42 protein-coding genes and 1 CRISPR repeat array (1 of these 43 cut by a window edge) are annotated in these 48,159 nt (G+C 48.7%); of the genes, 10 read left to right on the forward strand and 32 right to left on the reverse strand.

Annotated features, from left to right (window positions below):
• From QO008_RS04030 to QO008_RS04050, 5 genes are all read right to left on the reverse strand, one after another.
• On the reverse strand, positions 1–1,063 hold the 5' portion of the coding sequence (locus QO008_RS04030) for a carbon starvation CstA family protein (protein ID WP_126466219.1). It extends 386 nt beyond the left edge of the window; 1,063 of the gene's 1,449 nt are visible here — the first part of the coding sequence; its start codon is at positions 1,061–1,063; its stop codon lies off the left edge, out of view.
• A 201-nt stretch (positions 1,064–1,264) separates the two neighbouring features.
• Entirely contained in the window at positions 1,265–1,783 is a 519-nt protein-coding gene (gene epsC / locus QO008_RS04035) for a serine O-acetyltransferase EpsC (protein WP_126466220.1), read from the reverse strand.
• Positions 1,784–1,785: 2 nt separating this feature from the next.
• Positions 1,786–2,664 (reverse strand): cysteine synthase A, encoded by an 879-nt coding sequence (gene cysK, locus QO008_RS04040; RefSeq protein ID WP_307384612.1) that lies wholly within the window; start codon positions 2,662–2,664, stop codon positions 1,786–1,788.
• 193 nt (positions 2,665–2,857) lie between these two features.
• Complete coding sequence (locus QO008_RS04045; protein ID WP_307384614.1) at positions 2,858–3,853, reverse strand: ornithine cyclodeaminase family protein; 996 nt, start codon at positions 3,851–3,853, stop codon at positions 2,858–2,860.
• 122 nt (positions 3,854–3,975) lie between these two features.
• A complete protein-coding gene (locus QO008_RS04050) occupies positions 3,976–4,416 on the reverse strand; it encodes a universal stress protein (RefSeq protein WP_307384616.1) in 441 nt (146 codons plus the stop codon).
• Positions 4,417–4,566: 150 nt separating this feature from the next.
• Here QO008_RS04050 and QO008_RS04055 point away from each other — a divergent pair, with 150 nt between their 5' ends.
• Complete coding sequence (locus QO008_RS04055) at positions 4,567–5,418, forward strand: pirin family protein (protein ID WP_307384618.1); 852 nt, start codon at positions 4,567–4,569, stop codon at positions 5,416–5,418.
• 404 nt (positions 5,419–5,822) lie between these two features.
• Entirely contained in the window at positions 5,823–5,972 is a 150-nt protein-coding gene (locus QO008_RS04060) for a hypothetical protein (RefSeq protein ID WP_307384620.1), read from the forward strand.
• Positions 5,973–6,057: 85 nt separating this feature from the next.
• On the opposite strand, the gene QO008_RS04065 is transcribed toward QO008_RS04060, so the two are convergent.
• Positions 6,058–6,309 (reverse strand): hypothetical protein, encoded by a 252-nt coding sequence (locus tag QO008_RS04065; protein WP_307384622.1) that lies wholly within the window; start codon positions 6,307–6,309, stop codon positions 6,058–6,060.
• Positions 6,310–6,818: 509 nt separating this feature from the next.
• On the opposite strand from QO008_RS04065, the gene QO008_RS04070 reads away from it, so the two are divergent.
• Entirely contained in the window at positions 6,819–7,010 is a 192-nt protein-coding gene (locus tag QO008_RS04070) for a hypothetical protein (RefSeq protein WP_307384624.1), read from the forward strand.
• 33 nt (positions 7,011–7,043) lie between these two features.
• Positions 7,044–7,196 (forward strand): hypothetical protein, encoded by a 153-nt coding sequence (locus tag QO008_RS04075; protein WP_164715271.1) that lies wholly within the window; start codon positions 7,044–7,046, stop codon positions 7,194–7,196.
• A 97-nt stretch (positions 7,197–7,293) separates the two neighbouring features.
• A CRISPR array of direct repeats spans positions 7,294–10,556; the repeat unit is 29 nt; unit sequence GGGATCACCCCCGCGTGTGCGGGAATAAC.
• Positions 10,557–10,585: 29 nt separating this feature from the next.
• Here QO008_RS04075 and cas2e read toward each other — a convergent pair.
• Genes cas2e through QO008_RS04120 form a run of 9 tightly spaced genes read right to left on the reverse strand, consistent with a single transcriptional unit; the run spans position 10,586 to position 20,526 of the window.
• Positions 10,586–11,482 carry a type I-E CRISPR-associated endoribonuclease Cas2e gene (gene cas2e / locus QO008_RS04080; RefSeq protein ID WP_307384627.1) on the reverse strand — a complete coding sequence of 299 codons (897 nt, stop codon included), beginning with the start codon at positions 11,480–11,482 and terminating at the stop codon, positions 10,586–10,588.
• A 1-nt stretch (position 11,483) separates the two neighbouring features.
• On the reverse strand, positions 11,484–12,428 hold the full coding sequence (gene cas1e / locus QO008_RS04085) for a type I-E CRISPR-associated endonuclease Cas1e (protein ID WP_307384629.1): 945 nt from the start codon (positions 12,426–12,428) through the stop codon (positions 11,484–11,486).
• Positions 12,425–13,069 carry a type I-E CRISPR-associated protein Cas6/Cse3/CasE gene (gene cas6e, locus QO008_RS04090; RefSeq protein WP_307384631.1) on the reverse strand — a complete coding sequence of 215 codons (645 nt, stop codon included), beginning with the start codon at positions 13,067–13,069 and terminating at the stop codon, positions 12,425–12,427. The genes cas1e and cas6e overlap by 4 nt, the downstream gene beginning before the upstream one ends.
• A 1-nt stretch (position 13,070) precedes the next feature.
• Entirely contained in the window at positions 13,071–13,778 is a 708-nt protein-coding gene (gene cas5e / locus QO008_RS04095) for a type I-E CRISPR-associated protein Cas5/CasD (protein WP_307384632.1), read from the reverse strand.
• 2 nt (positions 13,779–13,780) lie between these two features.
• Entirely contained in the window at positions 13,781–14,884 is a 1,104-nt protein-coding gene (gene cas7e, locus QO008_RS04100; protein WP_307384634.1) for a type I-E CRISPR-associated protein Cas7/Cse4/CasC, read from the reverse strand.
• Positions 14,874–15,476 (reverse strand): type I-E CRISPR-associated protein Cse2/CasB, encoded by a 603-nt coding sequence (gene casB / locus QO008_RS04105; RefSeq protein WP_307384636.1) that lies wholly within the window; start codon positions 15,474–15,476, stop codon positions 14,874–14,876. The genes cas7e and casB overlap by 11 nt, the downstream gene beginning before the upstream one ends.
• Complete coding sequence (locus QO008_RS04110; RefSeq protein WP_307384638.1) at positions 15,460–17,238, reverse strand: type I-E CRISPR-associated protein Cse1/CasA; 1,779 nt, start codon at positions 17,236–17,238, stop codon at positions 15,460–15,462. Before QO008_RS04110 ends, casB begins: the two co-directional genes overlap by 17 nt.
• Positions 17,216–20,011, reverse strand: a complete 2,796-nt coding sequence (gene cas3 / locus QO008_RS04115; RefSeq protein ID WP_307384640.1) for a CRISPR-associated helicase Cas3' — start codon at positions 20,009–20,011, stop codon at positions 17,216–17,218. The genes QO008_RS04110 and cas3 overlap by 23 nt, the downstream gene beginning before the upstream one ends.
• Positions 20,008–20,526: a macro domain-containing protein gene (locus QO008_RS04120; protein ID WP_307384641.1), complete on the reverse strand. Its 519-nt coding sequence runs from the start codon at positions 20,524–20,526 to the stop codon at positions 20,008–20,010. The genes cas3 and QO008_RS04120 overlap by 4 nt, the downstream gene beginning before the upstream one ends.
• Positions 20,527–20,741: 215 nt before the next feature.
• Between QO008_RS04120 and QO008_RS04125 the strand changes: the two genes are divergently transcribed.
• The 3 genes from QO008_RS04125 (at position 20,742) to QO008_RS04135 (ending at position 23,777) form a co-directional block, all read left to right on the forward strand.
• Positions 20,742–20,897: a hypothetical protein gene (locus QO008_RS04125; protein ID WP_307384642.1), complete on the forward strand. Its 156-nt coding sequence runs from the start codon at positions 20,742–20,744 to the stop codon at positions 20,895–20,897.
• 219 nt (positions 20,898–21,116) lie between these two features.
• Positions 21,117–22,928: a potassium-transporting ATPase subunit KdpA gene (gene kdpA, locus QO008_RS04130; RefSeq protein ID WP_307384644.1), complete on the forward strand. Its 1,812-nt coding sequence runs from the start codon at positions 21,117–21,119 to the stop codon at positions 22,926–22,928.
• Between the two features lie 12 nt (positions 22,929–22,940).
• A complete protein-coding gene (locus tag QO008_RS04135; RefSeq protein WP_307384646.1) occupies positions 22,941–23,777 on the forward strand; it encodes a P-type ATPase in 837 nt (278 codons plus the stop codon).
• 237 nt (positions 23,778–24,014) lie between these two features.
• On the opposite strand, the gene QO008_RS04140 is transcribed toward QO008_RS04135, so the two are convergent.
• The 8 genes from QO008_RS04140 to QO008_RS04175 all read right to left on the reverse strand — a co-directional run bounded on the left by QO008_RS04140 (position 24,015) and on the right by QO008_RS04175 (position 32,043).
• Positions 24,015–25,148 carry a toxic anion resistance protein gene (locus QO008_RS04140; protein ID WP_307384648.1) on the reverse strand — a complete coding sequence of 378 codons (1,134 nt, stop codon included), beginning with the start codon at positions 25,146–25,148 and terminating at the stop codon, positions 24,015–24,017.
• 10 nt (positions 25,149–25,158) lie between these two features.
• A complete protein-coding gene (locus QO008_RS04145; RefSeq protein ID WP_307384650.1) occupies positions 25,159–26,214 on the reverse strand; it encodes a hypothetical protein in 1,056 nt (351 codons plus the stop codon).
• A complete protein-coding gene (locus QO008_RS04150; RefSeq protein ID WP_126466240.1) occupies positions 26,211–26,819 on the reverse strand; it encodes a 5-bromo-4-chloroindolyl phosphate hydrolysis family protein in 609 nt (202 codons plus the stop codon). Before QO008_RS04150 ends, QO008_RS04145 begins: the two co-directional genes overlap by 4 nt.
• 12 nt (positions 26,820–26,831) lie before the next feature.
• The gene (locus tag QO008_RS04155; RefSeq protein WP_307384652.1) at positions 26,832–28,442 is read right to left on the reverse strand and encodes a substrate-binding and vWA domain-containing protein; all 1,611 of its coding nucleotides are present in this window, start codon (positions 28,440–28,442) and stop codon (positions 26,832–26,834) included.
• 168 nt (positions 28,443–28,610) lie between these two features.
• The gene (locus tag QO008_RS04160) at positions 28,611–28,793 is read right to left on the reverse strand and encodes a hypothetical protein (RefSeq protein ID WP_307384653.1); all 183 of its coding nucleotides are present in this window, start codon (positions 28,791–28,793) and stop codon (positions 28,611–28,613) included.
• Positions 28,790–29,044, reverse strand: coding sequence for a hypothetical protein (locus tag QO008_RS04165; RefSeq protein WP_307384655.1), 255 nt, complete (start codon positions 29,042–29,044; stop codon positions 28,790–28,792). The genes QO008_RS04160 and QO008_RS04165 overlap by 4 nt, the downstream gene beginning before the upstream one ends.
• Positions 29,045–29,546: 502 nt before the next feature.
• Positions 29,547–30,578, reverse strand: coding sequence for an ornithine cyclodeaminase family protein (locus QO008_RS04170; RefSeq protein ID WP_307384657.1), 1,032 nt, complete (start codon positions 30,576–30,578; stop codon positions 29,547–29,549).
• Positions 30,579–30,636: 58 nt separating this feature from the next.
• Positions 30,637–32,043, reverse strand: coding sequence for a sodium:solute symporter family protein (locus QO008_RS04175; protein WP_307384659.1), 1,407 nt, complete (start codon positions 32,041–32,043; stop codon positions 30,637–30,639).
• Positions 32,044–32,344: 301 nt separating this feature from the next.
• Here QO008_RS04175 and QO008_RS04180 point away from each other — a divergent pair, with 301 nt between their 5' ends.
• Positions 32,345–33,070 (forward strand): FadR/GntR family transcriptional regulator, encoded by a 726-nt coding sequence (locus tag QO008_RS04180; protein ID WP_307384661.1) that lies wholly within the window; start codon positions 32,345–32,347, stop codon positions 33,068–33,070.
• A gap of 469 nt (positions 33,071–33,539) precedes the next feature.
• Here QO008_RS04180 and QO008_RS04185 read toward each other — a convergent pair whose 3' ends face one another.
• From QO008_RS04185 to guaA, 6 genes are all read right to left on the reverse strand, one after another.
• Positions 33,540–34,157 (reverse strand): hypothetical protein, encoded by a 618-nt coding sequence (locus QO008_RS04185; RefSeq protein WP_307384663.1) that lies wholly within the window; start codon positions 34,155–34,157, stop codon positions 33,540–33,542.
• Positions 34,158–34,173: 16 nt separating this feature from the next.
• A complete protein-coding gene (locus QO008_RS04190) occupies positions 34,174–35,283 on the reverse strand; it encodes an AAA domain-containing protein (protein ID WP_307384665.1) in 1,110 nt (369 codons plus the stop codon).
• Positions 35,199–35,996: an AAA domain-containing protein gene (locus QO008_RS04195; RefSeq protein WP_307384667.1), complete on the reverse strand. Its 798-nt coding sequence runs from the start codon at positions 35,994–35,996 to the stop codon at positions 35,199–35,201. The genes QO008_RS04190 and QO008_RS04195 overlap by 85 nt, the downstream gene beginning before the upstream one ends.
• The gene (locus QO008_RS04200; RefSeq protein WP_307384669.1) at positions 35,903–38,260 is read right to left on the reverse strand and encodes an AAA domain-containing protein; all 2,358 of its coding nucleotides are present in this window, start codon (positions 38,258–38,260) and stop codon (positions 35,903–35,905) included. The genes QO008_RS04195 and QO008_RS04200 overlap by 94 nt, the downstream gene beginning before the upstream one ends.
• 165 nt (positions 38,261–38,425) lie before the next feature.
• Entirely contained in the window at positions 38,426–38,899 is a 474-nt protein-coding gene (locus QO008_RS04205; RefSeq protein ID WP_307384671.1) for a hypothetical protein, read from the reverse strand.
• A 773-nt stretch (positions 38,900–39,672) separates the two neighbouring features.
• Positions 39,673–41,205: a glutamine-hydrolyzing GMP synthase gene (gene guaA, locus QO008_RS04210; RefSeq protein ID WP_307384672.1), complete on the reverse strand. Its 1,533-nt coding sequence runs from the start codon at positions 41,203–41,205 to the stop codon at positions 39,673–39,675.
• Positions 41,206–41,352: 147 nt separating this feature from the next.
• Here guaA and QO008_RS04215 point away from each other — a divergent pair, with 147 nt between their 5' ends.
• The gene (locus QO008_RS04215) at positions 41,353–41,907 is read left to right on the forward strand and encodes a helix-turn-helix domain-containing protein (RefSeq protein ID WP_307384674.1); all 555 of its coding nucleotides are present in this window, start codon (positions 41,353–41,355) and stop codon (positions 41,905–41,907) included.
• A gap of 30 nt (positions 41,908–41,937) precedes the next feature.
• Here the strand turns inward: QO008_RS04215 and QO008_RS04220 are convergent, their stop codons facing one another.
• The 3 genes from QO008_RS04220 to QO008_RS04230 are packed head-to-tail and all read right to left on the reverse strand — an operon-like array spanning position 41,938 to position 46,123.
• Positions 41,938–42,432, reverse strand: coding sequence for an NUDIX hydrolase (locus QO008_RS04220; protein WP_307384676.1), 495 nt, complete (start codon positions 42,430–42,432; stop codon positions 41,938–41,940).
• Positions 42,429–44,036: a CTP synthase gene (locus tag QO008_RS04225; protein WP_307384678.1), complete on the reverse strand. Its 1,608-nt coding sequence runs from the start codon at positions 44,034–44,036 to the stop codon at positions 42,429–42,431. The genes QO008_RS04220 and QO008_RS04225 overlap by 4 nt, the downstream gene beginning before the upstream one ends.
• An 8-nt stretch (positions 44,037–44,044) precedes the next feature.
• Entirely contained in the window at positions 44,045–46,123 is a 2,079-nt protein-coding gene (locus QO008_RS04230; protein WP_307384680.1) for a glutamine synthetase III, read from the reverse strand.
• 461 nt (positions 46,124–46,584) lie between these two features.
• Here QO008_RS04230 and proS point away from each other — a divergent pair, with 461 nt between their 5' ends.
• On the forward strand, positions 46,585–48,027 hold the full coding sequence (gene proS / locus QO008_RS04235; RefSeq protein WP_307384682.1) for a proline--tRNA ligase: 1,443 nt from the start codon (positions 46,585–46,587) through the stop codon (positions 48,025–48,027).
• Positions 48,028–48,159 lie beyond the last annotated feature (132 nt).

Consider the following 48,159-nt stretch of genomic DNA (forward strand, 5'->3'; position numbering starts at 1 on the left):
GGTCCATATTGATTTGCTCTGCCACCATCAGTCGCAGGGAACGGAATGCCGTATCGCCCGAGGTGATGGGAAGCACGATGACGCCCGCAATAGCAAAGAGACCGCCGACGGTACCCATAAATTCGCGGGAAATGTTCCCGACCATCAGGGTCGCGTTGGTGTCAATGGCGGCACCGCGGTTAAATACGATCATGGCACCGGCCGCCCAGACCATGGCGATAAAGCCTTCGATGATCATGGAGTTGTAGAAGATGCCGCGACCTTCGTGTTCGGATTTAACCGTACGGGAAATCAGGGTTGCCTGGGATCCGTGGAAACCGGACATAATACCGCAGGCGACGGTGATAAAGAACACGGGGATAAACATTTGACCCGTGGGGTGCTTGGAGAGCAATGCCCCTTCGGTGATATTGTGCATATCGGGCGCGCCGTTTAGCAGGATGCCGATAAAGATAAATACCGCCGACAGCACCAATACGGCGCCGAAAATCGGGTAGATTCTTCCGATAATCTTATCGATGGGGAAAAGGGTCGCCACGATGTAGTACAAGAGAATGCCCGCATAGGCGATCCAAATCGCGGTGCCGTTTACGTCCATGCCCAAGAGGTCGTTTACGATCAAGTCCCCGGGGGTGTAGATAAATACGACGCCGGTGAGGAGCATCAGAATACAGATGATGACGATGTAGATTTTGTTGGCCTTAGACCCCATGTATTTGGTGATCAGACGGGGCACTTGCCAGCCGTTGTTGCGCATGGAGATCATGCCGACGAAATAGTCGTGTACCGCGCCGGCCAGTACACAGCCGATGGGAATCGTCAAAAATGCGATGGGCCCGAACAAAATCCCTTGAATGGGTCCCAAAATGGGGCCGGTGCCCGCGATATTTAACAATTCGATAAGCGCGTTTCTGCCTTTGCTCATCTCTACATAGTCGACGCCGTCTGCCAGGCGAACGGCGGGGGTGTCTCGGTCGTCCGGACCGAAGATCTTTTCTACGAATTTGCCGTAGAAGAAGCCGCCGACGATGAGGATGACCAAACCCAAGATAAATAAAGCCATAGTTCCTCCTAAATACTGTAAAATATTGCTTTCATATCTATTCTACTGTTTTTACACTTACCCTTCAACACCGATCTTTCACCAAATTGTTGCAAAGTTTTTGCTTTTTCTGTGAAATGGGTTCGAATTTAGGGATTGTTCTCGTTTGCACGTCGATATCAAAATTTTCGCAAAACGAAAAACATCCGCTCAAAGCGGATGTCATCGCCTGCGTACGACTTCGGCGGGAACGCCGACGACGGTTACATTTTCCTCTACATTGTCTAAGACGACGGCGCCGGCGCCGACCTTTACATCGTCGCCGATTTCAACCGGTCCCAAGATGGTGCTGCGCGCCCCGAGCATCACCCGATCGCCGATGGTGGGGTGGCGCTTGGTCTTGCTTAGCCCCCGCCCGCCCAAGGTGACGCCGTGGTAGATGGTCACGTCGTCGCCGATTTCTGCGGTCTCGCCGATCACCACGCCCATGCCGTGGTCGATAAACAGGCGCTTGCCGATCTTTGCGCCGGGATGGATTTCGATGCCCGTCTTTCTGCGAGCGCGGTGGGATAAGAACCGCGCCAGGGTAAAGTGGCCCCGTATGTAGAGGCGGTGGGCGCGCCTATGGCTCAAGAGCGCCTCCACCACCGGATAGAGAAACATGGCTTCGAACATATTCTTGCACGCCGGGTCCTTCTCGAGGATGACACGGGCGATTTCTCTGCGTTCCTTAAAAAACATAGCTACCCGAAGAGCTCCGTGGACATATAGCGCTCCGCCGCATCGGGAAGGACGGTGACCACATTGCCCTTCACTTCTTCGGCGAGGCGTAGCGCGCCCACGACATTGGCGCCGGCGGAGATCCCCACGCTCAGGCCTTCTTCCGCCGCGAGTTTCTTCGCCATGGCGATGGCCGCATCGCCTTCGACAGTGAGGATGCGATCCACCACCTCGGGGTCGTAGTTGCCCGGTACGAAGTTTGCGCCGATGCCCTGAATCTTGTGTCCGCCCGCCTTTCCGGCAGAGAGCAAGGGACTTTCCGCGGGCTCGAGCCCCACGATCAGCGTGTTTTTTTTGTGCGCCTTCAGCGCGCGGCCGACGCCCGTGACCGTGCCGCCGGTTCCGATGCCTGCGACAAAGGCGTCGATCGCATCGAGTGCTTTGAGGATTTCGGGACCCGTGATCTCCTCGTGGGTGCGGGGGTTGGCGGGATTGTTGAATTGATCGGCCATAAAGTACGCGCCGCTCTCTGCGAGTTCCTTCGCTTTATCGACCGCCGCCTGCATGCCACCCTCTTTGACCAAGAGGAGTTCGGCGCCGAAGGAGCGGATCAGCTTCTTGCGCTCTTCGCTCATCGAAGCGGGCATGACGATGGTCGCCGGATAGCCCAGTTGCTTGCCGATCATCGCCAAAGCGATACCGGTGTTGCCCGATGTGGGCTCGACGATCTTCATGCCGGGCTTCAGGGCGCCGCGTTCTATGGCGTCTTCGATCATGGCGCGGGCGACACGGTCTTTTATGCTCATGGCGGGGTTATTTTTCTCGAGCTTGGCATAAATTCTGCCGCCGCCCATTGAGAGTTGGACCAGAGGGGTGTTCCCTACGGTTTCGATAATTTTCATTTCAAATCCTACCTTTCCGCTTCGAATTACATACGCTCATAGTATACCGAAATATATCATTTGTAAACGGAAAACGAGAATTCCCAAGATCTTTGCACCGATCCCCGTTATAGATCGAAGATCGCCGATGTATTCGCCGGCCGCCGAAAAATTTTTCACCCGAAACGGGAAAAAGCGTCCCCCTCGGACGCTTTTATAGGGCGATCGTACTGCCGATGCCCTTGCTTTTTGCGGTCTGATACAGCGCTTCGGCGGTGACAATGTCGAATACCGCCGAGCCCGTGCTCTTAAATACGGTGATCTCCTCGTCGGATTCGCGGCCCGTCGCCGCTTCGAGCACCAGCTCGCCCAGTTCGTGCTGCAACTTTTCTTTTCCGACGCGGCCGTCTTTTACGGGTTGCATCATGTCCCCCGCCTCGTTCATAACGCCGTCGACGGTGTCCAAAAATACCTTGTCCGCCCGCACCACGATCTCGGGATCCAGTTCGATCATCTCGGGCGTATAGGCGCCCATGCCGTTAATATGGCAGCCCGCCTTTACCTTCGATCCGTCGAATACCGGCTCTTTTGCGGTGGTGACAGCGGTGATGACATCGGCATTCTCGATCACGCCGTCGAGATCCGACACGGCGATCAGCTCTGCACCGTAGGGGGCCATATGCTCTTTTACGCCCTCGACGAAGGCCTCGGCTTTTTCTTGCTTGCGGTTAAACACATAGGCCGTCTGAATATCGCGCACGGCGAGCACCGCCTCGAGCTGGCTTTCGGCCTGACCGCCGGTGCCGATCAGAAGAAAAGTCTTAGCGTCTTTTCGCGCCAAAAGATCCGTCGCCGCCCCGGCGAGGGCGCCGGTACGCATTTTTGTGAGTTCCGTTCCGTCGAGAATCCCCTTTACCGCGCCGGTCTCTTTTTCCATCACCAGCACCGTGGCGGAAAGCGACGGCAGATTGCGCGCTGCATTGTTGGGATAGACCGAGACGATCTTAATCCCCAGCGCGTTTTCCCCTTCGACCACGCCCGGCATAAAAAGCGCCTGCCCTTCGGCATCTTTTACGTCGATATTCGTCCGCAAGGGAATATCGCATTGCTTCTTCGAATACATCGCCGCCGCGGATTTGTCCGCCTCGATCCATTCGCGCATCGACATGGCGCCCCTTACTTCGGAACCGTTTAATACCAAAATTTCCATACGACCTCCTCAATATCCGCATACAATCGTTACTCTTCTTTCATCATACTACGCCCGAGAAAAAAATTCACGGCGGATTTTTGCACGAAAAAAGCGCCCCGAGACGAGGCGCTTTTACGAAATTAGAGCGTACACTGCAGCTTGTTCACCAGAACCGGTACCTTGGCGAGGTTCAGCACCCGATCGGAAACCGAACCCAAGAGGGTCCGCGAGAATCCGCCGAGTCCCCGGCTTCCGATGACGATCAGATCTACCTCGTTTTCGTCGGCATGGGCGATAATCTCTTCCGCCGCCTTGCCGATGCGATAGCAGGTGTCGATCTCACCGTCGTATTCCAGATATTCGAGGGCTTTGTCCAGCACGTGTTCGCCGCGTACGCTCTGGGCTTTTTTGAAGTCCGTCGTCAAAAAATTGCCCGGATACTGTTCGATCACATTGATATCCGTGAGCACGGTTAAAATGTACAGCTTCGAGGAAAATGCCTTGGCGAGCTTTTCCGCTTCCTTCAGGGCACAATACGAGTCCTGAGAACCGTCGACGGGCACTAAGATTTTTTCATACATAGCTATCCCTCCTTGTACTATACCTATACCCGCACGCGCCAAAAGAAAACCCTTCCACGCCCCAGAAACCGCGATCTTTCTGTTTGAAGTGCACATTTTAGAGTATACTCAAAGAGAGAATCTTATGCGAACAAAAGGATGGAGAGAACCATGAAACGAAAAATTTTACGCATCGCTTCCGGCCAAGCCGGCATCGACGGCGCCGGCGTGGCGCTCAAAAACGTCATGGGAAGAAGCACCATGTACGACGCCGACCCGCTACTGCTCTTAGACGCCTTCGATTCTTCCGATCCCGCGGAATACGAAAAGGGATTCCCCATGCACCCGCACCGGGGCATCGAAACCATATCCTATGTGGTAGAGGGCACCATGGTCCACAAAGACTCCCTCGGAAACGAAGACGCCGTATCCGACGGCGGCGTGCAATGGATGACCGCCGGCAGCGGCATCTTTCACGAAGAAATGATGCCCGCCGTCAAGCGCCTCTACGGCGTGCAGCTCTGGCTAAACCTCGCCAAGAAAGACAAATTTGCGCCCCCCGCCTATAAGGCCATCGATTCTGCAGAAATCGAAGATATTCCCTTCGACGGCGGCCATCTGCGCCTATTGGCGGGCGAATACAACGGACATACGGGCTTTCAATCGCCCTATCAGCCCGTCAACTACTACGACGTGCACATCGAGCCGGGCCGCAAATTCACGACCAAAGTCGATTCCGACGCCGCCATCACCGTCTTTGCCCTGCGCGGGGCGGTACAAATCGGCGGGGAAACCCTCCCCCATTTCGAAGCGGCCATCCTCACCGAAGGCGACAAACTCGTCCTCGAAAACCCCGGCGGCGAAGAGATCTCCGTACTCGTCTTCCAGTCACAAAAAATCGGAGAACCCATCGCCTGGCGGCCCGGTCCCATCGTCATGAACACCGAAGAAGAACTCGATACCGCCTATGACGAAGTCCGAAACGGCGGGTTTATTAAAGAAAAAATTCATATGGAAAAATAAAAAAGACGCCTCCGGGCGTCTTTCTTGTGCGCGACATTTCCTCATGCCTGCCGGTGGCCGTCAATTACAGAGAATCGACAAACGCTCTGAACTCTTCCATAGAATGGCACACCGCGACGACATCGTCGCTCGCCTTGACCAAAAACGGAATCCCCCGCTCCGCCACAACCGCATGCACAAAAAATGCGAAAAGCGGTAGATTCGCTCATGTCCATCGATTCGCAAATTTCTGCGAATGCCTCCATGCGATCTTCGTCCAATTCGATCGTAACCGTACGTTTTGCCATACGCCTTCACCTTCGGCACCATCTTATCAGAGCGGAGCGCACTTTTCTTCCCAAATCTTCCATCTGCGCCATTGCTTTTATCCCCAAACATGCGATAACGGGGCCAGAGGTGATGATATGGCAGACAAAAAGAACGACGGAGCGCGTCTCGAAGAAATTCCCAACGAGACCACGATGGCCGCCCTGCGAGAAGCCGAGGACGACGAGAATATGTTCGGCCCCTACGACACCATAGAAGAATTGATGGCGGCACTCCAAGCGGATTGAGGCCACTGCAAAAAGAACGGGCAAAAATCTCCCGTCCTTTTGTGTTTTTGGCCTACTGCCGATAAAAAGATATTGGGTTGTCGTTTCACCGAATCCAGTCTTCTAATCGGTACGCTTCAGGAATTCTGCCTTCTTTTTGATACTCAATAAATTCTTCTTTTGTCAGTGTGTTTATTTTTACAAATTTTGTGATTATATCGTTTTTGTTTAATGGGTTTGGTTTATTTATTAAAAGCTCATCATAGGGTACATAGTCTGGTCGAATTAAATGACTTGCATCGGACGGCACAATGGGCGCATATCCATCGGCTTCGTGTTGAAAATCTTTGTTCTTCACAGTATCACCCCTTACGATCCTTCTACCCTTTTTCTTCTCACAATCGCACCCTTCGTCCGAAGTGGCATTTCTACGGACACAAACTTTTCTACTTAAGGCCTTCCGACCCGGAAATGCGGGAATAACAGACGACGGGATTTGAACCTGCGACCTTACCTTGAATCACCCCCGCGTGTGCGGGAATAACGGCGCTTCTTCCCTACGGTTCAAATATACCCTAGGATCATCCCCGCGTAGGCGGGAATACAAATCGATCCAAGTACAAGAAAGAACACCTCCGTTTGTCTATGCAAAGCCTATATGATCATTATACCGCATATCCCACCGCAAGTGACGAGACTGCCCCCGTCTGCGGCGATAGAGATTTTCGAATCCCACGAGAAAGCAGCACATCGAAGAAACGGCGTTGATACCGCCCCTACTTTCGCCTATACTGGCCATAAGACAAAGATCGTGGAACAAACACCGGAAAACTCCATAAAAAATTTATGATCCGTGAGGAGGGCGACATGGAAAAGAAAATCAAAGACACAATGACACTGGAAGAATACAAGAAAGCCATCGAACAGCGGTTGTTGGAGTTCAACAGGAAGGAAAAGACAGAGGGCTTTATGTTGGGGTACGAGGAAGACTTTCAGGATTACTACAACGACGACTGGCCTGTGAACGCAGTGGCGACGGCAATGGAAATGGGACTATAAAAGTAGATTTGAAAAAATATATGGGGGAATTCTATGAAAAAGGATTATGTGGAATTTCTAGCAGATGATAGAGATCAACTCGAAACCTTGAGGATGATTCGGAATATGTCAGACGAGGAGTTCGAAGCGCATATTGCAGAGCTTAAGAAACAGGAAGAAAAAGAGTTCGCAGAAGACAAGAAATAAAAGCGCCAGTAACAGAAAAATGTTGCGGGTGCTTTTTTGATGCAATATAGCAAAACTTGCAACTTATAGGCATGCACTAAAAAAGTAGAAATTGGAAAGAATCACCCCCGCGTGTGCGGGAATAACTATTCAAATCTTCTAGGTTCGTCGTATTGGTTGGGATCATCCCCGCGTGTGCGGGAATAACGTGTTGTAGTAAATCTCCGCCGACCAGGTGCCGGGATCACCCCCGCGTGTGCGGGAATAACGTTCTGACCTTTGTCCATTTTCTCTTAACCATGGGATCACCCCCGCGTGTGCGGGAATAACAAGCCGATCAACTCGCGCGAGATCAACGAGGCGGGATCACCCCCGCGTGTGCGGGAATAACGATTGCTTCGAAATGAAGTGGTCGCACAAGGCGGGATCACCCCCGCGTGTGCGGGAATAACAGGTTCTGTTATCTTTTCTGTTGTTTAATGGAGGGATCACCCCCGCGTGTGCGGGAATAACTCTTTCTATGCGCTTTCGTGTAGGCGTGCATAAGGATCACCCCCGCGTGTGCGGGAATAACAGGTTCTGTTATCTTTTCTGTTGTTTAATGGAGGGATCACCCCCGCGTGTGCGGGAATAACTCTTTCTATGCGCTTTCGTGTAGGCGTGCATAAGGATCACCCCCGCGTGTGCGGGAATAACTCTGTCTCGCCAATTCACGGGGAAATACATATGGGATCACCCCCGCGTGTGCGGGAATAACCCGCAAAAAGCGCTTGTCCATCATCTCGATCAGGGATCACCCCCGCGTGTGCGGGAATAACCTCTGGAATGATTTCTACACCCACGCAAAGAAGGGATCACCCCCGCGTGTGCGGGAATAACATCATTTTGGCGGACAAGAGCATTTCCAACTCGGGATCACCCCCGCGTGTGCGGGAATAACTCCATAAGGCCTTTTAAGCTGTCGAGATTGTTGGGATCACCCCCGCGTGTGCGGGAATAACTTCATTCTCCTTTTGATCCTTGGGGTCCTGTGGGGATCACCCCCGCGTGTGCGGGAATAACGGATGACTTTTGATGGCGTCTTGCGCAAGTATGGGATCACCCCCGCGTGTGCGGGAATAACCTCGCCACAATCGCATCGGCACGTCCAATAGTGGGATCACCCCCGCGTGTGCGGGAATAACGCAAGACCGATAACTTTACCATCGACTACACAGGGATCACCCCCGCGTGTGCGGGAATAACCCGTCAGCACCATCTACGACGAGGTGATCCCAGGGATCACCCCCGCGTGTGCGGGAATAACTCTGCATAAAGCACCGTTTCGCGGACTTTCCCGGGATCACCCCCGCGTGTGCGGGAATAACGAGAGCGCCTTGCCACCCGCACCGGGTATATGGGGATCACCCCCGCGTGTGCGGGAATAACATCCTTATCCGTGTCGGAGATAATAGGTGGCCTGGGATCACCCCCGCGTGTGCGGGAATAACTCTACTTTTATGTTGAAAACTCAGTCTTTATAGGGATCACCCCCGCGTGTGCGGGAATAACCCGTCAGCACCATCTACGACGAGGTGATCCCAGGGATCACCCCCGCGTGTGCGGGAATAACCTATAAAAAGTAGACCGGACATGTCGTGTCCGGGGATCACCCCCGCGTGTGCGGGAATAACTTACACGATGTCCACAAGCGTTAATTCGGGTAGGGATCACCCCCGCGTGTGCGGGAATAACTTCTGATGACGGCCATGGGTCTTGTTGCAGTAGGGATCACCCCCGCGTGTGCGGGAATAACGTCTCGGCAAGTCCTTTTACGCCTATCGCAATGGGATCACCCCCGCGTGTGCGGGAATAACAACCAGATCACATGATGGCCGCCGCCCTGGAGGGGATCACCCCCGCGTGTGCGGGAATAACTTCCACATCCGAAACGGCCAGCACCATATCCCGGGATCACCCCCGCGTGTGCGGGAATAACATCTTAAGGAGCCGATACTGATCGATCGCGTCGGGATCACCCCCGCGTGTGCGGGAATAACAGATTTGGTAAAGTTTTGTTTTTCTTGGCCGCGGGATCACCCCCGCGTGTGCGGGAATAACAACTTCAATTTTTCTTCGTCGAGAAGCGTCCCGGGATCACCCCCGCGTGTGCGGGAATAACCTATATGTAAGGGAGGGGGCGATCCCTCCCAGGGGATCACCCCCGCGTGTGCGGGAATAACGAGCCACTGTGCGATGTAATAGGCAGAATACAGGGATCACCCCCGCGTGTGCGGGAATAACTGGAGTATGAACGCACAAAAAAGCCGTTTATAGGGATCACCCCCGCGTGTGCGGGAATAACAGTAAGGGCCAAAATTAAAAGGCCCCTACCCCGGGATCACCCCCGCGTGTGCGGGAATAACCAATAAAACGCTCATAATATCTAGCTTCTTCTGGGATCACCCCCGCGTGTGCGGGAATAACTTCAGTCTCCTTTTTGATTCCTGGGGCCTGTGGGGATCACCCCCGCGTGTGCGGGAATAACAGGTCTTTAGAACTTGGCAGGGTCCGTCTACGGGGATCACCCCCGCGTGTGCGGGAATAACCCGTGGCCGCTACGGCAGTGGGCGGAGCGAGCGGGATCACCCCCGCGTGTGCGGGAATAACTTGTCCATGCAACATCGACACCGTGCTCTGTAAGGATCACCCCCGCGTGTGCGGGAATAACTCACCTTAATCCCGATCGACCATTTCGCCGCGGGGATCACCCCCGCGTGTGCGGGAATAACTTATATGGACCGTATGGAGGTGATCCTATGATGGGATCACCCCCGCGTGTGCGGGAATAACGAGACAATCCGACCCCAGACCATCGCCGATTGGGGATCACCCCCGCGTGTGCGGGAATAACTGAGAGATGGCTATCATCGATTGGATTGGCCGGGGATCACCCCCGCGTGTGCGGGAATAACTTATATGGACCGTATGGAGGTGATTTTATGATGGGATCACCCCCGCGTGTGCGGGAATAACGACGTATAGCTCTTTGTCTATCTCATCTTTATGGGATCACCCCCGCGTGTGCGGGAATAACCGTGTCTGTGGCTCTTGCTTTAGATATGTGACGGGATCACCCCCGCGTGTGCGGGAATAACATATTTCTGAATCAACGGAATCCCACGTCTCTGGGATCACCCCCGCGTGTGCGGGAATAACGCCATTAGGCTGTAATGCCTTCATCGCGATATGGGATCACCCCCGCGTGTGCGGGAATAACGAGCCGTATACAGATTTTTCCGAGGTGTCGAAGGGATCACCCCCGCGTGTGCGGGAATAACAAGTCAGCATGCGCCCCGCGGTCGACCTCGCCGGGATCACCCCCGCGTGTGCGGGAATAACAGTAAGGGATCCCCTATATTTAGCCGTTTCTATTTTCGCGTTTCCGTAAATTTCTTTACTTTCAACGCCAGTGCCCCGGTGAGTTTTGCATCCTCGAGTGCTCTGTGCGGTACCTCTTTTTCTATCCCATAGGCCTCTAAGGCAGTTTGTAATTTATAGTTTTTTAAAAACATTTTTTCCCGTTTTACATACTCCTTGAGGTCGAATGTCTTGTTCCGGATTTTGTCTTGTCCTATTTTCTTCAAGTTATAATTGATAAATCGAATATCGAAGTCGATATTATATCCTACGATATCATGGTTGCCGATAAAATTCACGACTTCTTGTAAAATCCTCTGTAGATCGCGTCCCTCCGCTTTCAAATCTTCAGTCTGAATGCCCGTAAGCGACGTAATCTTTGGCGGCAAATTGCCTTTATAAGCGACCAGAGAATGAAAGGTTTCAATATTTTTTCCGTCGACCTTTACGATTCCGATTTCGATGATTTTATTTTTCTTTTCGTCTAACCCGTCGGTCTCAATGTCTAATACTACATAGGACTTCGGCGACGTACTCTCTTCCTTTTTTCGGTAAGCGAATTTCTGAGCACGACGGAATTTTGCCGCATCACTAAATCCTGATTCCCGTTCTATATTCTGTGACCCTTCTCGATTTGGTATGCAAACTAAAGGGATGCCGTCACTGTCGACTACACTTCGATTGCCATTTATCATATCGAAATCGTATCCGAGTTCATTTCGACAGGCATAGGTTAGTGTTACTTCTCCGTTCTTTGCACTTTCCTTTACGCGCTCCCACAATTGCTCTCGTATTCGGGTGTTGATATTTCCCACATACACGCCGGTAGATATTTCCTGTAGCCATTTAGTCAGATCGCCGCGCAATGAAGGCGGTACTTTGGTCAATGTGATTACGGTCAAGGGCATATTATCCGTCCTCGCTGTAGTTTACTCCCTGCGCCAATAATTTTGCTTTATCATCCCATAAGTGAACAATATCGATCTCTAAGCGTTGTTCTTCTTCGACTTCCATCAAATCCTGCAGATCCGCTACGATTTGCCCCATAATTTTCCCATCGACAAAAGCATCCCTTACGCGATGCCGGGCCATGCTACCAATGTCATCATCCTCTTTGGCTTCGGCGGCGATTTCAAAAGCGATGGGTACGGTGGTCTCCACTTTATATAGATCGGCAATGTCGTAAACGAATGAAAGGTCGTGCCCCGTATGCACAAATCCCAAGCCGGGAGACATGCCTAAGGCGGTAACAATGCTGTGTACCAAACCGTATAAGCAAACGTGGCCGGCAGAAAGTGCCTGGTTTACGGCATTTGATGCTTCAAAATCCTCGGGATTATAGTCGCGCCCTTCCCACTGAACGCCATAGACTTTCGCGTATCTCCTATAAGCATAACGCACCCGCGCTCCTTCCCTTCCTCGTAGCTGCTGCATGGTTAGGCCGGTTACGTCTTCCTCGGGGAATCGCTTTTGATACATTTTCTTGGCGACGGCCAAACGGCTCCGGGTATTGCTTACGAGTTTGGCCTGTCGTTCCAAAAGTTTGGTGGAATGGGCAAGTGCCCGGCCGCTTGCGTACTGGCGCACGCCACGCTCTCCCACCCATAGTATGCTAGTGCCCGCTTCTCCGATCAATTCAACGGCTCTGTGACTGATGTCCGTTCCCGGTCCCAGCATCAATACGCCAATCATAGCAGCGGGAATTCGCACGATCCCTCGCCGATCCGATACGGTCACGGCGCTGTCGTGTCGATTGATTTTTGCATGCTCCACATAAATAAAGCTGACTCGATCCTTTATTCGCGGCAGTTCTCTAAGCTTCGTTTTCTCCGCTCCCGCAATGGGCCTCGTCATCGCAACACCGGAATTACGGTCATCATTCCAAAGCCATAGGCTTTTTTCTTTCCAAATCCCTTGATGAGCGTCTTTCGAAGCCGATCCGCATCGACAATTGTCAACTGTCCTTCGTAAGTTACTTTGTTTAATCGCATTTGTCTTTGTCCAGATTTTCTGTATAAGACAAAATCTCTCTCGACGATATAGAATTCCTCTTCATGGAGAGAAAATCCGTTTTTCTCTGCCCTCTCCATTAGGAATTGTCGTTGTGCCGCCTCGGTGATATGGGGTAGTACCCGCCCGCGTTCTCCCGTTTCGACATCTTTACGAGAAGCGATTACCGGGTTCAAGGTGACGCGAAACCTCGCTTGCATTCCATCCATTAAGCTGTTTAAAAATTTATCATATGATTTTGTCTGTGCCGTATTCTCTACGCCGAATTTCTCTAAAGCACGTAGATCTGGCTTTTCGGGGCTTACAATCAATAAATATTTACATCCGTTTAAAGGATCTATGCGCCAGAGTTTTCTGCTTCTCTGTCCACTTTTCATTTCTACGGGAAAACTACTTTCCACCCAATGGTGGAAGGCACCTACATGATTCAAACGCCGCATGGCCTCTCTATTCTCTCTGTCGATTTCCACTTGAGAGATATACATATCAACCCCCTATACTACCAAATATGTCGTGTTGTGTGCCTTCCGGAACATCTGATACTTCTACAAAAAGAACTGCTTCTCCACGATACGTGAAGCGACGATCTTTCTGAGAAAAAGAAACTACTCGGTCTTTCCTCATTTCTGTAATGCCGTCTGGCAACAAATGTGCATCTGCATAGATCGGAAGACGCGCTACTTTTTCTCTTCTCCGATACCATTTTTGTGCCTTCCATGGATACCGCCGCAAACAGGAAATCGGGTTGTCATCTTCGGTGCCTAGGATAAAATTCCAGGGCAAGGGTAGAGATCTTCTTCCCATATAGGGCTGAAAATATGGATGTTCTAATGCTTTTTGTATGTCTTCTATACGACGGCCATCCGAATGACTCAAAGCAATAAGAAACACCGCATCCTCTAAATAATACCGATTGGTGACATAAGGCTTGGACGGTTCTCTGATCAGTTTATGCTTCATCACAGTATGATAATCTCGCAATAAATTTCCGGGCTGATCGACGCGCAATGCAAAGTCTAGTTCATTGAGTGCTTGTATCTTGTCATCTTCCTCTCGTCGATATCCCATTGCCGCTGCTAATAAACCTATCACTGCGCTCTTCGATGGATGGGAATCGGTATGACGAGTCTCAAAATGGGACGATGTCCCGTAGGACTGAAGAGGCCCTGTAAAGTTCAGCAATATAGTCTTCACTACTACGCCTCCTGCATTTCGTCTATTACTTGCCCCAAATAACTCCGCAATCGTCCATACAATTCTTTATCATTTTGAACACTCTCTGCAATCTGACTGTATTCGTTTCGTTCATCTTTTAAAAGGCAGAGCGCCAATGCCGGTGCTTCCGTAAATTTTTGGGCTTTTTCGGCTTCTTCAAATAATCCCTCTATGGAGGCATCTACATATCCTTTCTTAGAACGAATAGGCGTTTCAAAAGCGGTAACAAGATTGACGGGTCTATCTTTTCGAAGAAACAGTACTATACCTTGAGGGAGCGTTTGGTTGGCAAAAGATGTTATTTTCCCTGTCGGCATGGATTGGATAAATGCTTCGACAAAGAGACATAGTGCGTTAACTGTTTTTTCTTTATCGTTGAGCTGTTTCACCAGTTCATGTATGGCGATATTTGCGTAGCGATACAGAGTTGATGAATTATATTCGATTGTATCCATCATAGCTGCCCCGGAAATATCTTCAGGTGTCAAATCGTCAACTGCTGTATAAAAATCAAATTCGGTCTGCACCCCATGTGTAGAAATTGCATGCGCCACTTGGCAAGAAGCATCTTCACATAACTTTGGTTTTCCTGCGACCATGCGTCCGAACAATGCAATATCTAAGGCCGGCTTAGTGGACAAAAAGTCCTCCATAATGTCTTTCTCTTTATTTTTATCCAGTGCCGCATTTGCTAATGTCTTCGCTTCATCTTCACTCAAAAAAATTAAAACATTGGATGTTCCGTCATCTTTTTTTGATTTTTTATCAACGTCAAATCCGATTTTATTTAATATATTTATACTTCTTTTTTTTGCCTCTTCCTCCGATAATGAGGGATTCTTACTCCGTATCTTGTCAGATACATAAGCCACGATATATTTAGTGCGTACCCCCAAATCGAACTGATCTCCAAATTCGTCAAAATACTTGCGCATTGCTCGCTTCCAGGATTGGGAACTGACGCGGGCTCTCCGCACACCCCCATACTGTGCCGTCTTCGGGCTGCCTGTATCGTCTCGATTGATATTGGAAGGGGGAACGGTCTGAATTGCATGTAGGTCCAAAAACAGTCTCTTATTGCTCATTGTCCTCTTCTCCTTTTTTAGTCACTCGGTAGTACTCTCTTGCCCAACGCATCCGCACGTTTTCTTGCGCGCCCCTTAAAAACCAAAACAAATCTTCCGCCAACATAGGATAATCCACTGTTTCATCGGATTTCGCCTTTAATAAAGAAATCATCTGACGTAAATGGTACGCAAGCTCCTCAAAATCCTCCGCAGTCACCATCGCATTAAAACGGCGATCCGCCGCTTTTGTTTTCTCCGTACGCAAAACCCGCATTGAATGCCCCAGATTGTGATACCGCTCTTTTTCGTTTGCCCTCCATACGACCGATTCATCTTTCCCTTGTTGATGCAGAGCATATATTTGTAGCGTGAGCAATATTGCTTTTTCTTCTTGCGTCATATCTCTCTGTGTTGACAAAAAGTCGTCGGGCATATAGCTAAAAATAATGGGAAACACCGACACCGCTCTAGAAAAAGGTTTCCCTAATGAGTTCCTTAAACGCGCTAAGTCCGCATTTCCCTTAGGCTCTGTTCGGTTCCCTTCAATCGCGTGTATTATCTGTTTGGTAACAGTATATACACTTTCATGGGTTTTATCTCGATTTTCCACCGCTTCCCTCCTTTACGTTTAACTTGCGATTCAAAAAATATGAAAAGGTATTATATGCCGTGGCGATATTGCGCACTCGTTCAGCGTTTTCTTCCTTGTTGCCCTCACCACCTTTCTCTATGATCCCAATATAATCTCTCGGTCCGGCCGAACGCACGAATTCATCGACCTGTTTTTTGACGAGTTTCTTTAGTGTTATTCGCCACTCCTTTTCTTTCTTTTCCATACTGTCTCCAGGCTCTATCGAAGAAATCCATAAACGAAAAGGCTTGTCTACCTTATAATATAATTCTTCTACTGCAGAAGAAACAAAGTTTTCATTCGATAAATTCCGGATCACTTTCATTTCAGACATAAAACTACGATACGTCCACCCGATGACCTCATTGGTCATTTCCACGATCTTTGTTATGCGATTTTCCCACCCCGTTTTATCGGCCTCTATGTCCGTCAAAAGCATTGTGCTAACGGAAAGCCCGTCATAAATCTCACTGATAGGTGTCCCTTGTTTGTCTTCCATTCCTACGGCGTTGATCCGGATTCTGTGGTCTTGTATCGTCTTTTTCACTATGGTTCGGCGTAACCAAGATACTATGCCCGGAGGCACTTGATTCTCCTCCGTAGATCCATAATCCGCCAACAAACCAAATGAACGCCACAAAGCCTGCTCTGGAGTATGCTTTCTCGCTGTATAATGATTCTTATCTTTATTCTTCTTGTTATAGATCCACAGCGTCATAGGTTCAAAGAAATAATCACGATATCGAATAGCGGGTAGTTTGACGCTACGAAAAGAGAAGCTTTCCTTCATATCCGTCTCCGGATCAATATATATTGCCCTGCTCCACAATGTATATAATTCCGCAATATTATTGATTGTCCGGAGCGTATTCCTATAAGCTAGAGCATCTAGCACAATTTCTTCTCCTGTCCTCTCCCAGGCGGGTCGTTCTACCTTTCCCACATAGGATTTCTCGCTAGGTACCAACACAAGGTTTAATAGCAGTGTTTCAAAAAGCGTATCTCCTTCCGCATAAATTCCACCCAGCTCGAATAGCCACCCCTTTGTATTCTTCATATATTTTTCTTCACCAAAATAAGCTTTATCCGGCTCTCCGCAATACCCCTGAAACATCACCAACCATCTGGCCAACTGTGAATCCGTCAATTTCTCTTTATTTCCATGGTCCGCCGTCTTTGGAGAAAATAAAGCTACTTTATTTCTACTTTCGGAAATTAGTCGATTCACATTTTTCCCGAAAACCTCACTCCCCATCGCTTTACTGGGATTGCCCTTCTCCAATACATCCTTAGTTACTTGATAAAAAGGCCTATTTTCATCGAATAGAAAAAAACTATCTCTCCACATTTCTAAATACTCGATAACACATTTTGGACATGACCTGCGATTCCATAGTCTTTTCCAAGTCTGGAATAAGGAAGGGCCGTATTTATCAAGCATATTCTTCGGCACATTTTCGTCCTGTATCCATCTTTCTTTGAGAAATATCCCGGGATGCGGATTTCCGTCTACATCAACACGAGAAAATACCGTGTGCATTACTGCCAAAAGGAGCCGTAAAATAGCAAAATCCTGTGCTCTCATATCCCCTGCCAGACCACGGATTAAATGCGCTTCTTCAAAAACCTTTTTTAAAGAAATCTCTCGGACCGTTCCCTTCCGATCCACGACCACAGAAATCCACGGTTCGTCCAGTAGATTAAATCGTCCCAACGCTTCACATCCTTTCTTTGCTCTCATATACGAGTCCAAACGTCGTGTCGTATTGCAATTGCCAGTCTCCCAATGTACAACGATTGTCTTCGTCAAATAACAATACCAGGGCGCCAGAAAGCCAAGCTATATTTCGCCATTCGGGGACCACATCTTTCGTAATCTTCTCCAATTCTAAAATCGTAGCATCCAATCGGCCGCGACCGCACACCGAAACGGGCAGTTGCAATGTACGTGTAGCAATTTCCTTTGCCACTTTCATATTACCATTCTTTAAGTCAATCGAGATATCTCCCCCTTTTTCGAAAAACCCATAGCCACTGCCGTGTCGTTTAAGGGCGATCACCTCTACCGAATCCTCGATATCCCGTACCTGTTGATAATCTCTTGCTTCGGAATAGGAATTTGCGGAATATTTCAGCCAACCCATTAAACTCGCAGGTTCTCCTTCCCAATCTTCGAAAGAAAGATCGGGTTCCCCAACACGAAAGCTATATGCGTTACTTTCTTTAGTAGAAACAAGTTCTTCATGTTTTTTCTTGCTTTTCTTATAAGCTTCTCCTATCGCTCCTTTATAATTGACCTCTATATCTCCATATACCATCTGCACCAATTTGGATATATCACCCGGCACATGCAACACATCCGGCAAGAAGTGTTCCGTTCGCGCCAACAAATATTCGCCGTAGACGGCAACGGATCCCGCATCAAAAACAAAGCCCGGATCCGCTCCCAATACATACAACACCGGTTCTTTGTGTCGATCCGGCCGTTTCGTCTTCCGATGCCGATGAAGACGTCCTACGCGTTGCAATAGAAAGTCCATTGGCGCCAATTCGCTAATCATTACATCGAAGTCGATATCGAGAGATTGTTCGATCACCTGTGTGCCGATTACGATCTTCCTTTTCGGCCGATCTGCCTCTTTTCCGATCATACCCAAGAGTTGTTCTTCCCGTCGAATTCGATCCCGTGCTGTGAACGAAGAGTGCAAAATCTCCACGGAGTCTTCTCCAAATCTCTCTCTGCACAATGCGCCTAGCTGCTGGGCTTTTTTGACGGTATTAACGATGACGCCTATCACTCCGCCGTCGGAATATAAATCCTCCATCAATTCGATCTCCGAACCGAAATATCGCTCTACTTTTACCGTCTTCTCCGGAATCGGTTCGAAGACCGTGTGCTGTTCGATCCGACTGCCGTCGGAATAGGTGATCAGCGGATAGGCATCTTTGGCCATTCCCTCACGCGGAAGCTCGATCTCCGTCTTGTCTAGGCCGCGTCCCTCCAAATAAGCCTGCACCATCTCTTCTCTTTTTTGGGCCGGTAAAGTGGCAGAGAGAAGAATCACAGGGACGCCATAAACTCCCATCCAACGGATGGCCTGCAACAAAAAAGTCGACATATAGCAGTCCGCTGCGTGTATTTCGTCTATAATTACAACCTTTCTACTAAATCCTAGATGTCGCAATGCCAAATGCTTTTGTTTTAGGGCGGTTAGTAAAAATTGATCGATCGTTCCGACGACAAAATCATCCAATGCCGTGGTCTTGCGACCAGAAAACCACCCGTTTACGGCGACCGAACTGAATGCATCCCCATCCTGATCGATCTGCGAAGCATTCGGCAGATCGGCATACGATTTGTTGAGCGCCGCTTTTCCGTGAACAAGGCGTAAAGAGACAGTCTCTTGTTGTTCTTCGGCAATGCGTCGCAGCCAATTTTCGATGCGCGGAAACATTCCATTTGACGTCGCCTGGGTGGGTAACCCAAAAAATAATCCATTTCTCTTGGTCTTATATGCCAACTGTTCAGCCGCAATCAGCGCCGCCTCCGTCTTTCCGAGCCCCATAGGCGCTTCAAAGATAAAAATACCGGGATCGTCGACGTTTTCCACCACATCAAAAAATACTTTTTGCGCATCCTTCGGAACAAACTGCAGCGACTCACTGCCGAAGCGCGATTGATATGCGATCTCCGCAACATCGACGGCTTGTGCTTGTGGCGGCCGCGTCTGCATCCACGCCTTCCATCCCTTTTCAAATCGAGCTTCGGAATCGTTTACCTTATCCGCATCTATCGGAATAAGAGGAAAATAATGTTCGTTGCTCGCAATCCAATCCGCCATAATCAATAACCCTTGATAAATTACCTGGTAGGCCAGCGGAATCGCCGGCAGTTCTTCCGCTCCATCATACTCATTGGCGGAAAGTGCCCATAACAGAATATCGTGCTGTCGCCCTTCCCATAACCGGTACACCACATCATCCACATTTGTTTTTTGGTAGATATTCTCTAAATAGCTGCGCTGTAAGTCCAGATCATCTGTATCATCCGGCGACTTGCCATGGTGTCCGCTTACAATTACTGCAATATCCCTGCGGATTCCATACTTTTCCAAAAGATACTGGCCGACAATACTATGATGGCTATACTGCGTAGTGTCCAAATCCAATGTTGTGATACCGGAAAACCCTGCTCGTTCCAACTTTTCCAGCAATTGTGCATCTAGGTCCTCAGAACAGTGAAACCCCGATTTGGACTGAAAGGCCGGAACGGCCTTGCCAATATCGTGGATGGAGCCGAGAAAGCCGGCCACACGCCTTGCCTCCTCTTCCTCTACACCCATTTCACTTGCTATGCGTTCCTTAATGCCATCTGCAAGCCAATGGTCCCACAGTGCGATAGAAACGCGCATGGTATCTTCCAAATGTTGCGCCAAGGGTAGCCAAGTCATAACTCCGTCTTTATCCGATTTTTTTGCCCAAAAACTCGGATCTACAGTTGCACCTTCGATCACTTCCCCACCTCCGCAAGTGCCTTCTCATATACCGCCTTGGTCTTCTCATCGAACAGCACCCAAATTATTTCCATCTCGTGCCCTTCCGCCAAAAAATCTCGTGCCGTCTCGACGGCGATAGCCGCGGCTTCTTCGACGGGATAACCGAAAATACCGGTGGAGATCGACGGAAAGGCGATGCTTTTCACCCCGTTTTGGGCGGCGAGTTCGAGGCTATTCCGGTAAGACGCGCGCAAAAGCTTCGCTTCATTCGCATCGCCTCCGCGCCAAACGGGACCCGGCGTGTGGATGATATATTTGCCGGGCAGGCGAAAGCCGTCGGTGATAACGGCCTCTCCCGTGTCGCAATGGCCGATGGCATCGCAGGCGGCGGCGAGTTCTTTTGCCCCCGCGGCCGCAAAGATGGCGCCGCAGACGCCGCCCCCGCGCTTCAATCCCTCGTTGGCGGCATTGACGATGGCGTCGACTTCTATTTTTGTGATGTCTCCCAAGCGCATTTCGATTTTGGATTGCATATGCGTTCCTTTCCCGGCATTTGGCCGATTCTTTAACAGTTTTTCTATCTAAAGCAAATATATCGCATTTTCCGATAAAAGCAAGATCTCGTATCGAATTCTCTTCCCGTAAGGAATTTTCCCTTACGGGATCTTTATTTTTCTCATTTTTTCCTTGCACGCTTTTATGTCTGCGGCGGTATGATGCCTACACGAAAGGAAAAGAGGTGACTGTTATGCGTTTCGGCTCTTATTTCATGGCCCTGCACCGCATACTGCAAATGCGTGCGGGACGGTTTGTGCACCGCCACCCGTTCTTGGGCTTTATCTCGTTATTTTTGGGCGTTCCTCTATGTCTGATGGGCGACTGTTTGCAGGCACCGCGGCGGTGATTTTGCCCATCGCCCTCTTGCTGAGATGGTCTTAATACATCTTTATGCGGTCTTTATACGAACTGCTTTTGCCTTATACCGCCTTTAGAAGCCGGGCGATATAGTATCGAATCACAGGAGGAAATATGTTATGAAAATTTTGATCGGGTGCATCGCTCTGTGTGCAGTCGCTATGTTGCTTTGGTATGTGTATATTTTGATGAAAGGAGAGGACGAGGCGTGAATTCGATTCTTCAGTACATCCTTTATACGGCGATTCTGATCGCCCTGGCCGTGCCATTGGGCGGCTATATAAAACGCGTTATGGAAGGAGAGAGGACCTTTCTTTCTCCGTTTCTTTCCCCTTTAGAACGGGGGATTTACCGCTTGACGGGTCTGTCCTTCGAAGAAGAGATGACCCGCAAACAGTATGCGGCGAGCGTTGTCGCCTTTTCCGCGGCGGGCTTTCTCTTTCTCTATTTGCTGCAGCGCCTACAAGGGGTACTTCCCGGAAACCCCCGCGGGTTCGGAGCGGTACCGTGGGATCTCGCATTGAACACGACCGCCAGTTTCGTCACCAATACGAATTGGCAGGCCTATGCGGGCGAAGCGACGCTGAGCTATTTGTCCCAGGCGCTGGGGCTTACGGTACAAAACTTCGTCTCTGCGGCCACGGGGATCGCGGTGTTGTTTGCGCTGATTCGCGGTTTTAACCGGGTACACGCCGATACGCTGGGGAACTTTTGGACGGATATGACCCGCATTATGGTGCATATCCTCCTCCCCGTAAATCTCGTAATCGCCGTCATGCTTCTGGCGGGAGGCGTGGTACAAAATCTGAACCCTCCGGTTTCTGTGCCGCTGCTCGAACCCATCGCCGTTCGCGAAAACGGCGAGATCATCGAAAATGCGAAGATCGACCTGAAAACCGAAACGGTGACGCAAAACGGCAATATCGTTGAAAATGCAAACATCGTAACGAAACAGTTCGTCCCCGGTGGCCCCGCCGCGGGACAAATCGCCATTAAACAGTCGGGAACCAACGGCGGCGGTTTTATGGGCACCAATTCCGCCCATCCGCTGGAAAATCCCAATGCCTTTACGAATATGACAGAGATGCTCTCGATTTTGTGGATCCCCGTCGCGCTCTGTTTTACCTTCGGGGCCGCCGTTAAGGACAAAAAACAGGGAATCGCAATATTTATGGCGATGTTTCTTTTTCTCGTCGTCTCCATCGGCGCAATCGGCATCAGCGAGCAAGCCGCTACGCCGCAGCTCGCACAAAACGGCGCGGTAGATCTTACGAGCGCGCAGCAGGCCGGCGGCAATATGGAAGGCAAGGAAGCGCGCTTCGGCATCGCTTCTTCCGCCACCTGGGCGGCCTTTACCACCGCCGCTTCCAGCGGTTCGGTCAACTCCATGCACGACAGCTACACCCCCATCGGCGGCATGGTCCCCATGATTCTCATACAGCTCGGGGAAGTGGTCTTCGGCGGCGTGGGTTGCGGTTTATACGGTATGTTGGGATTTGCGATTCTCACTGTATTTATCGCGGGGCTCATGGTGGGACGTACGCCGGAATTTTTGGGAAAGAAGATCGAACCCTATGAAATGAAGTGGGCGGTGCTCGCCTGCCTCGCCACGCCGATCGCCATTTTGCTAGCCGGCGGGATCGCAGCCGGTGTGCCCGCTGTGATGAACAGTATTCAGGACGACGGCGCCCACGGATTTTCCGAACTCCTCTACGCCTATACCTCCGCCGGCGGCAACAACGGTTCGGCCTTTGCGGGCTTTGACGCAAATACGGTCTTTGTCAATGTTTCCATTGCCTTGTCGATGTTGTTTGCGCGTTTTTTGCCCATACTCTCTATCCTCGCCATTGCCGGCAGCCTCGCGCGGAAGAAAAAGATTCCCGCTTCGGCCGGTACGCTGTCTACCTCCAATGCCATGTTCGTATTTTTGCTGATCGTGATCGTACTCTTGATCGGCGCGCTCAGCTTTTTCCCCGCGTTGGCCCTCGGTCCATTGGCCGAGTACTTCAGCGCAATGTAAGGAGATGTAAATATGTCTCAAAATAATACCCGTTCCCTAAAAGATACCGCGCTCGTAAGCCGCGCTATCGGGGATTCGTTCAAAAATCTGGATCCTCGCCTGCAGGCGGAAAATCCCGTTATGTTTCTGGTCTTCGTATCGGCCGTGTTGACGACGCTTTTATGGATCGCCTCTCTATTCGGCATTCAAGATGCGCCGAGCGGCTACACCTTTGCCATTGCCGTGATCTTGTGGTTTACGGTTCTCTTTGCGAATTTCGCGGAGGCCATTGCCGAAGGCCGGGGAAAGGCGCAGGCGGATGCTTTGCGCTCGTCGAGAAAGGATGTCGAGGCGCGCACGATTCCCTCTCCCGCACAGAGGGATCGGGTCACCGTCGTTCCCTCCGCCACATTAAAGAAGGGCCAGTTCATGCTGGTCGCGGCGGGCGAACAGATTCCCGCCGACGGCGAAGTCGTCGTGGGAGCGGCGACTGTGGACGAAAGTGCCATTACCGGCGAGTCGGCCCCGGTGATCCGAGAAGCGGGGGGCGACCGCAGTGCCGTCACCGGCGGTACCACGGTGCTTTCCGATGAAATCGTCATTCGCGTCACCAGCGAAGCGGGGGAAAGCTTTCTTGATAAAATGATCTCCATGGTCGAAGGGGCGGCGCGCAAAAAGACCCCCAACGAAATCGCCTTGGAGATCTTTCTGATCGCGCTTTCCATCATCTTTATATTGGTGACCCTCTCCCTCTACACCTTTTCTTCCTTTTCCGCCGCAGCAAGCGGCATCGAAAACCCCACTTCCGTCACCACCCTGGTGGCCCTATTGGTCTGCCTTGCGCCCACCACCATCCTCCGCTCAGGATGACAAGAAAAAATTCGCAATAGCGTCTGTCGGAGCGCACGGTCCTCCCCACCCTTGTCATTCTGAGCGAGGAATTTATTCCGAGTCGAAGAATCTCTTTCGCGAGAATGGGTGTGCAACGAGGTCGAAGTCGGAACGAAGTTCCTCACTCAGAATGACAGGGGGGATTGTGCAGACCGTCAAGGAATACAAAAACCCCACAGGAAATCCTGCGGGGCGCGGTATTTGCTTCAATACGGCCTATTGTTCGCCGGTCTCTAAGGCGCGGATCAGCGCGCTCTTTAGGTCGCCTTGGATCTGCACCATCTTTTCTTCTGCGGCGCGGCGGGTTTCTTTCGCCTTTTTATTGATAGCGATAGAGCCTTCGATCGTCTCGATGAGGTCGCGATTGGCGGCCTCCAAGGTCTCGATGTCGACGATGGAACGCTGCGCCTCTTCCTGCACGCCCAGGGTGGTCTGCTTCAAGTTCTCCGCATTGCGACGAATGAGTTCGTTGGTCGTCTCGCTCACATCGCGCTGCAGTTTTAGTGCCTGTTCCTGTTCGGCCAGGCCCAAAGCCATCACGGTTTGAGACTTCCACAGCGGGATGGTGTTGTGAATGGCGTCGCTGATCTTGGTGGCGAGGAGCTGGTCGTTGTTTTGGATCAGCTTGATCTGCGGCGCGGTCTGAAGCGCCAGGGTCTGAGAGATCTTGAGGTCGTGCACCTTTTTCTCGAAGCGATCCACATTGGCGGCGAGGTCTTTGACGACCTGTGCCGCCATGGCGTGGTCGCTCGCTTTGGCCTGCGCCTCCAAAGAAGGCAGCACCTCTTCGCGCATCTCGCGCACTTTTTCTTCCCCGGCGACGATATAGACTTCGAGATCGTGGAAATAGTCCAAATTTTCCTGATATAGGCGGTCGAAGACCTCGATATTTTGAAGCAGCGTCTTCTCCTGCATCTGAAGCCGCGCCGCAATGGCGTCGATCTGTTGGGAAAGATCGTCGTACGACGCGAGGTAGCGCTGAATTTCGCCCTTTACGCCGCCGAAGATCTTTTCGAAGAAATTGGGCTTATCGGGTTCGTTTACGTTTTTGACCCGCACCAGAAGATCGGTCATCAACGCGCCCACTTCGCCGGCGTCGCGGCTGCGGACCTGACTCAGAATAGAATCCGAGAACTGGGCGATGCTCTTTTGGGTGCCGACGCCGTAGAGGTTGGTGGCGGCGGAATCCCTGAGGTCGATGTCTTTCATGACCTTTTGCACTTCCTCCTCGCGCACGGCGGGAAGGCTTTCAAATTGTGCATTGACCGCTTCGGCGACGGCAGCTTCTTCTACGGGAGGGGCGGCCTGGGGGGCGTCTTTTAATAGATTTTCGAGCGAGTATTCGTTCATATGCTTCTCCTTATTGTATCCCTTTCATCAAAATATCCATGGCCTTTTTGTCGGGCATGGGCATTACGCGGTCGATCTGCGTGGCAATACCGGGCACGTCAAACCGCTTTTTGTCGGCGCTACCCGCCGCCATAGTCCGAAAACCGTGGCGCTTCCAGGCGATGTCTTGTACTTCTTCGGTTTTTAGCGCATCGAGACCCCGCTTTCCCTCTTCGGTGAGCGCAATATATACATGGCTCGACCAAACGGTGGGCGAAGGATAGAGGATTATAATATCGTCTTTGATCCGCTCGTAAATGTCGGGATCGGTGCGAGAAAACTCCAAAATCTGGTTCTCATACCCCGCGATCATGGGGTAGGCCCCCATCCCCTGCTTCATAAACTGGCTGAACATATCGGAGGAGGAGCTCTGCATATAGCCGATCTCGTTATAGATCTTTCGCACCGGCTCCACGACCGACTGCGCCGCCTCGCCCCGCAGCGGCCCGCCGTATAGGCTCGACGCCAAAAGCCCCAAAAACATATTGCCCGAATTCGACTGGTTGGGGTCGGTGGTATCGACGAATACATTGCCGTAAAGCGTCGGCATGCCCAGATCCGCCCAGGAGGTCCCCGCGGCGATCTTTTCGGCGAGGGCCTTCATATCCACATAATAAACCCCGTCCGATTCGGAGGCGAGATTTTGCGCCATCAGCGCGTCCACCACCGCCCGGCGCGAGTACAGAACGATGGGCGTATTGAACACGATGTCCTGGTCCTCGTAGCTTCCGCCCCGCTCCTTATAAATCTCGAGCGCCAGCTGACTCGACGGAAAGAGATAATCCCGATCGCCGGAATCACCCTGCACCATCGCAAGCGAGCCCGCCTTGCGATAGTCCATGCGCAGGCCGTGCTCCTTCTCCAAAAGCTCGCGAAAGGCTTCGTCTTCGAACAGGCCGATCTTCTCGCCGCCCAAGAGGCCGCTGAGCGTCGCGCGAGCGGGCTTCGTGCCGATAAACGCGGAATACCCCACCGCCACCAGCACCACCAGGGCGAGAAGCCCCAGGCCGATCCATCTCTTTTTCATAAATCTCCCCCCAGCTTTACGGTTTTATCCAACAAATCCGACTCGACCTCGAGTTCCACAATGGCATCGCGATAATAGCCGTCCAATTGGCGGCCGAAAATCGTCTGTAAGTGGTCCAGCGAAGCCAAGGTATCGGTGCGGAGCGTCGCCATCTTTTCGGCCGAAACGCCGGCGCCTTCGAGCTTGGCATAATTTCCCAAAATGCGGTTTGCCGAGCCCAAATAGTACTCCAAAAAGTGCTCCGACGGCGAGATCGCCTTGGGGTTCTTCTCGAGATACCGAAGGATCGCGGTCGCCGATTCCAAAAGGTGTTCTGCCTTGGGCACAAGCGCCGCATCCTCCGTCGCCTTCGTCGCCGTATCGAGCGCCTTCACATCCTCCACCGCCCTGGCATAGATCGACTCCAACCGCGCCGCTTGGTCGAACCCCTCTAGGGAGGTCTTCCCGATCTTAGGCGCAGACGTCATCGACAACCGCACGCCGGCATAGGTCAGCCCCGCCAGCAAAAGCGCTACGACAAGATGCCATTTCAGGAGCAAATAGGTGATGAGAAAGAGCACCGCCCCGGCCGCCCCCGCCGCCAGATCGGATCGCTTGGTGTCCATAGTGTTTCCTTTCTAGTTATAGCCCTTGGCCGTCTTAAAGGCGCGGATCAAATCGTCCCTGCCGTCGAATACACGCGCGTTGGACAGATCCGCCAAATATTCCAGTTCGCCCGGATCCGCGCCGCCGAATTGGATCGAAAAAATCGGCACATCCATGCCCCGCGCCTGATACCGTTTGGCAAATTCTTTCGGCTGCATCGACCCGTTCGCCTGCCCGTCGGTAAGCACCACCACCGATACCACATAATTCGACAGATCCTCCCGCGCCGCCAACAGATCGAGCGCCGCATCTACCGCTTCGTACATCGCGGTACCGCCGCCGATTTCCGTGCGCTTCGCCACCGCATACAGCTCGCTCGTATCGGCGCCGTCCGCCTCGGCGGGCGCGTGCACCTCACTGTGAAAGGGAAGCAATACCGTATGATCGCGCTCCGTGCCCATCAACATATGCGCGCGGGCATTGTCCGGTAAGAGCACCTGTTCCAAGGCCGATACCATCGCATCCATCCGCTCGCCGTACATCGAGCCGGAATAGTCGAGCACATACACCGTAAACGCGGGTTTCTTAAACGACGTCTGGTACAAATCCAGCGCCTGGCGAATCACCTCCGCCTTGGGCAGGCGAATGGGCGAAAGCAGCTTATCGGCGCGAATCCCCCACTCGGTGCGAAACACGCCCCGATTGGCTTCGCTCACATTGCCGTAGGCCGATCTCTTGCCGGTTTTTTCGATCGCCGACTGCCCCTCCTCCGATAAGAGATAGGCCTGCAGCTTCAAAAAAGCTTCCTCCTTCTTATCGTCGCCCGCGTCCACATAGGCGAGGGGCGAATCGGAAATCGAGATGCCGTCTTTGGGATACACCGCATACAGCGGCTCCTTCCCCTCGGCCTCGAGCTTTTTATTTGCCTGAATAATCAGCGTCTCGTAATTTACCATCGCATCGTAATCGCCCTTTAAGAACAGATCCACCAGCCAATTCGACGAGCCCGACGAGCGGTCCACCCCCGAAAGCAGGCGCACAATCTTTTCTCGAAGCGCTGCATCCGCCAAATTCTCCGACGTCAAACCCCCTTCGGGATTTCCCGAAAGCGCCGTCATAAATCCCAAATATGCCGACGCGCCCGAATTGGATTGCGTCGCCGAAGTCATACAAAACGAGAGCTTCTCCGATTCGATCGCCGCCATAATCTCATCCAGAGAGACATCGTCCCTGCCGACAAAACCCAGTTCCTCGGCGAGCGTCTGCCGAATGCCGAAAATCACCGGCGTAATCGACGTCGTCTCCGCGTGCTTCAACAGGCGGTGCGTATCGCCCAGATCGAGCCAAATCGACGACGCCGGCCATACCGCATCGTACGACACCTCGTTCGATTCGAGCATCTGCGAAATCTCTAACGATCCGGCGTAATCCATCTCGATCTTCTGCCCAGAATCCTTTGCGTAGGCTTCGAGCACCGGCTCCAGCTCCTTCATCTCCGAGCCCGCCACAATGCGAATCACCTCTCCCGAACCCGACGACACAAAGGCGCCGGAATCGGGCGCAGACTCCTCGCCCGCATCGCTGCCACAAGCGACGAGCACCATCGACAGGCACAAAATCATCAGACCGAGCCACTTCTTCACACAAACACCTCCCGAAAAAACGCGACAGTTTTCCTTTATAAAGAGAATAGCAGAGCCACGACCGAGGGGAGATAAATTGCGGTAAGGAATATGTAAAGAATAGAATAGATTCGAGAATCCGCGCATACAAAAACCCCGGGGACAAACGCCTCGGGGCAAAGTTTTCTCTTATTCTTCTATCTCGTACAAAAAATCGCCCGTATAATCGATCTCCATCAGCACCTCCGCAATCCGCTCCCCCGTTGTCACAAAACCCGTCAGCACCAGCGTTTGGTCCCCGTCGTATTCTCCCATAATATCCATCCGGCTCCGATGCTTCGAAAAATCGACGACAAAATCCGCAAGCGTCATCTTCTTTCCCGTAAACTGCCCACATTGCCACATAATACATCCCGGTAGTGCAAAACATGGACATACGAATCCGAAAACCAAACGTTGCAAATGCGAATGCGCCCCTTCACCATCTCATCGCGCACCACATCCACAAAACCCGAATCCGTCTCGAGCACCAAATCGTCGCCGTCCCGCACAAAGACCAAAATCCCCGCGTCGTGGAGAGAAAAACGGTTGTGTGTATGGGGTTCTCGCGTATAAATCTTCATACTTTCTCCTTGGTGTATACAACAAAATCGTATTAAAATAATTTATATTTTGGAATTAGACGAAAATTCACCCTCACTGCTAGATCAAATATAATTCGCAATTAAAAATACTCTATAGAAGTATGCGCAATAACCATTAATTGACGTGCGCTAACATATTGAAGGCTCGGGAAGATTCTGATAGACACATTCTCTTACAATACGCCGTTTCTCCGATCCCTGAAAAACGTGTTCTCTTTCCCCTAAAACGCTATTTCAAATCTAAGCCTTAACGGCAAACCAATATTTTTAAGCTGTAAGCACGGATCCAACCTTTCTATATTACCGGTTTTCATGCTCAAATCACTAACAATCTATCTAAAAAATTTGCATGTTTATTATCACTGAATTATTTTTATTACTTCTACATAATTGAATATAGACCTAAAATGTTAGATTCATTTTAGGTCTATATTCACAATCTTATAAGCTTTTTCCTTTTTCTCCCTGAGATAATAAAATTCTATAACTGTCTCTCCGGTAAATCCTCTTTGTAACTTTCACCACAAAAATCAAAGTCAAAACCAACATGACCTTTCTTTGCTCTATCGTATGCTATATATGCAAGTGCGACATCTAAACAGCCCATACCAATCGGTATACATAGAACCTTTTTCTTCTCAATATTCGTAATTTTCTTCTCTCCAGCAACTAATTCCCCAATTGTCGTTGATATATTGTCCTTGGTAATTTTTCCTTGTTCAGCTAGCCGATGCAAAGCTCCTCGATGTAAGGCTTGTTCTAAATGATCGACAACAATCTCATCACAGTCTAGTATTAGCTCATCTGTAACCTCTTTATAGGAGCCCATAGGAAAGACGACTGTCCCTGGTTGAATCATCTCACTCGATAAAAATGGTTCGTGAGCTTGAGTGACTGTGATAAGTACGTCTGCATCCGTTGCATCTTCAACCTTATCACAAATAATAATTTTTCCTTCAACGACATCTTCCATGTCTCTAGCAAATTTTTCAGCTACGGGTTTATATATGTCATAAACCCGAAGTTCCTCAATTTTAAATACTTTTGAAATGGCTTCAGTTTGTGTATGGCCTTGGACGCCAGCACCAAATAACCCAATTCGAATACTTTCTCTCTCTTTAAATAAATGCTTTAAAGAAACTGCAGTCTGAGCGCCAGTACGCAGATTGGTAATATATTTCCCATCCATGACTGCTCTGAAGATTCCAAGTTTAGGGTCTGCTAAAATAATCATTCCACAAATAAATGGGAGATTCGCTTTTTTACGATGCCCTAAAAAACCACCTACCCATTTTATTCCAGCATTATCTTGGTAACCAATATATGCAGGCATTGCATTAAAGAAACCTTCATACGGCGGCCATCCTCCAGATTCTCCTAAATCCAGCGTCACTTTTGTTGGATTAATCACTTCTCCTTTTCCAAAATAGTCAAAAGTCCTTTCAACCGAATCCACTGCATCTTCCATATTTACAAGATGCATAACTTGTTCATAGGTAAGAAGTTTTGCCATTGAATTTTCCTCCTCTGATTCATTTCAAGAATTTGACTTTTTTAACAATCGAATTATTTCATAAACTCATTCCAAAATTTTTAGACCTCGTGACTAAACTCACAATAATCAAAACTACAAACGATGTTACAATACCGATTACAACAAATGGTATCGAAGTATTGAGGATTTGGGCCACTACGCATCCACAAATTCCACTAACCATGCTTGCTATTAACCCCTTTGGAGTAACACGTTCTTTTTTATAAAGATAGAATCCAACATACATAGGAACACATAAACCTGCCGCTGAATATGCATAGGTATTTACAACCCAATTAAGAACCTCTGGATTGTTAATCCCTAAAAAAGCTGCAATTGCAAGTGTCACGGCCGAAAGAATACGTGATAGTTTCAGTAGTTTTTTCTCATCACTGTTTGGTCGGAATGTTTTATAAATATCATGCGTACAATTCACAACAATTGATTGGACCGCAGAACTAATAGTCGACATAATTGTCGCACTAATAAGCGAAGCGAATATTGCGATTAATACGACTGGCATTACTGTGAGTAACCAGCCCGTAGCATTTTCTCCTGCCAGATCTGCGTTCATATAATGAATCGCATTTCCAATATAACAAGACCAAGCAAAAGCAATAAACAACGCAATTGCAGAAATTATTAACGAACGATTTACCTTTTTTACACTATCAAGAGCACATACGCGTTGGAAATACATTTGATTTGTCATACCGCCTGGTAAGCAAGCAATAAACCATGTTACTATTGTGCCCCACCCTAGTTGCCTTGTAGATGCTGAAAAATCAGTAAACTCTTTTGGAAGCGTTGAATTGATATTGTCAAGCGTGGCGCCTTCCGAAATACAGTAACCTATTACGAGAACACAGGAAAGGCCCATAATTGTAGCAAAAAAGAAATCCGTCCACGCAACCGTTTTCATTCCTGCAGGCATAACAAACAAAAGACTAAGCAATGTCATAACGATGATTAAGATATTCAAAGAAATTCCTGTTATTTGCGTATACATTTTTGCAAATGCGACAAGATTTGAGATTAACCAGCCGAAAGGCACGACAATTGTCAATGCTGCTGCAATAATACGAGCATACTTATTACCTCCGCTCAAATGAGCGATCATATCAGGTATGGTTTCAAATTCTTGGGATCTGATCCATTTCCCAATTAAAATAAACGCTATAAAGGGAAGACTTGCAAACAGACCATAGTAGATCATGCTGATACCATTATCGTAAGCATTCCCAACCTGCCCTACGATAACGCCGCCACCCATGGCACTAGCAAATTGAGTTCCAACAATTACATATAACGGAAGATTTCTGCCACCAATATTCCAGTCATCGGTATTTCTTCTACTTCTCTTTCCAGCCATCACCGCAAAAATAAAAGAACTTCCAATAACTACTAAGGTAGCAATGACGACAAACAAGCTATCACTACTCATAGTTTCCTCCTTCTATTTGGTTGTTGACTCCTACAGATGAATATAAGCGCTTATTTCATTTGTATGATATTACTATATTCTTAATTTACTATATTGTCAATTGTTTTATTTGTTTTGTATTTAAACTTTTGTATTTTTAGATTAAATCTGCGCCTATTTTGTATATTCTTGACAAAATAAGAAGTTAAGATTATTCTTACTTATGAAGTTCATTATATTTAATTGCATTATTTATTATTTTTTAGACTCTGAAATGATACCAACCATTTCTACACAATTATTTCCAAATTGGGAGGAAGCTATGAGCGCAATAGAACGAGTTTCTCTTTCTGAGCAAGTTTTAAAGTCTATTGTTCACTATGTACAAACAAACGGATTGCAAGTCGGAGATAAGTTGTTGACAGAAAGCGAGTTTTCTGATTTGTTTCAAGTCAGTCGCACTAGTGTCCGTGAAGCGATGAAGGCTTTAGGAATAAATGGCGCTGTCAAATCAATCCCGGGAAAAGGAACGTATATCCGAGAACCAATGCTAAACTACATTCTGAACGATAGCGAAAAACTTGAGTTTGAAGCCCGTGTGTCTATACATCAAATCATCGAGGTCCGCCTTGCTGTCGAATTACTCGCTGGGGAATTAGCCACCGAACGGGCAAGTGAGGAAGATATTCTACGCGTTGAAGAAGCGATGCAAGATCTTCGTAAAGCAGTATTATCCCAAAACCCTTGGGCCGTGCAAGGCGCTAAGTTTCATGTAAGAATTGCAGAAAGCACAAAAAATCCATTGATTATTAAACTAATAGAATCTTACTCAGATACAGTAGGACATTATCGAGATGCGTTAGTAGATTTTAATACGCCTCAAGAAATGAAAAATCATATTCAAGAGCATGAAGACATCTTAAATGCTTTGCGTAATAGAGATAAAAAAGCTATGGAAGTGGCTATACGTAAGCACTTGATGAGAACTGAAGAAAACTTAGAAAAACTGGTTCATGAAAATGCGGCTATCGACTATACTAGTAAATAAATCGAAAAAAGTCTGACCACTTGGTCAGACTTTTTTGTTAGTAAATGTTAAAGAGAATATTTTATTATCATATTTGCAATTTCTTTCCTAGTTTATTCGCCTAGATCTCATCCTACCTCAGAAAAAATCTCTATAGTGTTGATCACAGTAGTTTTATTTACGCTATCTATCTCCCTAACTATAACTATTCCCAAAATGGCTATGACAACTGCTAGATCTATAAAAGTAGGTCAATAATCAGTTCCTGGATTGACAATAACCTAGAAGTGCAGTTAAAGTGATTTTCTGTTAAAGCTCCATAACAAAACCTCCTGAATCGAGTCATAATTAAACTTCCAAAATTCAGCTTTTAATCCATATAGAAAGTCTAATTATAAATGATAATTCACTGGGTCATCTCTTTTCTTAGAGAACTATATCTAACGGATTCTTAAAGATTCTTTTATCCACAATTGCTCTCCAGTCTTTATCACAGAATTTTCAAGAGTGCATAAAGCTGTATCCAATATTTTTTTTCTTTTCCAACTCTTTGTATTCCACAGTGAGTTGCCAATGCACTATATAAATCTTTTTTCTCCATTCTCCCATGATATTTAAGAATTTCATACATTCCTGCAGCTAATTCCTCAGGCGCAATGTATTCAATAGATCGATCGATATCTCCCGCTACTCGAAATTGGATATCCTTATCTCTATCTAAATACAAAAAGCCGTTTTTCCTAATGATCCCATACTTTCGGCAACCACGCATTTTTAACTTATAATCATCCCATACACTACCTGTAACCCTTTTACGATCAAAATATTCGATCAACCTATATAGCAATAAGGCTTCAGAAAGCGGGGCCTCTACCTCTAAAATTGCCTGTACCATTTCCTTAAAATCATTCGACTTAAATTTTTGGATATATTTTCCAATGTTCACTGCCTGATATGGCAAGAATTTTGGAGTTCCATCACAATCTTTATCCTCCTTCTCTCTTTTATCTTTCACTAATTCATGTTGAAGATTAGATTGTTCTATTCTTTTTAAATCTAATTCTCTTCGATCTGTTTTCTTAATCGTGGAGGCGTCTGTATCCTCCAAAATTTTTGGATTTGTGCTAATTATATCGTTCTTGGTTCTTGGGATCCAATGCAGCTGCTATTATATCAGGCATCAACTCAGATGCCCCATCATTTTCATTTAGAATGAAGTTTGCTCGTTGTTTTACACGCATCAATAGTTCTGTATTTCGTCCATCCATTTCTTGTAAAATTCCGTCTTCTTCTGGCTCAATCCCTGCATCATTCAATGCTCTTATAACACGCTCCATGGTGTTTTCGGGATTTCGATAGTACTCACTTCCACGGATTCGAATAAATCGCCAGCCCAACCGTTCCAAGATCGTCTGACGCTCCATGTCCTCACGAATCTTGTCTTCACCACTATGATAGCGTTCTCCGTCGCATTCGATTACGATCTTCTTTTCGCCGCAAACGACTACCATATCTAAGCGATAAGCACCAACTTCCCATTGCTGTACAAGGTGATATCCCCTAATTGCAAGATATTTTGCCACAGCGGATTCAAATGGAGATTCTGCCTTTTCTTCTATTTTTGCATTCAACATAGGAGAGGCTTCAGGATCCAAAGAGAAATCAATCAGCATTTTACGTATATCGCCCGATTTTAAATCGTTTACTGAATCTAATGAATTCACTACCCACAATTGATCCTTTGCACGGCTCGCTGCAACGTTATAACGTTTTCTATAGGCATCTTCACTACCGAAACCTTGTTTTGCTAAAGGCCCTTCGCCATTTGCACAATCCACAATACTCAAAAACACAACATCTCGTTCATCTCCTTGAAAATGAGATGCATTACCGCACAAAATTTTGTGTTCACTACAATCTTTAGAGTCAATTTGCTTAAAAATCTCTTCTTGTAATTCTTTTACTTGATCATCGCCCAACAGAGAAATTATGCCAAAAGATTTTCCCTGATATTCAGGCTGTTCTATGCATGCTTTTAGCAAAGCAACTATAGCTTTTGCTTCATTAGGATTAGTTTTTTCAATACGTTCTCCATTTTCCACACGATAATTTATAACAGCAGGCTGAAGAACACTATTACTTCCATCTCTCAAGGGTTTGATTTTGAAATCATATGAAAGCTGATTTGAAAAATTGATGATTTCAGGAACACAACGAAAATGTTCACGCAACATAAGAGGTTGAAAGGAGGTTGAAAGGTTGTAGCAGCAATATCATAAATAGATGTCTTCGCATCATATAGGTGAGCATTGGGAATTTTATTGGCTATATATATTTCCTTTAAAACATTCATTTGATCAATTGGAACTCCAACAGCCATAGGACTAACTTGTTTATCATCACCAACAATGACTAATTTTTTCCCCATATATAAAATAGCTAGAGATGATATATCTGATTGGCTAGCTTCATCGATGATAATGATATCAAATTTATTAGTACTAGGATACAAACTTTCCAATGCTTTTCCTATAGGCATTATCCATGCAGGCACTGCTTCTTGACACTTAGTCATTAATTCACGAGCCCTCGCACGATACATGGGAGCTTTTTTCCCAGTTCCTTTTCCGATTTTTTTGACGGTAAGTTTCCAACCCTGCAATGCCTGCTTCATGGTAATATCATGCTCCGTTTTACGCAGCAAGTGGTACCAGGCCGACTTCTCTGCAAATTTTGCAGTAACTTCACGGTATTCTTTACTTAAAGCTAAGCTTCGTTTTTGCAAATCTGAAAAGGGTACTTTTATAATTTCTTCAATTATTCCATAGTACTGTTTCCACTTCCAAGCGTCTTTTATATTCCCAGGAGGCGTCTCTTGCCCATGAATACCTTCTCGATTTCGGATTGCATCTGCCCATTGCGACGCAATTGAATAGATCTTATCCAAGTATTCCTTCCGCTTTTCATTGATACTGATTTTAGCATATGTTTTTTTAAGGCTGAATATCCATTTTGATATGCTCGAACATCATATGCTTCTGTAGCAGATAATAACAACTTGCATTCATCCGAATACATGCGTCTGCCTGTCTGAAGAATAGTCTGATTTTTATGCAAGGCTGCCTTAATATCTGATATAGACTTTATAAGTTCAAAAACATCACAAAGCCTTGGGATTGAATGCTCAACTGCCTCCAAGATCTTCTCAGCCGACGCAATTTCAGAATCAAGAGGATTACTCTGAAAAACCACATCACAGGGCAGCTTTACTTTTTCCATACGTTTTGTCAGAACTCCGAATTCATTATCAAACCATTTTAAATAACGCTGTATTAAAGGAATATAGTTTGCAGCAATTCGTTCTGGAGTTTCTCTATCAAGGTCGTGAAATAGCGGCTCTCCATGTTTAGCGATCAAATCATTCCAATAAGAAGCGCACTCCTCACGCATCGACTTTATCTCCAGAATACTTAAAATTAGATCGCAATCTTCCGCATTCTGCGGCATCTGACCATTAATCGTAGCACCTTTTAAGGCAATGTCAAGTTGCTTGTTCAACAAGACAGCTAGCTTGCCTATTTTTCCTCCTTGACTATACCTAGTCTGCAATTTTTGCATAGCACTATAAAACTCTGGATCAGTATTTAGAATAACAATATCTTTTCCAAATTTCTTAGTTACTAACTTCTCTGCATAGTCACAGGTTATCTCAACTTGTTCTATCAAACGATTCCAAAGTTCTCGGTAAGTATCACCCTTTCTGCCATCAATAGCACAATGTTGCATCCATGGTTGAATCTTTGGAAATGTAGCAACATATTCCTTTAACTCTTCAACTGCATACACAGATGGATTTTCCAACGCAAATTGACCATTCACGCCTCTTATCAAAATTTTGTTCTCAGTTTCCAAACTGTGAATCTCCCAGTTGTTATTCTCAGAAATAGTTTTTAAGCGCCCTTTTGCATCAGCTAGTGCATTACACTTACGTTCAAATTCTTCAGGATTCATTAAAGTTAACGGATCCGGAATTTCATGTGCGAACTCTGTTTCGTCGTAAAAACTAATGATAATATTACTTTTATAAAGCTCTGTTAATTCTTTAAAGCTAAGAGGCAACGGTTCATAGAGTTGTACAGATCCAGGAATATAAGAGAGGCTTTCGCTATTATCTTGTACAAAATCAGCCATCGCAGAAGGGGAAATCTCTTCGCCATTGTAAACAATACAGTTGCACTCCTGATGAATAACAGCAAACAACTTTTTGCGGATGGTAGCAAGCTGACTAATAATTTCTTTTCGTTCCTGTTCTAAAATATCTCTTTCCTTTTCAACTTCGAAGGATGTAGTTTGTGACATATAACTTGTAATGCCATCTATCGATTTCTCCATATCAACATTTGAATCATCCAGTAAGGAAACGCATAAACTTTGCAATCCATCTGCCACTTTCTCCTTTAACACAGTTAAGGCTTTCTGCGTCTGACTCGTAACAAGCACGCTTTTCCCTTGCGCCAAAAAATGACCCATCAAATTTGCAATAGTATGAGTTTTCTCCGTTCCAGGAGGGCCTTGCACCAAAACTGCATTATACCTTTCAACACGTCGGGCAATTTCTAATTGCTCCCTATTAGCTTCTTTTGACAATAAAATATCTACACTTTCTCCACCAACAGCAGCTAATTGTTCTTCAATGGTTAATGCCTCGATATCGTCAGGAATTTCAATTTTCCCGCCTTCTACAATATCTCTTATAGGAGCAGGAATTTCACCAGTTTTCTCTACATGCTTTAGAATTTGATCGATAGCTTTCAACGATCCATCTAAACGTTTGCGCAGAATGTAGCAAGGATTACGATAAAGCAAGATTCGCTCTTTTTGCTGCCAATCTTTTATATCTCCATCATCTGAATAGTGACTTTCAGATGAAAGTTGATGAATGAATGTTTTAAAAAATATAGGCAAATCATTTCGATCTAAGGGATGGTAGTCGTTTAGATGAAGGTCTTCACGCAGATGGTTAATCGATGCTAAATTGATACCTTCCATATCTTGAAACATTGCTGTATATAATTCCGTTTCAACATCAGTATCTTCTATGTAGATTGTATTCTCAAAGGCATCATGACGAATTTTAACACGTCGCGTTAAAATTGGATGATTTAAGTCTGGGAGTCTCCTATCTCGCAAAAAACCATCTGCTACTACCAATTCATATATTTCAGAATCTCGTTCTAGATCAATATATTTTTATATAATTCTGTAAAAATTTTTCTCGTCCGAGTCAATACTTTTTGATGTTCAGCCCAGATATTACGTTTTTCTATCCATTCTTCGTAGATATTTATTCGCTCTTTGTCATCAGAAAAGAATTCCTTATAAGTTTTTTTTCTTCCTATCGATGCGCGGTACATGCTTCTCTTCATCGGAGGATAAACCTTCTAGATCTAAAGGACGGGAAATAAATTCTTTTGTTTTAACTTCCTTTCGATAATCATTCCATCCTTGTTCTAACCATTCCTTAAGTTTAATCCCAGGTTCCGGACAAATTTGAAATTCGGGTTTATGAACAGAAAATAAAATATTATTATTTCCTCCCTCTTCACCCTCATCCACGCGATCTCGATAGTAAATCTTAATATTCTCGGGATCATCGGGAAAAGAATTTATCGGACGCCACCATTTATACTGCGATACATTCAACACTAAATTCTGCTTTAACTTATTCAATTCTTCAATAAATTTAAAAAGCGAAAGCACTTTCTCCTGTTGAGTGGATCCTCCTCCAGCTTCTTTATTCATAATTTTGTCTATAAACACTACACTCCCTTTACCTACACGCTTAAACACATAAAACAGTTCTTCCATGAGGTCGATGACATATTAGATATATAAATCTAACTCAAAGAAATCTATCGACATATTCTCACTAAGTTCTGTCTTTTTCGTGATAAATCTATTCTCCCAATTGTTAAAATTTCCACACTCAACATCACTCAGGAACTAAATATTTTATTAATTTGATTTTCAATTTCCTCTCCTTTCACAGTAAAATATTTTTTACATATATTATTATACTACGAAGCTTTTGTACATCAATGAAGTAACTTCATTTTTATAGTTTTGATTTAATAATATATTAATATAACTTTGTACCAATAAATATAACTTTTTTTATGAATGCAGTGATTCCCTAGTTTAAAAATATTTGATTTGATCATTTCTCATCTAATTTTCATTAACAGATAAAGGAACATTTTCTGTATAAAATGTCTAAAACATAATTCTCTTTATAACATAACAACTTTCTGCTTCACCACCCAAGATCCTAAGATTTACCTCGTTTAAAACCTTTGTCTCGCCGATCGAGGTAATTATATATTCATCCTCCAAACGACTATGAAAAAAATCTATGATCCAGAGCGGGGATGAAATGTTCAAAAGTAGCGGTCGTAGTGATTTTCTATCGATATGCTATACAGCAGTTTATCTACGGAAATCTCGAAAACACAACTCTAGATGCAACCCAAGTTTTGTTTCCACATATAAAAATTCCTCTGCATCTTCATAGCACAGAGGAATTGAAAAAACCGGATTTCTTATATTGTTACAGAACTCTCCCCTTACTCCCACTCAATGGTTGCCGGGGGCTTGCTGGTAATGTCGTAGACGATGCGGTTGATGTGTTCCACTTCGTTTACAATGCGCACGCTGATGGCGTCTAAGACGTCGTGGGGGATGCGCGCCCAATCGGCGGTCATAAAGTCGGTAGTGGTGACGGCGCGCAGGGCGAGGGTGTAGTCGTAGGTGCGGAAGTCGCCCATAACGCCGACGGTGCGGTTGTCGGTGAGGACGGCAAAGTACTGGTTGATGTCGCGATCGAGGCCGGCTTTGGCGATTTCGTCGCGGAAGACGTAGTCGGCTTCGCGCAGGATGTCGAGTTTTTCTTCGGTGATCTCTCCCATTACGCGGATGCCGAGTCCCGGCCCGGGGAAGGGTTGTCGCCACACGAGTTTGGGATCGAGGCCCAAGGTCTCGCCGAGTTTTCGCACTTCGTCTTTGAAGAGATCTCTGAGGGGTTCGATAAGGTCCTTAAAGTCGACGACGGCGGGAAGGCCCCCTACATTGTGGTGGCTTTTGATGACGGCGGCATCGCCCGCGCCGCTTTCGATGACGTCGGGATAGATGGTGCCTTGGGCGAGGAAGTCGACGGCGCCGATTTTTCGGCCTTCTTCTTCGAAGACGCGGATAAATTCTTCGCCGATAATTTTTCGCTTCTGCTCGGGGTCGGTGACGCCCTTGAGTTTTTCGAGGAAGCGGTCTTTGGCGTTTACGTGGATAAAGTGCATATCGCTGTCGGCGAAGGCGGCTTCTACTTCTTTGCCTTCGTCTTTGCGCATAAGGCCATGGTCGACGAAGATACAGGTGAGTTGATCGCCGATGGCATCGGCGAGGAGTTTGGCGCAGACGGAGGAGTCGACGCCACCGGATAGGGCGAGGACGACTTTTTTCTTGCCGACTTTTTTGCGAATGCTCTCTTTGGCATACGTAGCGTAATCTTCCATATTCCAGTCGCCTTCTGCGCCGCACACTTTTTTCAAAAAGTTATCGATAATCTGATATCCGTTTTCGGTGTGGTTCACCTCGGCGTGGAATTGGATGGCGTATATGTTTTTCTCTGCATTTTCCATGGCGGCCACGGGGCAGGAATCGGTGGTCGCCACGGTACGAAAGCCCTTGGGCAGCTCTTGTACGTAGTCGATGTGGCTCATCCAGGTGGTTTGTTCGACTTCGAGCCCTTCGAAGAGTTTGCTGGAAGGATCCACCATGGTCTTGGTCTTTCCGAATTCCCGCTTGTCGGATTTGGTGACGATGCCGCCGAGGGTTTTGGCGATCAGCTGCATGCCGTAGCAGATGCCGAGGATGGGGATGCCCAGTTCGAAGATTTCGCGGTCGATGCCGGGGCTGGTCTCGTCGTATACGCTGTTGGGGCCGCCGGTAAAGATGAGTCCGACGGGTTTTTCCTTTTTGATCGCATCCCACACTTTGCGATAGCTGACCACTTCGGCGTAGACGTTTTGTTCCCGTACGCGCCGGGTGATGAGTTGATTGTATTGGCCGCCGAAGTCGACGACCAGAATCTTTTGTCTGTCCATGGATGAACCTCCTATTCGTCTCTCATTATACCATAGCCCGCCCGGGGTTCCGTTTCGTTTCCCGATTGGAATTTTCGTTCTCTTTGCCTTTTCCTTGTGATATACTATGTTTAGTATATTGTAAGTATTTTTCGAAAGGGGTGCGGCGTGTCTGGTAAATTTTCCGGCCATAAGATTCGCGTCATGCGCAAAGAATTGGGCATGAGCATTAAAGATTTGGCAGAGGCATCGAATCTTTCGACGGGTTTGATCAGCCAGATCGAGAGGGATCTGGTCTCCCCTTCGGTGAATGCGATGTTGCGGATTGTCGATGCCTTACACACGACGATGGGCGAGTTTTTTGAGGACATTCCGCCCCGCAAAAAGCCGCTGATCTTTCGCTGCGGTTCGCACAAGATGATCGATTATGCCGAGGTGCAGCGCAGGATCCGCATTCTCACGCCGGAAAATGAGCATTTTCAGTTGATCGAAATGCGCTTTGATCCCACCGAAGCCCCCAAGAGTCTGATTCCCAAAAGCCACGACGGCGAGGAATTCGGCTTTATCCTCGCGGGCAGCCTCGAGGTGGTCGTCAACGAAGTCTCCTACCATGTCTCCGCCGGCGACAGCATTTCCTTTGAGGCAAGCTGGCCACATGTGTATATCAACAATGCCGACGAGCCGTGTCTGTCGATTTGGCTCTATACGCCGCCGGTCTATTGAGCGAAAAAGCAGGGGTTTGCCCCTGTTTTTTTATGGCCATTTTTTGAAAAAGTCCTCGTAATAGGAGAGTTTGGTCATGTGATTTTCTTCGGACCAGCTCCGCAGTTCGTCGCGCGTCAAGAAGACGAAGTCTTCTACTTCTTCGGGATCGGGCCGTATGTCTTCTTCTTTAACGTCTTTTTCGATGCGATAGATATAGTAATGGGCGGGAAATTCGGTGATGATGCGCTCCAAATCCAGCTCTTCTTTTGTAAGGCGAATGCCCATTTCCTCTTCCATTTCGCGAATCATGGCGTCCTCGGGGCTCTCGCCGGCGATGACGCTTCCGATGGCGGTACAGGACCAGAAGCCGGGGTAGTTTCTCTTACAGCGCGCCCGCTTCTGGAGGATGTATTTGCCGTCGGGGGTGCGAATCCATCCTTCCACCACCCGATGGTAACTCCCGCCGGGGATGCGCTTGCCGCGGATGGCGGTCTCGCCGGTGGGCCGGTTGTCTTTGTCGAACAGGTCCCAGATTTCGATCAAGGCTGTACCTTTTTGGCCGCGGCCTCTACAAATCCCTTGAATAGCGGATGGATGGCGTTGGGGCGGGATTTGAATTCCGGGTGGAATTGACAGGCGAGGAAGTAGTCGGGTGCGTCCAGTTCGATGATTTCGACGAGGTCCAAATCTTCGTTGGTGCCGGCGATTTTCAGACCCGCCTTTCTGAGTTCGCCGCGAAAAGCGTTGTTGAACTCGTAGCGGTGACGGTGGCGTTCGCGAATGTCCGATGTCCCGTAAAGGGCGCGGGCGCGGCTCGTATCTTCTAAGTGGCAGGGGTAGTTGCCCAGGCGCTGGGTGCCCCCCAGGTTTTCCACGCCGACTTGCGATTCCATCAGGTCGATGACGGGATAGGGGGTGTCCACGTCGATTTCGGTGGAGTGGGCGCCCTTTAAGCCCGCGAGGTTTCTCGCGATGTCGATGACGGCGATCTGCATGCCGAGGCAGATGCCAAAGTAGGGGATGTTCGCTTCGCGGGCGAATTTCGAGGCGAGGATCATGCCCTCAACGCCCCGCTCGCCGAATCCGCCGGGCACGAGGATGCCGTGCATATCTTTAAGCCGTGTGCGGGTGGATTCTTCGTCGGTGAGTTCTTCCGCATCGATATAGTGGATGTTGACGCGCTTGCCCATATCGTAGCCGGCGTCCAACAGCGCCTGGGATACGGAGATATAGGCGTCGTGGAGCTGGATGTATTTTCCCACCAGGGCGATGTCGACGCGGCCTTTCGCCTTTTTGAAGCGGGCGACCATTTCGCGCCATTCGTCGGAGTTTTGTTCCTTGGGTTCGAGATGCAGGTGGTTCATAATGATCTCGTCGAGTTTTTGTTCCCGGAAGACATTGGGCACTTCGTAGATCAAGTCGACGTGGCGGCTTTCGATGACGTCTTCTTCGGAGACGTCGCAAAACAGGGAGAGTTTGCGCTTAATGGAGTCGTCGATCTCTCCGTCGCTTCGGGTAATCAAGATGTCCGCCTTAATGCCCTGGCTCATCAGCTGTTTATAGCTGTGTTGTGTGGGCTTGGTCTTGAGTTCGTCGGAACCCGGAATGGCGGGAATCAATACGGTGTGGACGTAGAGTACGTCTTCGGGCGGGTTTTCCGAGTGAATTTGGCGAATGGCTTCGATAAAGGGCAGGCCCTCTATATCGCCGACGGTGCCGCCGATTTCGGTGATGATGACATCGGCTTCGGTCTCATGGGCGGCGCGGTAGACGGCGCTTTTGATTTCGTCGGTGACGTGGGGAATGACCTGTACGGTAACGCCGTCGTAGTCGCCCCGGCGTTCCTTTTGAATGACGCGGGAGTAGATTTTTCCCGTGGTGATCGAGGCGGATTTGGTGAGCTCTTCGTCGATAAAGCGCTCGTAATGGCCCAGGTCCAGGTCGGTCTCGGCACCGTCGGCGGTGACAAAGACCTCGCCGTGCTGGTAGGGGCTCATGGTCCCGGGGTCGATGTTCAAATAGGGATCGAATTTCTGCATAAATACGCTGAAACCGCGATTCTTTAACAGTCTGCCGATGCTCGCCGCGCTGATGCCCTTGCCGATGCCGGAAACGACGCCGCCGGTTACAAAAATGTACTTCGTCATAATGCCTCCTATACCAGTTTCGTAAATATATCTTCGTAAGTGGGAATTCTCCAGTTTTCTCTGCTGATCATGGACTCCAATTCGTCGCAAATTCTGCGGATGTGCCCAAAAGCGGGGAGGATTTCATGCTGAAAATACGCCGCCTGTTCGTAGCCCGCAAGCGCCATGGCTTCTTCGTAAGACGCCTTGAGCGCATCGTGGCGCAGCAATAGCTCCTCGAGGAGCAAATTAAAGGTCTCAATTCGACGGTTGAGCGCCGCGTTTTCGATGCGCCCGGCCACCTCGGAAAGGTCTTTAATTTCTCGTATAACGGCGGGTTCCACGTCTTTGGTAAGCATCGTTAAAAGCGCCCGGGTCTCGAGGGAGTAGTGATTTGCCACCGACTCGATTCCGATTTCATAGAGCGCGGCCACCTCCGTCTCACTCAATACCCCGTATTCGTCGAAGATCCGCATAAGTTCGGGGCGCTTGTAGCTTTCCAGCGCGTCGAAGTAGCTCGCGAAATTGGGAAGCCCGCGCCGCTTCGCCTCTTCGACCCACGCCTGGGAATAGTTGTCTTTGTTGTAGAGAATGCGCTCGTGTTTTAAAACGATCTCTGCGATCAACTCCCGCGCCTTTTCCGAAAGCGCCTCGGCATCGTCTGCCAGGGGCACGAGGGCATCGGCGATCTTTCGAAGGCTGTGACCCAGGGCGGTGTTGATGACGATATTCGCATCGGCGCCGGAAATGCTCGAACCCACCATGCGGAATTCGAATTTATTGCCCGTAAAGGCGAAGGGACTGGTGCGATTGCGGTCGCTCCCGTCGGTGGGGGCATACCCGAGGGAATTGATCTTAAACGCCTTGGGCAGGCGAATGTCGGCGTGGTATTCCTCGTGGGCGATGTCTTTTAGAATCTCCTCGATCTCGGAGCCCAAAAACATCGAGATAATCGACGGCGGCGCTTCGAGCCCGCCCAGCCGATTGTCGTTCGAAGGGCCGGAAGAGGCGATCCGCAAGAGAGGGGCGTAATCGTCCACCGCTTCGATCATGGCGGCGGTAAAGAGGAGGAAGGTGAGGTTTTCGGCGGGATTGTCCCCGGGATCGAAGACGTTCTTGCCGTAATTGGTGGTGAGGGAATAGTTGTTGTGTTTGCCGCTGCCGTTGACGCCGGAGAAGGGCTTTTCGTGCAGCAGGCAGACCATGCCGTGTTCGCGGGCGGTTTCTTTGAGGATGCTCATAATCAGCTGATTGTAGTCCACGGCGATATTTACATTCTCGTAGAGGGCGACGATTTCGAACTGCCCGGGCGCCACCTCGTTGTGCTCGGTCTTGGCGAAGATCCCCAAATCCCAGAGCTTGCGGTTGACGTCCTCGTAAAAATCCATCACGCGCCGGGGTATGCCGCCCAAATAGTGATCGCCCATCTCCTGGCCCTTGGGGGCATCGGCGCCGATCAGGGTGCGCCCGATGCTCTTTAGGTCGCTGCGGGCATTAAAATGCGCCTCGTCCACGAGAAAAAATTCCTGTTCGAGGCCGACTTTGGGCTTCATGCGATAGGTGTATTCCTCTTTTTCGAAGAGGTTGACCACCTGCGAGCCGTATTGGCTCAAGAGCTTCATGGACTCCAATAGCGGCCCCTTTTTGTCGAGCTTTTCGCCGTTAAAGGAGACGAAGATCGTAGGGATATAGAGGATCCGGTCGATAATAAAGGAGTTGGCGGTCGCGTCCCAATAGGTGTAGCCCCGCGCCTCGAAGGTGCTGCGCATGCCGCCGGAGGGAAAGCTCGAGCCGTCGCTTTCGCCCCGCACCAATTCCTTGCCCGAAAAGCGATGGATGGTGTCGTATTTTTCCGTGCGATCCAAAAAGGCGTCGTGTTTTTTGGCGGTGCGTCCGTTTAGCGGCTGAAACCAATGGCAATAGTGCGTGGCACCCATCTCCAGCGCCCATTCCTTCATGGCGTGTGCGATGGCATCCGCCGTCTCCCGGTCCAAATCCGCTTCGTTGCGAATGGCGTTTTTCCACCGGTAGTAGATGGCGTGGGGGAGCCGCTCGCGCATCATCTGCTTGTTAAAGGCCATCCGCCCGAAGCCGTTGTCTTTGTCCATATTCCCTCCTATAAAATAAAAAATTGGTTCTCTCGAAAGATCACCAATATATAAAAAAACTATAACCCTCCCCTTCCGGCTAGGGTGTTTTCTTTTATAATAGTCAATCACAGAAAGGCTGTCAAGGCGCGGAAAACCCTTGCTCGCACCTTCCGCGTAAAATTTACATAAAACTTCGCGGAAAACTTGACAAGCGAAGGGCGGCGGTTATAATAGAGTTGTATTATATTTCGACTTTGAAAGAGAAAAGTACCCGCCGGAAGATGCCAGGGAGCCGAATTCATCGATTGCAAGATTCGGCGATCGGAAGCCGGGGAATCCCGCTCTGCAGTCGCTCGCAAACCGAGCCGTTCATCACGTTACGATGTCGAGAGCTTCTTTTGAAGTTAAATTAGGGTGGTACCGCGGTTTTTCGTCCCTGGAAAACCGCGGTTTTTTTATTGTCATGCTAGGAGGCATTTATGGCACAGGAAAAATTTGTAAGAGAGATCACGGCGAGGGACGTCGACTTCGCCCAATGGTATACCGACATCGTCTTAAAGGCAGAAATGGCGGACTACGCACCGGTGCGCGGCTGTATGGTCATTCGCCCTTATGGATTTGCCGTATGGGAAAAGATCAAGGAACACGCCGATTCCCGCTTTAAGGCGACGGGCCACACCAACGCCTACTTCCCCATGCTGATCCCCGAATCCCTCTTGCAAAAAGAGGTCGACCACTTCGAAGGCTTTTCGCCCGAAGTGCTGTGGATCACCCACGGCGGCGACGAAGAATTGGCGGAGCGGCTGATCGCACGGCCCACCTCCGAGACCATGATCAACACCATGTATTCCAAATGGGTACAGACCTACCGCGACCTGCCGGTTTTGATCAACCAATGGTGTTCGGTATTCCGCTGGGAAAAGACGACCCGTCCCTTCTTGCGCACGGTCGAGTTCTTGTGGCAAGAAGGCCATACGGTGCACGAGACCTATGACGACGCCCAGGAAGAAACCCTCAGAATGCTCGAAATCTATCGGCAGGTCATCGAAGACGAGATGGCGGTTCCCGTGATCTTAGGCTTAAAGAGCGAAAGCGAGCGCTTCGCCGGCGCCGATGCGACCTACACCTTAGAGGCCATGATGCACGACGGCAAGGCGCTGCAATCGGGTACCAGCCACAATCTGGGTCAAAACTTCGCCAATATGTTCGACATCCAGTTCCAAGACCGCGAAGGCAAGCTCGCCACCGCCTGGACCACCAGCTGGGGCATCTCCACCCGTCTGATCGGCGGATTGATTATGGTCCACGGCGACGACCGCGGTATGGTGATGCCGCCCCGCGTGGCGCCCACCCAAGTGGTCATCGTCCCCATCGCCCAACACAAGGAAGGCGTAAACGAAAAGGCAACCGCCCTCTTCGACGCATTGAAAGACCGCTTCAGCGTCGAACTGGACGACCGGGCACAGTACAGCCCGGGTTGGAAGTTCAACCAATGGGAGCTGAAGGGCATTCCGTTGCGGATCGAAATCGGCCCCAAGGACATCGAAAAGAACCAAGTCGTCTTTGTGCGCAGAGACACCAATGAAAAGAGCTTTGTCCCCATGGAAAATATCGCCGATGCCGTGGGCGATATGCTCGATACCATCCAAAAAGATATGTTCGAAGCCGCCAAGGCCCGCCGGGAAGAAAAGACCTTTTCCGTCGACAACTTCGACGACTTTCAGGCAAAACTCGACGGACAGAATGTATTCTTAAAGGGCATGTGGTGCGGCGATGCAGAATGCGAGGCCGAAATCAAAGAAAAGACCGGCGCCACCATCCGCTGCATCCCCTTCGAAGAGGAGCAGGAAGAACTTTCCGATGTGTGCGTCCACTGCGGCAAGCCCGCCAAGCACATGGTCTATTACGCAAAAGCCTATTAAAAATTAAAAATGCGGACCTTCGGGTCCGTTTTTTGTGCCTTGAATTGTCAAGTCAAGTGCAACTCCACTGAATGGTAAACCTCATAAGGCGTTTTCCAGTTTAAGCATTTACGTGGCCGGCGATTGATCTCT

It is taken from the genome of Aedoeadaptatus ivorii, from assembly GCF_030815095.1.
Taxonomy (GTDB): Bacteria; Bacillota; Clostridia; order Tissierellales; family Peptoniphilaceae; genus Aedoeadaptatus; species Aedoeadaptatus ivorii.

Coding starts and splice junctions, on each gene's coding strand:
- epsC (WP_126466220.1), bottom strand. CDS start 1,783: ATGTTTTTTAAGGAACGCAGAGAAATCGCCCGTGTCATCCTCGAGAAG.
- cysK (WP_307384612.1), bottom strand. CDS start 2,664: ATGAAAATTATCGAAACCGTAGGGAACACCCCTCTGGTCCAACTCTCA.
- QO008_RS04045 (WP_307384614.1), bottom strand. CDS start 3,853: ATGGAAATTTTGGTATTAAACGGTTCCGAAGTAAGGGGCGCCATGTCG.
- QO008_RS04050 (WP_307384616.1), bottom strand. CDS start 4,416: ATGTATGAAAAAATCTTAGTGCCCGTCGACGGTTCTCAGGACTCGTAT.
- QO008_RS04055 (WP_307384618.1), top strand. CDS start 4,567: ATGAAACGAAAAATTTTACGCATCGCTTCCGGCCAAGCCGGCATCGAC.
- QO008_RS04060 (WP_307384620.1), top strand. CDS start 5,823: ATGGCAGACAAAAAGAACGACGGAGCGCGTCTCGAAGAAATTCCCAAC.
- QO008_RS04070 (WP_307384624.1), top strand. CDS start 6,819: ATGGAAAAGAAAATCAAAGACACAATGACACTGGAAGAATACAAGAAA.
- QO008_RS04075 (WP_164715271.1), top strand. CDS start 7,044: ATGAAAAAGGATTATGTGGAATTTCTAGCAGATGATAGAGATCAACTC.
- cas2e (WP_307384627.1), bottom strand. CDS start 11,482: ATGCCCTTGACCGTAATCACATTGACCAAAGTACCGCCTTCATTGCGC.
- cas1e (WP_307384629.1), bottom strand. CDS start 12,428: ATGACGAGGCCCATTGCGGGAGCGGAGAAAACGAAGCTTAGAGAACTG.
- cas6e (WP_307384631.1), bottom strand. CDS start 13,069: ATGTATATCTCTCAAGTGGAAATCGACAGAGAGAATAGAGAGGCCATG.
- cas7e (WP_307384634.1), bottom strand. CDS start 14,884: ATGAGCAATAAGAGACTGTTTTTGGACCTACATGCAATTCAGACCGTT.
- QO008_RS04110 (WP_307384638.1), bottom strand. CDS start 17,238: ATGAGAGCAAAGAAAGGATGTGAAGCGTTGGGACGATTTAATCTACTG.
- QO008_RS04120 (WP_307384641.1), bottom strand. CDS start 20,526: ATGCAATCCAAAATCGAAATGCGCTTGGGAGACATCACAAAAATAGAA.
- QO008_RS04125 (WP_307384642.1), top strand. CDS start 20,742: ATGCGTTTCGGCTCTTATTTCATGGCCCTGCACCGCATACTGCAAATG.
- QO008_RS04135 (WP_307384646.1), top strand. CDS start 22,941: ATGTCTCAAAATAATACCCGTTCCCTAAAAGATACCGCGCTCGTAAGC.
- QO008_RS04140 (WP_307384648.1), bottom strand. CDS start 25,148: ATGAACGAATACTCGCTCGAAAATCTATTAAAAGACGCCCCCCAGGCC.
- QO008_RS04145 (WP_307384650.1), bottom strand. CDS start 26,214: ATGAAAAAGAGATGGATCGGCCTGGGGCTTCTCGCCCTGGTGGTGCTG.
- QO008_RS04150 (WP_126466240.1), bottom strand. CDS start 26,819: ATGGACACCAAGCGATCCGATCTGGCGGCGGGGGCGGCCGGGGCGGTG.
- QO008_RS04160 (WP_307384653.1), bottom strand. CDS start 28,793: ATGACGCTTGCGGATTTTGTCGTCGATTTTTCGAAGCATCGGAGCCGG.
- QO008_RS04165 (WP_307384655.1), bottom strand. CDS start 29,044: ATGAAGATTTATACGCGAGAACCCCATACACACAACCGTTTTTCTCTC.
- QO008_RS04170 (WP_307384657.1), bottom strand. CDS start 30,578: ATGGCAAAACTTCTTACCTATGAACAAGTTATGCATCTTGTAAATATG.
- QO008_RS04175 (WP_307384659.1), bottom strand. CDS start 32,043: ATGAGTAGTGATAGCTTGTTTGTCGTCATTGCTACCTTAGTAGTTATT.
- QO008_RS04180 (WP_307384661.1), top strand. CDS start 32,345: ATGAGCGCAATAGAACGAGTTTCTCTTTCTGAGCAAGTTTTAAAGTCT.
- QO008_RS04190 (WP_307384665.1), bottom strand. CDS start 35,283: ATGTTGCGTGAACATTTTCGTTGTGTTCCTGAAATCATCAATTTTTCA.
- guaA (WP_307384672.1), bottom strand. CDS start 41,205: ATGGACAGACAAAAGATTCTGGTCGTCGACTTCGGCGGCCAATACAAT.
- QO008_RS04225 (WP_307384678.1), bottom strand. CDS start 44,036: ATGACGAAGTACATTTTTGTAACCGGCGGCGTCGTTTCCGGCATCGGC.
- QO008_RS04230 (WP_307384680.1), bottom strand. CDS start 46,123: ATGGACAAAGACAACGGCTTCGGGCGGATGGCCTTTAACAAGCAGATG.
- proS (WP_307384682.1), top strand. CDS start 46,585: ATGGCACAGGAAAAATTTGTAAGAGAGATCACGGCGAGGGACGTCGAC.